General features: G+C 68.0%; 59 protein-coding genes and 2 pseudogenes (1 of these 61 running past the window's edge). 30 read left to right on the forward strand and 31 right to left on the reverse strand.

The window, feature by feature from the left end; all coding sequences use genetic code 11:
- The first annotated feature begins 250 nt into the window (after positions 1–250).
- Genes GNX95_RS24635 through GNX95_RS24645 form a run of 3 tightly spaced genes read left to right on the forward strand, consistent with a single transcriptional unit; the run spans position 251 to position 2627 of the window.
- Positions 251–511 (forward strand): DUF6411 family protein, encoded by a 261-nt coding sequence (locus GNX95_RS24635; RefSeq protein WP_163509741.1) that lies wholly within the window; start codon positions 251–253, stop codon positions 509–511.
- Positions 512–540: 29 nt separating this feature from the next.
- Entirely contained in the window at positions 541–1257 is a 717-nt protein-coding gene (locus GNX95_RS24640; protein ID WP_163509742.1) for an alpha/beta fold hydrolase, read from the forward strand.
- Entirely contained in the window at positions 1254–2627 is a 1374-nt protein-coding gene (locus GNX95_RS24645) for a hypothetical protein (RefSeq protein ID WP_163509743.1), read from the forward strand. Before GNX95_RS24640 ends, GNX95_RS24645 begins: the two co-directional genes overlap by 4 nt.
- On the opposite strand, the gene GNX95_RS24650 is transcribed toward GNX95_RS24645, so the two are convergent.
- Entirely contained in the window at positions 2605–3171 is a 567-nt protein-coding gene (locus GNX95_RS24650; protein WP_163509744.1) for a GNAT family N-acetyltransferase, read from the reverse strand. The two genes, GNX95_RS24645 and GNX95_RS24650, sit on opposite strands and share 23 nt — an antisense overlap.
- On the reverse strand, positions 3168–3950 hold the full coding sequence (locus GNX95_RS24655; protein WP_222853862.1) for a thioesterase family protein: 783 nt from the start codon (positions 3948–3950) through the stop codon (positions 3168–3170). Before GNX95_RS24655 ends, GNX95_RS24650 begins: the two co-directional genes overlap by 4 nt.
- 32 nt (positions 3951–3982) lie before the next feature.
- On the opposite strand from GNX95_RS24655, the gene GNX95_RS24660 reads away from it, so the two are divergent.
- Positions 3983–4909 carry a hypothetical protein gene (locus tag GNX95_RS24660; protein WP_163509745.1) on the forward strand — a complete coding sequence of 309 codons (927 nt, stop codon included), beginning with the start codon at positions 3983–3985 and terminating at the stop codon, positions 4907–4909.
- 78 nt (positions 4910–4987) lie between these two features.
- On the opposite strand, the gene GNX95_RS24665 is transcribed toward GNX95_RS24660, so the two are convergent.
- The gene (locus tag GNX95_RS24665; protein ID WP_163509746.1) at positions 4988–6184 is read right to left on the reverse strand and encodes a Gfo/Idh/MocA family protein; all 1197 of its coding nucleotides are present in this window, start codon (positions 6182–6184) and stop codon (positions 4988–4990) included.
- Positions 6185–6236: 52 nt separating this feature from the next.
- On the opposite strand from GNX95_RS24665, the gene GNX95_RS24670 reads away from it, so the two are divergent.
- The 4 genes from GNX95_RS24670 to GNX95_RS24685 all read left to right on the forward strand — a co-directional run bounded on the left by GNX95_RS24670 (position 6237) and on the right by GNX95_RS24685 (position 9349).
- The gene (locus GNX95_RS24670) at positions 6237–7142 is read left to right on the forward strand and encodes a helix-turn-helix domain-containing protein (protein ID WP_163509747.1); all 906 of its coding nucleotides are present in this window, start codon (positions 6237–6239) and stop codon (positions 7140–7142) included.
- A 104-nt stretch (positions 7143–7246) separates the two neighbouring features.
- Positions 7247–7477 (forward strand): hypothetical protein, encoded by a 231-nt coding sequence (locus GNX95_RS24675; RefSeq protein WP_163509748.1) that lies wholly within the window; start codon positions 7247–7249, stop codon positions 7475–7477.
- A gap of 41 nt (positions 7478–7518) precedes the next feature.
- Complete coding sequence (locus GNX95_RS24680) at positions 7519–8682, forward strand: sensor histidine kinase (RefSeq protein WP_222853943.1); 1164 nt, start codon at positions 7519–7521, stop codon at positions 8680–8682.
- Position 8683: 1 nt separating this feature from the next.
- The gene (locus GNX95_RS24685) at positions 8684–9349 is read left to right on the forward strand and encodes a response regulator (protein WP_246281719.1); all 666 of its coding nucleotides are present in this window, start codon (positions 8684–8686) and stop codon (positions 9347–9349) included.
- 523 nt (positions 9350–9872) lie between these two features.
- Here GNX95_RS24685 and GNX95_RS24690 read toward each other — a convergent pair.
- The 6 genes from GNX95_RS24690 to GNX95_RS24715 form a co-directional block, all read right to left on the reverse strand.
- Positions 9873–10625: a phosphatase PAP2 family protein gene (locus tag GNX95_RS24690; RefSeq protein WP_163509750.1), complete on the reverse strand. Its 753-nt coding sequence runs from the start codon at positions 10623–10625 to the stop codon at positions 9873–9875.
- Positions 10626–10728: 103 nt separating this feature from the next.
- A complete protein-coding gene (locus GNX95_RS24695; protein WP_163509751.1) occupies positions 10729–11772 on the reverse strand; it encodes an alpha/beta fold hydrolase in 1044 nt (347 codons plus the stop codon).
- 48 nt (positions 11773–11820) lie between these two features.
- Complete coding sequence (locus GNX95_RS24700) at positions 11821–12126, reverse strand: transcriptional regulator (protein WP_163509752.1); 306 nt, start codon at positions 12124–12126, stop codon at positions 11821–11823.
- Positions 12123–12581: a hypothetical protein gene (locus tag GNX95_RS24705; RefSeq protein WP_163509753.1), complete on the reverse strand. Its 459-nt coding sequence runs from the start codon at positions 12579–12581 to the stop codon at positions 12123–12125. Before GNX95_RS24705 ends, GNX95_RS24700 begins: the two co-directional genes overlap by 4 nt.
- Before the next feature lie 59 nt (positions 12582–12640).
- Positions 12641–13732: an enolase C-terminal domain-like protein gene (locus GNX95_RS24710; RefSeq protein ID WP_163509754.1), complete on the reverse strand. Its 1092-nt coding sequence runs from the start codon at positions 13730–13732 to the stop codon at positions 12641–12643.
- Positions 13729–16857, reverse strand: coding sequence for an FAD-binding and (Fe-S)-binding domain-containing protein (locus tag GNX95_RS24715; protein ID WP_163509755.1), 3129 nt, complete (start codon positions 16855–16857; stop codon positions 13729–13731). Before GNX95_RS24715 ends, GNX95_RS24710 begins: the two co-directional genes overlap by 4 nt.
- A gap of 544 nt (positions 16858–17401) precedes the next feature.
- On the opposite strand from GNX95_RS24715, the gene GNX95_RS24720 reads away from it, so the two are divergent.
- The 5 genes from GNX95_RS24720 to GNX95_RS24740 are packed head-to-tail and all read left to right on the forward strand — an operon-like array spanning position 17402 to position 21309.
- Complete coding sequence (locus GNX95_RS24720) at positions 17402–18406, forward strand: SDR family oxidoreductase (protein ID WP_163509756.1); 1005 nt, start codon at positions 17402–17404, stop codon at positions 18404–18406.
- Positions 18403–18744 (forward strand): hypothetical protein, encoded by a 342-nt coding sequence (locus tag GNX95_RS24725; protein ID WP_163509757.1) that lies wholly within the window; start codon positions 18403–18405, stop codon positions 18742–18744. Before GNX95_RS24720 ends, GNX95_RS24725 begins: the two co-directional genes overlap by 4 nt.
- Positions 18741–20456, forward strand: coding sequence for a glycoside hydrolase family 15 protein (locus GNX95_RS24730; protein ID WP_246281720.1), 1716 nt, complete (start codon positions 18741–18743; stop codon positions 20454–20456). Before GNX95_RS24725 ends, GNX95_RS24730 begins: the two co-directional genes overlap by 4 nt.
- 47 nt (positions 20457–20503) lie before the next feature.
- The gene (locus GNX95_RS24735; RefSeq protein ID WP_163509759.1) at positions 20504–21055 is read left to right on the forward strand and encodes a DUF4383 domain-containing protein; all 552 of its coding nucleotides are present in this window, start codon (positions 20504–20506) and stop codon (positions 21053–21055) included.
- A gap of 2 nt (positions 21056–21057) precedes the next feature.
- The gene (locus GNX95_RS24740; RefSeq protein ID WP_163509760.1) at positions 21058–21309 is read left to right on the forward strand and encodes a hypothetical protein; all 252 of its coding nucleotides are present in this window, start codon (positions 21058–21060) and stop codon (positions 21307–21309) included.
- Here the strand turns inward: GNX95_RS24740 and GNX95_RS24745 are convergent.
- Positions 21302–23155, reverse strand: coding sequence for a CheR family methyltransferase (locus GNX95_RS24745; protein WP_163509761.1), 1854 nt, complete (start codon positions 23153–23155; stop codon positions 21302–21304). The genes GNX95_RS24740 and GNX95_RS24745 overlap by 8 nt on opposite strands.
- 108 nt (positions 23156–23263) lie before the next feature.
- On the opposite strand from GNX95_RS24745, the gene GNX95_RS24750 reads away from it, so the two are divergent.
- On the forward strand, positions 23264–24262 hold the full coding sequence (locus GNX95_RS24750) for a chemotaxis protein CheB (RefSeq protein WP_163509762.1): 999 nt from the start codon (positions 23264–23266) through the stop codon (positions 24260–24262).
- Here GNX95_RS24750 and GNX95_RS24755 read toward each other — a convergent pair.
- Positions 24245–24967: a hypothetical protein gene (locus tag GNX95_RS24755; RefSeq protein ID WP_163509763.1), complete on the reverse strand. Its 723-nt coding sequence runs from the start codon at positions 24965–24967 to the stop codon at positions 24245–24247. The genes GNX95_RS24750 and GNX95_RS24755 overlap by 18 nt on opposite strands.
- On the opposite strand from GNX95_RS24755, the pseudogene GNX95_RS44405 reads away from it, so the two are divergent.
- A pseudogene (locus GNX95_RS44405) lies at positions 24943–25287 on the forward strand (alcohol dehydrogenase catalytic domain-containing protein); the annotation flags it as partial. The gene GNX95_RS24755 and the pseudogene GNX95_RS44405 overlap by 25 nt on opposite strands.
- A 554-nt stretch (positions 25288–25841) precedes the next feature.
- Here GNX95_RS44405 and GNX95_RS24765 read toward each other — a convergent pair.
- Positions 25842–26255 carry an STAS domain-containing protein gene (locus GNX95_RS24765; RefSeq protein ID WP_163509765.1) on the reverse strand — a complete coding sequence of 138 codons (414 nt, stop codon included), beginning with the start codon at positions 26253–26255 and terminating at the stop codon, positions 25842–25844.
- Between the two features lie 122 nt (positions 26256–26377).
- Between GNX95_RS24765 and GNX95_RS24770 the strand changes: the two genes are divergently transcribed.
- Positions 26378–26575, forward strand: a complete 198-nt coding sequence (locus tag GNX95_RS24770) for a hypothetical protein (RefSeq protein WP_163509766.1) — start codon at positions 26378–26380, stop codon at positions 26573–26575.
- Between the two features lie 136 nt (positions 26576–26711).
- Positions 26712–27122, forward strand: coding sequence for an STAS domain-containing protein (locus tag GNX95_RS24775; protein ID WP_163509767.1), 411 nt, complete (start codon positions 26712–26714; stop codon positions 27120–27122).
- Here GNX95_RS24775 and GNX95_RS24780 read toward each other — a convergent pair whose 3' ends face one another.
- The 3 genes from GNX95_RS24780 to GNX95_RS24790 all read right to left on the reverse strand — a co-directional run bounded on the left by GNX95_RS24780 (position 27123) and on the right by GNX95_RS24790 (position 29778).
- Positions 27123–27413, reverse strand: a complete 291-nt coding sequence (locus GNX95_RS24780) for a WhiB family transcriptional regulator (protein ID WP_163509768.1) — start codon at positions 27411–27413, stop codon at positions 27123–27125.
- A 68-nt stretch (positions 27414–27481) separates the two neighbouring features.
- Positions 27482–28570: an FUSC family protein gene (locus GNX95_RS24785; RefSeq protein ID WP_163509769.1), complete on the reverse strand. Its 1089-nt coding sequence runs from the start codon at positions 28568–28570 to the stop codon at positions 27482–27484.
- Positions 28567–29778: a cytochrome P450 gene (locus tag GNX95_RS24790; RefSeq protein WP_163509770.1), complete on the reverse strand. Its 1212-nt coding sequence runs from the start codon at positions 29776–29778 to the stop codon at positions 28567–28569. Before GNX95_RS24790 ends, GNX95_RS24785 begins: the two co-directional genes overlap by 4 nt.
- A 96-nt stretch (positions 29779–29874) precedes the next feature.
- Between GNX95_RS24790 and GNX95_RS43375 the strand changes: the two are divergent.
- Positions 29875–29985, forward strand: a pseudogene (locus GNX95_RS43375) (hypothetical protein); the annotation flags it as partial.
- A 97-nt stretch (positions 29986–30082) separates the two neighbouring features.
- Positions 30083–30217 (forward strand): hypothetical protein, encoded by a 135-nt coding sequence (locus GNX95_RS43865; RefSeq protein WP_281356962.1) that lies wholly within the window; start codon positions 30083–30085, stop codon positions 30215–30217.
- Positions 30218–30280: 63 nt separating this feature from the next.
- On the opposite strand, the gene GNX95_RS24800 is transcribed toward GNX95_RS43865, so the two are convergent.
- The gene (locus tag GNX95_RS24800) at positions 30281–31300 is read right to left on the reverse strand and encodes a Ppx/GppA family phosphatase (protein ID WP_163509771.1); all 1020 of its coding nucleotides are present in this window, start codon (positions 31298–31300) and stop codon (positions 30281–30283) included.
- A gap of 71 nt (positions 31301–31371) precedes the next feature.
- On the opposite strand from GNX95_RS24800, the gene GNX95_RS24805 reads away from it, so the two are divergent.
- The gene (locus GNX95_RS24805; protein WP_163509772.1) at positions 31372–31788 is read left to right on the forward strand and encodes a CBS domain-containing protein; all 417 of its coding nucleotides are present in this window, start codon (positions 31372–31374) and stop codon (positions 31786–31788) included.
- A 5-nt stretch (positions 31789–31793) separates the two neighbouring features.
- On the opposite strand, the gene GNX95_RS24810 is transcribed toward GNX95_RS24805, so the two are convergent.
- Entirely contained in the window at positions 31794–32156 is a 363-nt protein-coding gene (locus GNX95_RS24810) for a VOC family protein (protein ID WP_187369680.1), read from the reverse strand.
- 69 nt (positions 32157–32225) lie between these two features.
- Here GNX95_RS24810 and GNX95_RS24815 point away from each other — a divergent pair, with 69 nt between their 5' ends.
- Together GNX95_RS24815 and GNX95_RS24820 are read left to right on the forward strand one after the other, a co-directional pair.
- Positions 32226–33224, forward strand: coding sequence for an iron-containing redox enzyme family protein (locus GNX95_RS24815; protein ID WP_163509773.1), 999 nt, complete (start codon positions 32226–32228; stop codon positions 33222–33224).
- Between the two features lie 124 nt (positions 33225–33348).
- Positions 33349–33852 carry a hypothetical protein gene (locus GNX95_RS24820; protein ID WP_163509774.1) on the forward strand — a complete coding sequence of 168 codons (504 nt, stop codon included), beginning with the start codon at positions 33349–33351 and terminating at the stop codon, positions 33850–33852.
- A 35-nt stretch (positions 33853–33887) separates the two neighbouring features.
- Here the strand turns inward: GNX95_RS24820 and GNX95_RS24825 are convergent, their stop codons facing one another.
- Together GNX95_RS24825 and GNX95_RS24830 are read right to left on the reverse strand one after the other, a co-directional pair.
- Positions 33888–34559, reverse strand: coding sequence for a hypothetical protein (locus GNX95_RS24825; RefSeq protein WP_163509775.1), 672 nt, complete (start codon positions 34557–34559; stop codon positions 33888–33890).
- Between the two features lie 49 nt (positions 34560–34608).
- Positions 34609–35403 (reverse strand): LLM class flavin-dependent oxidoreductase, encoded by a 795-nt coding sequence (locus GNX95_RS24830; RefSeq protein ID WP_163509776.1) that lies wholly within the window; start codon positions 35401–35403, stop codon positions 34609–34611.
- Between the two features lie 32 nt (positions 35404–35435).
- On the opposite strand from GNX95_RS24830, the gene GNX95_RS24835 reads away from it, so the two are divergent.
- A complete protein-coding gene (locus tag GNX95_RS24835) occupies positions 35436–36377 on the forward strand; it encodes a patatin-like phospholipase family protein (protein WP_187369681.1) in 942 nt (313 codons plus the stop codon).
- Here GNX95_RS24835 and GNX95_RS24840 read toward each other — a convergent pair.
- Positions 36358–37113 (reverse strand): class I SAM-dependent methyltransferase, encoded by a 756-nt coding sequence (locus tag GNX95_RS24840; RefSeq protein ID WP_222853945.1) that lies wholly within the window; start codon positions 37111–37113, stop codon positions 36358–36360. The two genes, GNX95_RS24835 and GNX95_RS24840, sit on opposite strands and share 20 nt — an antisense overlap.
- 163 nt (positions 37114–37276) lie before the next feature.
- On the opposite strand from GNX95_RS24840, the gene GNX95_RS24845 reads away from it, so the two are divergent.
- Positions 37277–38878, forward strand: coding sequence for an FAD-binding oxidoreductase (locus GNX95_RS24845; protein WP_163509778.1), 1602 nt, complete (start codon positions 37277–37279; stop codon positions 38876–38878).
- A 120-nt stretch (positions 38879–38998) separates the two neighbouring features.
- Here the strand turns inward: GNX95_RS24845 and GNX95_RS24850 are convergent, their stop codons facing one another.
- The 3 genes from GNX95_RS24850 to GNX95_RS24860 form a co-directional block, all read right to left on the reverse strand.
- Positions 38999–40315 carry an HNH endonuclease signature motif containing protein gene (locus GNX95_RS24850; protein WP_343034957.1) on the reverse strand — a complete coding sequence of 439 codons (1317 nt, stop codon included), beginning with the start codon at positions 40313–40315 and terminating at the stop codon, positions 38999–39001.
- Between the two features lie 115 nt (positions 40316–40430).
- The gene (locus GNX95_RS24855; protein ID WP_163509780.1) at positions 40431–40856 is read right to left on the reverse strand and encodes a PepSY domain-containing protein; all 426 of its coding nucleotides are present in this window, start codon (positions 40854–40856) and stop codon (positions 40431–40433) included.
- 71 nt (positions 40857–40927) lie between these two features.
- The gene (locus tag GNX95_RS24860) at positions 40928–41422 is read right to left on the reverse strand and encodes an RNA polymerase sigma factor (protein WP_163509781.1); all 495 of its coding nucleotides are present in this window, start codon (positions 41420–41422) and stop codon (positions 40928–40930) included.
- A 135-nt stretch (positions 41423–41557) separates the two neighbouring features.
- Between GNX95_RS24860 and GNX95_RS24865 the strand changes: the two genes are divergently transcribed.
- Positions 41558–43408: an AfsR/SARP family transcriptional regulator gene (locus GNX95_RS24865; RefSeq protein WP_163509782.1), complete on the forward strand. Its 1851-nt coding sequence runs from the start codon at positions 41558–41560 to the stop codon at positions 43406–43408.
- Here the strand turns inward: GNX95_RS24865 and GNX95_RS24870 are convergent.
- Both GNX95_RS24870 and GNX95_RS24875 read right to left on the reverse strand, forming a co-directional pair.
- Complete coding sequence (locus GNX95_RS24870) at positions 43401–44648, reverse strand: glycoside hydrolase family 16 protein (RefSeq protein WP_163509783.1); 1248 nt, start codon at positions 44646–44648, stop codon at positions 43401–43403. The genes GNX95_RS24865 and GNX95_RS24870 overlap by 8 nt on opposite strands.
- Positions 44649–44709: 61 nt before the next feature.
- Positions 44710–45771 carry a serine hydrolase domain-containing protein gene (locus GNX95_RS24875; RefSeq protein ID WP_163509784.1) on the reverse strand — a complete coding sequence of 354 codons (1062 nt, stop codon included), beginning with the start codon at positions 45769–45771 and terminating at the stop codon, positions 44710–44712.
- 688 nt (positions 45772–46459) lie between these two features.
- On the opposite strand from GNX95_RS24875, the gene GNX95_RS24880 reads away from it, so the two are divergent.
- Genes GNX95_RS24880 through GNX95_RS24895 form a run of 4 tightly spaced genes read left to right on the forward strand, consistent with a single transcriptional unit; the run spans position 46460 to position 50966 of the window.
- Entirely contained in the window at positions 46460–47377 is a 918-nt protein-coding gene (locus GNX95_RS24880; protein ID WP_163509785.1) for a 1-phosphofructokinase family hexose kinase, read from the forward strand.
- A gap of 48 nt (positions 47378–47425) precedes the next feature.
- Entirely contained in the window at positions 47426–48427 is a 1002-nt protein-coding gene (locus GNX95_RS24885) for a zinc-dependent alcohol dehydrogenase family protein (protein ID WP_163509786.1), read from the forward strand.
- Positions 48424–49449, forward strand: a complete 1026-nt coding sequence (locus GNX95_RS24890) for a 2-hydroxyacid dehydrogenase (protein ID WP_222853864.1) — start codon at positions 48424–48426, stop codon at positions 49447–49449. Before GNX95_RS24885 ends, GNX95_RS24890 begins: the two co-directional genes overlap by 4 nt.
- A complete protein-coding gene (locus GNX95_RS24895; protein ID WP_163509787.1) occupies positions 49446–50966 on the forward strand; it encodes an FGGY-family carbohydrate kinase in 1521 nt (506 codons plus the stop codon). The genes GNX95_RS24890 and GNX95_RS24895 overlap by 4 nt, the downstream gene beginning before the upstream one ends.
- On the opposite strand, the gene GNX95_RS24900 is transcribed toward GNX95_RS24895, so the two are convergent.
- The 6 genes from GNX95_RS24900 to GNX95_RS24925 all read right to left on the reverse strand — a co-directional run bounded on the left by GNX95_RS24900 (position 50915) and on the right by GNX95_RS24925 (position 55318).
- Complete coding sequence (locus GNX95_RS24900) at positions 50915–51157, reverse strand: hypothetical protein (protein WP_163509788.1); 243 nt, start codon at positions 51155–51157, stop codon at positions 50915–50917. The genes GNX95_RS24895 and GNX95_RS24900 overlap by 52 nt on opposite strands.
- 145 nt (positions 51158–51302) lie before the next feature.
- On the reverse strand, positions 51303–51449 hold the full coding sequence (locus tag GNX95_RS24905; RefSeq protein ID WP_163509789.1) for a hypothetical protein: 147 nt from the start codon (positions 51447–51449) through the stop codon (positions 51303–51305).
- A gap of 58 nt (positions 51450–51507) precedes the next feature.
- Complete coding sequence (locus GNX95_RS24910) at positions 51508–52419, reverse strand: LLM class flavin-dependent oxidoreductase (protein ID WP_163509790.1); 912 nt, start codon at positions 52417–52419, stop codon at positions 51508–51510.
- A gap of 10 nt (positions 52420–52429) precedes the next feature.
- Positions 52430–53446 (reverse strand): LLM class flavin-dependent oxidoreductase, encoded by a 1017-nt coding sequence (locus GNX95_RS24915; protein WP_222853865.1) that lies wholly within the window; start codon positions 53444–53446, stop codon positions 52430–52432.
- Between the two features lies 1 nt (position 53447).
- Entirely contained in the window at positions 53448–54626 is a 1179-nt protein-coding gene (locus GNX95_RS24920; RefSeq protein WP_163509792.1) for a sensor histidine kinase, read from the reverse strand.
- Positions 54623–55318: an MBL fold metallo-hydrolase gene (locus GNX95_RS24925; protein WP_163509793.1), complete on the reverse strand. Its 696-nt coding sequence runs from the start codon at positions 55316–55318 to the stop codon at positions 54623–54625. Before GNX95_RS24925 ends, GNX95_RS24920 begins: the two co-directional genes overlap by 4 nt.
- Before the next feature lie 18 nt (positions 55319–55336).
- Here GNX95_RS24925 and GNX95_RS24930 point away from each other — a divergent pair, with 18 nt between their 5' ends.
- Positions 55337–55611, forward strand: partial view of a zinc-dependent alcohol dehydrogenase family protein gene (locus tag GNX95_RS24930; RefSeq protein ID WP_163509794.1) — the 5' portion only. Its footprint extends 766 nt past the window's final position; only the first 275 of its 1041 coding nucleotides appear in the window; the start codon lies at positions 55337–55339; its stop codon lies beyond the right edge, outside the window.

The following is a 55611-nucleotide window of genomic DNA, read 5'->3' on the forward strand; positions in this document are numbered from 1 at the left end:
CGGATACGCGCCACTGCCGGCGGCCTCGGACTATCCGCCGGACGACCCGGAAATCCGGCGCGAGGTCGATGTCATCGCGACAGCTCTCGGCCATGGACCACTGACGAGACGCGAGCTGGCACGGCGCGTACGCGCGTCGGCGTGGGGACCCGGCCGCTTCGGAAACGCCGTACGCAGCGCGGTCGCCGGAGGCGTTGTCGAAGAACTGAGCCGAAACGTCTACAGAAAGCGTGACTGAGGTGACGCGAGCATGGTTGTGCTGGCAATCGTCGTCGGTGTGTGCGTCCTGCTGTTGATCGCCGGCCTGTTGGCGCCGCGGTTGTCCCGCCGGCTGCAACGAGGCACGGACCGGACCCTCGGATTTGGCGCGTGGATTTCTCACCACGCACCGGGAAAACTCGGTCGCTGGCTGGCCAGGCCGTGGCAGTTGTCCCGCCGCGCCGCCGATCGCAGCGCGGAAACCGGCCGAGAGGGACGCCGAGAGCTGAAGGATGCCACCGACACCGATTGAGCGGCGACCGAAGCGGGTAGCCAACGCGGGTGCGAGAGATTGCGGTGCGGACGGTCGGCGACGGTCCGCGGATCGTGATGCTGCCAGGCCTGGCGGTGTCGCGATATCTGCGGCGTACGCAGGACATGCTGGCCACTGGCGCCACGGTCTCCCTGATAGACCTGCCGGGCACCGGGGACGCTCCGGACGCACCGCATGATCTCGGCGTCGCGGAGGACTGTGCGGCGGTGTCGGCCTGGCTGCGGTCCACTGTGGACGGTCCGGTGTTGTTGACGGGCCACTCGTACGGCGCGTTGCTGGCGGCCAGGCTGGCGGCGGAGCATTCAGATCTCGTCAGCGCGCTTGTCCTCGCCAGTCCGACGGTCGATCCGGCATATCGGTCGTTGCCGCGACTTCTCGTACGGTGGCTGATCGACTCGCGTCGCGAGCCGCGCGCGCTCCGGAGGTTTCAGCGGCCGGAACAACAGCGGGCCGGCATGCGGAGAATGCTGTCGATGGTGTGGTCGAGCCTGGCCGACGATCCGCAGCGTTGGCTGGAAAAGACGGGGATCCCGGTCACCGTCATCCGCGGCTGCCGGGACGCGCTGTCGACCCGCGAGTGGTGTGAGTCGCTGGCGCACCGGCCGGCTGGCCAGTGCCGCACCGTACCCGGCGTGCCGCACGCCTTTCCCTTTGACCATCCCGAACCATACGCGGCGGCGGTACGCGACGCGCTCGTGCGGCTGATGAGTGACGGAAAGCGATGACGATCGCGGCGGAGAAGGCGGTCGCTGAGTTCGACTCGGCGTCGGCGATGCTCCGCGCGGTGTCGCGCGCGTTGCGAGGCGAGGATTTTGCGCATCTCGGCCAGGATCCGGCCCGTGCCGCGGCCGTACGCGCGTCGGCCGCACTTCCTCTGCGGTTGCGGCAGCGGCTCTATGCGCTGGCCGGTGGCGGTGAAGGCGTACGGCCTGATCAGCTCGCCTCAGTGGACATGTCAGCCGTTGCGCACTGGATCACCGGTCACTATCCGGAAAACGACTATCCAGGCGCGGTGATCGGCTCATCGAGCGGATCGATCGCCCATGTTTGTGTGGCGGCCGGCGTGCCGTGGCTGCCACAGACGTTGCTCGTGCCGGTGCATGCCACCGAGCTCGACTCCGAAGACGCGGTCGGCGCGCTGGAATTCGGCCGGCGAGTCGCCCCGCCACTGCTGGAAAACAACGACGACGTCATCCTGCACCAGATGCACGACGGCAACCAGGACCGGCTGATGGCCAGCCGGATCGCTTACTTCCGGCTGAAATGGCGTCGGTTGCCACGCGCGTACGAAGAGTTTCTCGGCCGTGCCCTGCGTCCTGGCGCTCCGGTCGTCGTCGTGGAGGACGGCCTGACCTGGCCGACCACGCGTGTCGACGACCGGCACGTCTTCCAAACCGGCGCGTACGGCGGCCTTTCCGCGGAAGAGTTCCTGCACGGATCGCCGGCGGTCACCGAGTTTCTGCGTCGCTACGGCTCAAGGCGCGATCGATTCGCGGCACCGGAACCAGACGGCGCGAGCCCGGAGGCCGAATGGGGATTCGAGCCGGAGTTGGCGCGGCACATCGAGGTATGGGGCCGGCGCGCCGGCCACCCCGTCGTACGCCTGTCGACGCCGGGACCGCAGGACCTGTCGGCCCCCATCGCGGATCTTTTGCGGCAGCGCCAAGGCAACCGCGACACCGGCGACCTGCTCGTCGAGTCGTTCGTGATGCTGGACCCGGTGCAGGCCGACCGGACCGGACTGACGCCGTTCTGGTCGGTTTTCGGTTCGCGACCGTGCCAACGCGCCCTGGCGGACTATGTCGTCAAACGCCACGACAGTGGCGATCCGGTGCGCGACCTCTATGTGCTGCTCTTCCCCAACGGCGTGCATTCGGCCGGTGCGGCCGGTCCGCGCGACTGGTCGGCACTCGCGCCATACGTCACCGGCAAGGTCCGTTTTCTCCGCGGTGCGGCCAAACGCTGGCCGGCGCATTTCGACAGCCTCGGATCCTACGGTCCGGCGCTGCGGTCGCTTCCGTCGAAATGTGCTGACCTGTCAACGATTGGCCTCGCCAAGGCGGCCAAGGAACTCAGCCGTCGACCGTACGCGTGACGACCCACCGATGCGGTGCGATCTGCCGCGTACGCGTGAAACCGTGGTTTTCGAAGGCGGCCATCGGGCCGGTGTGCAGGAACGAGCCGGAAACCTTGCGGTCGTCGGTCTCCTCCGGATAGCCCTCGACCGTGCCACCGCCGTGCCGCGCGATCTCGGCGAGTGCGCCACCGAGCGCCGCGTCGGCGACACCGCGGCCGCGCAAACCCTTGCCGGTGAAGAAACAGGTGATCCGCCAGTCCGGCAACCTCGTCAAGCCCTGCTCGTACTTTCGCCGGCTCTTCACTTCCGGCAGTTCCTCCGGCGGGCCGAACTGGCACCAGCCCAGACAGTCGTCGCCATCGAAGACCAGCGCCGCATGCGTACGCGCTTCGCGCACGCGTTGTTCTTTCTCCGCCCGGTTTTGCGCCGCTGTGCGGCCTTTCAACCGGACGTGAAAACCCATGCACCAGCAGCCACCCCAGACACCGTTGTTGGCCTCGACCAGCCGAGCGAACGCTGGCCAGGTGTCGACATCCAGTGGACGGACCGTGAACGCGCTCATCCGCGTGGTCCCACGTAGAGCGCCTGCGAGGCGGTGCCGAGAAAACCGGTCTGGTCATAGAGCCGCGCCTCGCTCATGCCACCGCCGTCCGGTGCCAGATATGTTTGGCTGGCCAGGAAAATCCAGTCGCTGGCCGGATAGCGGAAGAGCGTGACGGTGAGCGTCGGCGGGATGAACAGCCAGTCGTCGAGGAACATCTCGGCGGCCAGGCCGTTGGCAGAGTCGGCCAGCACGAGCAGCCGTTGCAGCCCGGCGAGCGCCGGGTCGGCGCCGGCCACCAGCTCCGGTCCGACCAGGGCCCACACCTGGCTCGGTCCGGGGACCTGCCAGCCGCCGCTGACGAAACGCCAGTCGGTCGCCTCGCCGTAACCCCAGTCGGTCAGGCCGGGGAAGTAGGTCTGCGGCTGGGTGCCGGGTCGCGGTGGCGGCAGCTGCGGCGTGGTCGGTGGCACGGACGCGGTGGTGGCGATCTGCCAGGCTCTGGCGACCACCGCGACCCGGCCGTCGACCGTCATCGTCGCCTCGGCCAGCTGCGTACGCCGGCCGGGACGGATGACCTCGACGTGCACCTCCGCGTCGGATCGGGGGATCGGCGCGAGGAAGTCGACGGTGATCCGGCCGATCCGCCGGTCCGCGCCGCCGGCGACCCGGCAGATCTCGGTGGCGAGCAGTGCACTCGGCGGTCCGCCGTGTTGCATCCGCTGGTCCCACGGGCTGGTGGTCGCCGCGGTCGGCCGGAACCTGCCGTCGCCGAGCGCTTCGTAGAAAACGTCCGTCACAACCACACGATATGCGACGCTATCCTGCTGCGATGACGGTCTTGGACTGGTTGCTCGACACGGATCCGGGCCTGCGCTGGCAGGTGCTGCGTGACCTCACCGACTCGCGGCCGGAGGCGGTGGCCGCGGAGCGCGCCAAGGTCGCCACCGAAGGTTGGGGCGCGAGGCTGCTTGCCGCGCGCGGCGACGACGGTCTGTGGGCCGGCGGGGCCTGCTTTCCGGTGGACTATCAGTGGGGCTCCGCCCCCGGTCAGCCGTGGACCGCGACTTATCCGACGCTGGTGCTGCTGCGTGAGCTCGGCGTCGAGCCCGAGGCGGTGCGCGACGCGATCGCGGCCGTACGCGACACCTGCCGGTGGGAACACGCCGGCCAGCGGTTCTTCGACGGCGAGGTCGAGCCGTGCATCAACGGCCGCACCGCCGCTCTGTGCGCGTACTTCGGCGAGGACGCCGCCCCCATCATCGAGCGGCTGGTTGGCGAGCAGCTGGCCGACGGTGGCTGGAACTGCGAGGCCGAAAACGGGTCCGTACGCTCGTCGTTCAACACGACCCTGTGCGTGCTCGACGGCCTGTTGGAATACGAGCGGGTCACCGGCGGCACGGCGGAGTCGGCGGCGGCGCGGCAGCGCGGCGAGGAATATCTGTTGGAGCGGCGGCTTTTCCGGCGGCTGAGCACAGGTGAGATCGTCGAGCCCGGCTGGCTCGGGTTTTCGTTTCCGACCTGGTGGCATTACGACGTGCTGTGGGCCCTGGACTATTTCCGTCTGGCTGCTGAGAAACCCGATCCGCGGACGGCCGAGGCGATCGACCTCCTACGGTCGAAACAGCAGCCGGATGGCCGGTGGTTGCTGGAAAACACGCATCCAGGCGCGGTGCATGTCGCCATGGAGGACGGCGACGGCCAGCCAAGTCGTTGGAACACCTTGCGCGCGTTGCGCGTGCTGGACTGGGCCGACTGAGTCCGGCGCACGGGACGTATGCGGTGCGCTGGACCTGCATGGGACGCCTGAGGCCGGACAATCGGGACCCGATTGCGGCTATCTGGCGTCCGGGTCACCGAAGTCCGGGATGTCCAGGCGTACGCCGCCTTTCAGCGCCGACTGGTGGGCGACGATGCCCGGCAACGTGTAGCGAGCCGCCGTCCACGCGTTGACCGGCGGAAGCGTGCCGGTGTTGACCGCGGTGACGAAGTCGTCGGCGAGGAAATGGTGGCTGCCCTCGTGGCCGTTGCCGGCGGTCGCGAACTCCTTCGGCAGCCGCGACCGGTCGTGCACTGGGGCCGAGCCGGAGGTGAAGGCGTCGCGCAGCGCCGGCGCCACGTGCGCGAGCGACGGGTCGTCGGGATCGACTCCGGTGCTCGGCTTGAGATGGTCGGTGATGTCGGTGACGCCCTCCTTGTCCTGCCACAGGCTGACGGTGGCCAGCTGCTCCAGGCTGCCTTCGGTGCCGAAAAACCGAAACCGCGACTCGCGGATGTGCGACGGATAGCCGACCCGGCGAAACTCGTTGGTGCGAAACGATCCGCCGCCGGCGACCTCGAAAAGGCCGGTGGCGTTGGAAAAGTCGTTGCCGAACATGCTGACGTCACGGTCGAAGACGCCGTCGCCGCGCTCGTCGACGACACCGATCGCCGACACGCTGGTCGCGTACGTCTGCCAGGCGCCGAGGATGCCGCCGATGGAATGGGTCGGATACATCATCGGCGGATAGCTCGCGGTCGCCTTCCAGTTGTCGCCGCCGGAATACTGGTATGCCGAATAGAAACCGAGGTCCATGTCGTGGACATAGTCGCCTTCTGCATAGAAAAGACGACCGAAGGCGCCGGCCGCGAGCTGGTTGCGCGCGTGTACGGTCGCCGGGTTGTAATGGCTGGTCTCACCCATCATGTAGGTCAGGCCGGTCGCGCGTACGCCGTCGATGATGTCCGCGATTTCCTGCTCAGTCACCGCCATCGGCACCGCTGAGTAGACGTGCTTGCCAGCGCGCAGCGCCTGCGCGACGAGCGGTCCGTGCGTCCACCGCTGCGTGAAGATCGCTACGGCGTCCACATTGGACTCAAGGACGGCGTCGTACGACGGCAACGTGCCGGCCAGGTCGTGGTCGACGACCAGCTTGGCGGCGCGGTCCGGCAGCAGGTCGGTGGCGAAGATGTCGCCGACGCCGGGATGCAACCGCCACAGCCGCGCGAACGCGCCGGCGAACTGGCCAGCACCGACGATCGCCAGAGAAAACACGCGTGGACTCCTCAGCTGGAGACGACGTGGACGGATTCGACGCTACGAGCCTATGATCCGCGAAGTCTTCAGCGATGAGAGCGGGAAGATCTTGGATCCTCAGGTCGAGTCGGCCGGGTTGATCGGCTGGGCCGGTGAGCCGGCGGTGATGCACGCCGCGCACCAGCACGACGACCTCGAGCTCAACCTGGTCGCCGACGGCGGCACGATGCTCTACCTGTTCGGCGGCGTACCGGTCGAGGTCGGTCCCGGCTGCATGGCCGCCTTCTGGGCCGCCGTGCCGCATCAGCTGGTGGCCAACTCGGCCAACCACGTGCACTGGGTCTACGTGCCGTTCGAGACGTTTTTGGCCTGGGGCCTGCCGGATCAGCTGGTCAGCCGGCTGCTGTCCGGCGTACCCCTGGTGTCCGCGCCGGAGGCCGCGAGCGCGACCGATCCGGTCAGCTTCGCCCAGTGGGCCGCCGACCTCGGCAGCGACCAGGCCGAGCGGCGGCGGATCGCGCTGCTGGAGGTGGAGGCGCGGGTCCGGCGGCTCGCGCTGGCGACCGTCGGTCAGCCGGCGCGGCAGTATTCCGGAGCCGATCCGGCATTGCGGCAGGTCGTCGCGATGGTGCGGCACATCTCCGAGCACTTCCGCGAGCCGCTCGGTGTCGCCGACATCGCCGCCGCCGTGCGGCTGCATCCGAACTACGCGATGCCGCAGTTTCGCAAGGTGATGGGTACGACCATCGGCGACTATCTCACCCGGCGCCGGCTCGCCGAGTCGCGCCGGTTGTTGGTGACCACCGACCTGCCGATCGAGAGGGTCGCCGCGGAGTCGGGATTTGGTTCTATCAGCCGGTTCTACGCGGCGTTCACGGACGGATGTGGAAGTCCGCCGGCCCGTTTCCGGCGGCAGCACCGGGTGTCACCGTCCACATTGGACGTATCACGGCCGGCTTCGACCAAAGTCGGATGACCGGCGCCGCCTTTGGTGGACGCGGGCCGGCGACCCGGGTCCGATGTGCGAAGTGGCCGCGACGGCGACGCTGAGATCGGACAAAGTCGTCGAAGGAGGAAACCGTGAACAGGGGTGGCTATCTCGCGCTGCAGATCGTCGGCATGGTGACGGTGATCGTCGCCGCTCAGGCCGCCATCCGCAGCCTCTTCAACCACGCGCAGACGCAGCTGTGGGGTGTGCTCGACTGGGTGCCCGGCGGCTGGGGCGGCCGGCTGGTCGTGTTGGTGCTGGTCGCCGCCGCCGGTGTCGTACTCGCCGGCTGGGCTCACGACCAGGCCAAGGCGGCCAGGTAGTCGGTCGGGGCGAGATGGATCATGATGAGCCGGTGAACGCGATGCCGCCGTTGCGGCTCTGGCAGCATGCGTGGCGGCTGCTGGCGGCCGCGTTCGTCGGGGTCGTGGTTTGGCTCATCGCCGCCTCGCAGGTGCCACCAGGTGCGTACGACGCGCGCGTACGGTGGCTGCTGCTCGGTGATCCGCTGGTCGGCCTGCTCTGCCTGGCCGCCGTGGCCTGGCGACGCCGCTATCCGCTGACCGTGACGACCGGCGTGGCGATCGTGTCGAGCGCGTCGACGCTGGCCAGCGGCGCGGCGCTGCTGGCGGTGGGGTCGCTGGCGACGCGCCGGCGTCCGGTGGAGACGACCGTGATGGCGATCCTCTGCGCGGCCACCGGCGTGTTGAGCGACAACCTCTATCCGCGGGTCGGCGGACCGGATCCGCTGTGGCTGCAGATCGCCCTCCCGGCGCTGACCGTCGGCATCGTCGTGGCCATCGGTGTCGCGGTCGGTGCGCGGCGCGAGGAACTGCGTTCGCTGCGCCAGCGCGCCGAGAGCGCCGAGAGTGAGCAGGCCGCGCGAGCCGCCGAGGCGCGCATCGTGGAGCGGCACCGGATCGCGCGCGAGATGCACGACGTACTCGCACACCGGATCTCCCTGGTGGCCATGCAGGCCGGCGTGCTCGGACATCGCGCCGACCTGCCGTCCGACCAGGTCGCCAGGTTGGCGCGCGGCGTCGCCGACGGGGCGCATCAGGCGCTGGAGGAGTTGCGCGACGTGCTCGGTGTCCTACGCGCCAGCCAGACCGGTGCCGAGCCGCCGCAGCCGTCGCTCGCCGACCTGCCGGCGCTCGTCGAGGACGCGCGGGCGCTGGGGGCGGACGCGACGCTGACGACCGTCGACGGCGCGGCGACGCCGCCGGAGGTGGTGGCGCGTACGGCATACCGGATCGTCCAGGAAGGCCTGACAAACGCCGGGAAACACGCGCCGGGCGCGCGCGTACGAGTCAGCGTCGAAGGTGCGCGCGGCGACGGCTTGCGCGTGACTGTGCGGGACAGCGGTGCCGCTGGATCGTACGATCCGCCGCCGCGCTCCGGCTATGGACTGCTCGGCCTGGCCGAGCGGGTCGCGCTGGTGGGCGGCACACTGGAGCACCATCCGGTCGACGGCGGTGGCTTCGTCCTCGCCGCGCGGCTGCCGTGGCCTGACGAGAGGACGGACTGACGTGGCGCCGGTGCGGATCGTGATCGTGGACGACGACCAGTTGGTACGCATGGCGCTGCGGCTGATCGTCGACGGCGAGCCGGACCTGACCGTGGTCGGCGAGGCGGCCGACGGCGACGCCGCGATCGCCGTCGTGGCCGAGCAGCGCCCGGATGTCGTGCTGATGGACGTACGTATGCCGGGTCGCGACGGCCTCAGCGCGACCACCGAGATCCTCGGCCGGCCGGAGCCGCCACGGATCCTGGTGCTGACCACCTTCGACTCCGACGAGATGGTGCTCGGCGCGTTGCGTGTGGGCGCTCTCGGTTTCGTCCTCAAGGACACGCCTCCGCCGCGGCTGCTGGCCGCCGTACGCGCCGTGGCCGCCGGCGAGCCGGCCCTGTCGCCGGCCGCCACGACCCGGCTGATCGCCGCCGCCACCGGCCCCCGCTCCTCCGACGCGAGTCGCGCCGCTCGCGAGACCGCGCGTGAGCGGTTGTCCGCGCTGACCGATCGTGAGCGCGAGACCGCGCGGGCGATCGCCGACGGCCTGTCCAACACCGAGATCGCGCGGCAGCTCTACATCAGCGTGGCGACGGTGAAAGCCCACATCAGCAGCATTTTCACCAAGCTGGCGCTGGAAAACCGCGTCCAGATCGCCATGCTCGTGCGGGACGCCAGCGACTAGACGACCTATTCCAAGGGCTCAACTTGAGTTCTCACCCGATGCCAGGAACTTAACGTCCGGTCCGAACCCGTTCGTGATCGTTTCGGCACATCGAGTGTGGGAAAATCCCGCATCCCAAGGCAGATTTCACCGGGATTACCGACGCGCCGCCACGTAGACCTACTCGCTTAATTGTCTACCCAAGCCGGACATCACAGTGAAATGTCTGTTGTCGGTAGACGGGAATACAAGATCAAACTCCTCCCGCCGCCTGGCGCGCGCAAGTTGGCAGTCACAACAGCATTACCTGTCTCAACAGTCACACCCGTCACAGGAGCTGTCGGTCTTGCGGGTGTGAAAGCCTTGCATCTAGCGCGAGTAACTCGACATTCACACCATCGGCGAACCTCGCAAGGCAGACATGTAGCGCTACACATGCCGTCGAGTCCCACATAGTGGACCTTCTCGCCACTCACCGGGACACCATCGCCCCTCCGGTGTCGCCACCCAACCAAGCCACAAAACAGACCGCACCTCCCCGTGCTTACGCACGCCCCTGCCGGGGTGAAAATAGATCATCTAGCCGTCTCGGCTTGACCAGTCTCACCAGCCTGGTCAACGAAATCGCGACCGCGACGAGCGCCACGCCCGCGACGACGTCCAGGACATAGTGGTGCCCGGTCACCAGGACGACAAGTGCCGTGAGCAGTGGAAAAAGCCAGACCAGCCAGGCGGTTCGCGGAGAGCGCGGCCGCAGCGCCGACCAGCCGGCGTACGCACACCAGGTCGTCCACGCCACGTGCATGCTCGGCATCGCGGCCAACAGATTGACTCCCGGCTGCGGCGTACGCGCCGCGGCGCCGCCCAGAATGTCGTGCGTCGCCAGGTGGTCGACGACGCCGTTTTCGGCAAACCGCGGCGGAGACTCCGGATACAGCCAGACGAGCAGCAGATCGATGACCATTGTCACCACGAGTACGGTCCGCAGCCGGCCGTATCGTGCCGGCAGGAACATGTAAAGGCAGATCAGCATGACCGGCACGGCGACAACGCAAAGCCGGTAGAAATAGCCGGCGAGACAAATCGCGACCGGTTGCCCAAGCATCGCGTGGTTGAGCGGAAGTTCGACCGCGATGCGCAGAGCCTGCTCCAGCTGCTGGACGAGCAGTGCGTTGTTCGTCGCCGCCGGATCGCCACGGTCGACCCCGGCGCGTGCCAGTCCGAAGGCGACATATCCGATGATCAGCAGCGGAAACTCCAGATACCAGGCCGGCCGTTGGGAGCGAGTCCAGAACATGCGCCGAGACGATACGGCGTTTTGTGAGCGGAGGGAACGAAACTTGCCAAGATCGACAACGATCCCCGGCAACGCGCGCGCCGGCCCATCGGACACGGCCCAACTATCGGACCACATGTTCAGCGGTCGGCGGTGGACCGCCGGCGCCGGCGACCAGCGCGGAGAAGTCGCCGTTGGAAAACCGGTCGATCAGCTGCGGCACGTAGGCGAGGCTGCTGCGGAAGTACAGCAGGCTGAGCAGGCGGCTGGCGATCAGCTCGCCGGACACCATCGCACGCACCGATCTCTCGGTCGCCCGATCGACGATCGTCATCAGTTTTGGGGATTTCGCGTACTTTTCGACGACGCGGTTCAGCTTCGTCGCGATGTCGCCGTAGGAACTGGCGCACATCATGTCGGCTCGGCAGGCGGCGCGCAAAGCGTCCAGCGAGCCCTGAAAGGACCGGCCGATGTCCAGGAAGAAGTTACGTTCTGCCGGTGTCAGCGAGGCGACAGCGACGTGCGCGATCCAGTCCGGGTTTCCGCGCTCGGCCTGCAAAGCGAGCAGCGCGCCGTAGGAGCCGCCGAAGAGGTCGACCTTCGGATATCCGAGTGCGGCCACGACCTGGCCGAGGTCGCGGGCGTTGTTCAGCGTGTCGTACGCGGAGAAGTCCACTCGGTCATGCGAAAGCCGGCGCGCGCAGGCGGTGACACCGGCGCTCGTACGCGCCGCCTGTTGCTCTGGAAGCGCGGTCAGGTCGACGAGCGGGCCAACCACTTCCGGACATTCCAGTGCCGGCTTGCTGAAGCCGACGCCGCGCTGGTCGACGAGGATCACGTCGCGGCCGGCGACCAGCGGATCGTCGGCCGGCAGAGCCGCCAACGCCGGCAACGAGGCGATCAGCTTCTCGCCAGGACCACCGCCGAGGATCATCAGCGGCGTACGCGTCGGCTTCTTGCTGGCGATGACGGCCACCGCGAGCTTGTTTTTGGCCGTGGCAGCCGAGTCATAGCGCAGCGGCACGTCGACCAGTCCACATCGGACGTTGGTGGCGGTCGGCGGCACCGGCACCGGACACGGCGTCGGGGTGAGATGCGATGTCGGCGCGGCTGCCGTCGTCAGGCCGGCCGCGAGCGCGAGTGTGGTCAGGGCATGGCGCATCGCCATGCCGGAGAAGGAAAACACGATGGCCCTTCGGCCGGTGGGGGTCTGGTGTTATTTCTCGACTGGTACGGCGGAAATGATCTGTCGCAGTGCGGCGACGTGGCCTTCGAAAGCCGTGCGACCGCGGTCGGTCAGCCGCAACGTGGTTCGCCGGCGGCGGCCGGCGCCTTCCTTGCGTACGTCCACATAGCCGGCGTCGGCCAATGTGGACATCTGTTTGGACAACGCCGAGTCGCTGAGGTCCAGCGACTCGCGCACGTAGGCGAACTCGGCCCATTCGGTGGCCGCCAGCAGGGCGACCAGCGACAGCCTCGTGGTGGGGTGGATGAGCTCGTCGAAACCCTCCGGTGCGCTCATGACCGTTCGCGCATCCAGACGCTCAGCCGTGCCTGGCCGATTTTGGTGACCACGAAAAAAAACGCCGCGACCACCACGCCGATGACCAGGCCATGCAACGGCACCCCAAGGACGCCGACGATCAGCGAGGTCACCACGATGGTCGCGATGATCGCGGCGATGAGGCCGGTGGTCACCAGCAACAGCCGCGAAATCGACAGATCGGACCGGCGTGCACGTGCGCGAGCGCGCCGCAGCGCGATGGCCAGCAGCACGCCGACTACGACGAAATATCCAGCGTAAACGCCGATACGCGCGCCGCCGGGCAGATTCAGGTCGGAGATCGCGCAGAGAGCCACGATCGCCACGCAGCTGCCAATCAGATACCAGGTCGGCATCCGGGTCGCCGTCGCGCGCACCTTACGCCGGGTTTCCTCCACTGCCTGCAGGCTCGAACGAGCTTCTTCTATGTCCACAGCATCCTCCGTTAACTTTCCTACTGGGAAAGTAGCACTCGACTTTCCTGGTAGGCAAGTCAACGGACCGCGTACGTCTCGGCGTCCGCCTCCTTGAAGGTGAAGCCGTGGCCGGCGGCGGTCAGGTCGGGAGCGACCTGGCCGCCGGCCGGGTCGAATGTGTCGTCGAAGAGCCGCGACTCGATCCGGTCGTGGTCGGCAAACCATTCGATGTGCCGGAAGTTTGGCGTGCTGGCGGCGATGTGCGCGGACAGGTTGGGCGCGCAGTGCGCGGAGACGTCGCGGTTGGTGGCGGCGGCGAGTGCGGCGATGCGTTGCCACTCCGTGTATCCGCCGCAGCGCGTCGCGTCGATCTGCAGGCAGTCGACGGCCTGCGCACTGAGCATGCGGTGGAAATATGGCAGGTCATAGCCGTATTCGCCGGCGGCGATGTCGATCGTGGTGGCAGCCCGCAGCTCGGCCAGGCCGGCGAGGTCGTCGCTGGAGACCGGCTCCTCGAACCATCGCACGTCGAGCTGTTCGAGTTCACGCGCGACCCGGCGCGCCAGGCCAGCGCCATATCCGCCGTTGGCGTCCACGTAAAGGTCGGTGTTGGCACCGATCGCCGTCCTGGCTTCGTTGACGCGTTCCAGATCGCGGCCGACGTTTTTCCCCCAGGACTCACCGATCTTTATCTTCACACGCGGAATTTTCTGGTCGTGGACCCAATGCGTCAGCTGTTCCTGCGCCTGCTGCCGGTCGTACGTCGTGAAACCGCCGCTGCCATAGAGCGCCACCTCGTCATGGACCCGGCCGAGCAGGCTCGCCACCGGCACGTCCAGGATTCGCGCGGCGGCGTCCCAAAGTGCGATGTCGACGGCCGAGATCGCGGTGGCGACCAGGCCGGACAATCCGATGTTGCGGACCGCGCGCTGCATGGCATGCCAGCACGCGCGTACGTCCAGCGACCTGCCGACAACGACCTTGGCCAGCGTCGAATTGATCAGAGTGGCCGCAGACGCATCCGTGTATGTCCAACCGAGCCCGGTGGCATCGCCGGCGTCAACCGTGACGACCACCAGAGTCGTGTTGTCCCAAGCCAAAGTGCCGTCGGCTTCCGGTGTGGCGGTGGGGATCCGGTATGCGCGGGCACGTACGGCATCGACGGTCATCGCCGAGCCCCTAGCCTCCGTGCGCTGATCGCGACGCCGACAGCGGCGGCAGCGGCTGTGGCGGCCAGAGCGGCGACTTTCGCTTGTTTGCTCGGTGGGTTCGGCCGCGCCGGCAGGCCATCGGGTGATGCCGGCAGCGCCGCGGCCAGCAGCTCGGCAAGATGCATGGCCTCGCGTCCACCGGAGTCGAACTCGTGGATCTGCGTGCGGCAACTGAAACCGTCGGCCAGCGCGACCGCGTCATGGTCGTTGTCACGCAGATGCGGCAACAGTACGCGCTCGGCGCAGGCCTCGCTGACGTCCAGATGTCCGGCCTCGAAGCCGAAGTTGCCGGCGAGTCCACAACATCCGGAGTCCAGCCGGTCCGCCTCGACGCCAGCGCGCGACAGCAGCTCGTTGTCGGCGTCCCAGCCGATGACCGCGTGCTGGTGGCAGTGGACCTGAGCCACCGCGCGTACGCCGTCACTTTTCTCTGCCGTGTCACCGATCGCCCGCTGAGTGGCGACCAGCTGGTCTGGCTGGATCTTCGGCGGCTGATAGCCGGGCGAGTGCTGAGTCAGCAGCTCGGCCAGCGTGACCGTCTGGTCGCGCAGCCGGCGGATGTCCTGGTTTTCCGGGAAAAGCTCGGCTGCGTCGGAACGGAGGACGGCTGTGCAGCTCGGCTCCAGGCCGACCACCAGACCGCCTTTGTGCAGGTGTGGCGCCAACATGTCGACCGTACGCATGAGGATTTTCTTGGCGGTGGCCAGCTGACCGGTCGAGATCCAGGTCAGCCCGCAGCACATCGGCTCGGTCGGCACCACCACGTCCCAGCCGGCGTCGGTCAGCACTTTCGTCGCGGCCACACCGATGTGCGGATGGAAGTGGTTGGTGAAGGTGTCCGGCCACAACAGTACGCTGCCGCGTCTTCCGTCACCACCACGATAATGACGCTGATGCCACTGCTGGAACGTCTGTGGCGCGAAAAGCGGCAGCTCGCGGTTTTCCACGCCTGCCACGATTCTCGCCAGCCGCGACAACAGTGGCGTGTGCGTCAGCAGGTTGGCGGCACCGGCCAGCCGCGCGCGGCCGACGACCTGCGCCAGCGCAGGCAGCCACCCCATCGACAGGTCCGACCGCGGCCGACGCCACTGCCGGCCCTGGTAGTGGTGCGCCAGAAACTCCGCCTTGTAGGTGGCCATGTCGACGTTGGCCGGACAGTCGGTTTTGCAGCCCTTGCAGGCAAGACAGAGGTCGAGCGCGTCGCGTACGGCCGGCGACCGCCAGCCGTCGCCGACCGGACTGTCGTGATGTCCGTCCAGCATCTCGAAAAGCAGTCGCGCGCGGCCCCGGGTGGAGTGCTCCTCCTCGCCGGTCACCTGATAAGACGGACACATCACCTGTCCGCCATCGGTGTGGTGCTGGCGGCAGCGCCCGACGCCGACGCAGCGGTTGGCGGCCTCGGCAAACGACCCGCCATCGTGCGGATAACGGAAGAACACGTCCTGCGGGGTGGCCGGTGACCAGTCGCCGCCGAGCCGCAGGTGCTGGTCGGCCGCCGCCGGATGGATGACCTTGCCGGGGTTCATCCGGTTGTCCGGATCGAAGATGTCCTTCAGCTCGGCGAAAGCCTGCATCACCTCACCGCCGAACATCTTCGGCAGCAGCTCGCCGCGGGTCTCGCCGTCGCCGTGCTCGCCGGAGAGCGAGCCACCGAAGTCCACCACCAGATCGGCCGCGCGACGCAGAAAGTCATGGTATGCAGCGACGCCGTCGGCGGTGTAGAGGTCAAACGGAATCCGCGTGTGTACGCAGCCATGGCCGAAATGGCCGTAAAGACTCGGTCCGGTGTCGCTCGCGTAACCGAACTCGTCGTAAAGTCCGTGCAGTCGCCGTAAATAGTCGCCGAGTCGGTCCGGCGGCACCGCCGAGTCCTCCCAGCCTTCGAACGTGTCCGGCCGCCCCGGCACGTGCGCGGTTGCGCCGAGACCGGCCTCGCGCACCCGCCACAGCTCGTGTTCGTGCCGTGGATCGTCGAGCACCTTCACCTGCGGATCGTGTTCGCTTTCCTTGAGCGATTTCATCAGGTCGTGGGCGCGCCGGTCGGCCTCGTCGGTGGTGTCGCCGCCAAACTGGACCATCAGGAAGGCGTCGCCGGCCGGCAGCTCCTCCAGTGCCTGCGGATTGAGGTGTTTGATCCGTTCGTCCCGGAGCAGCTTGGCATCCAGGCCTTCCAACGCGATCGGCTCATGCGGCAGGACCGCTGGCACGGTGTCCGCGGCGGTGTAGACGTCGGTGAAACCGAGCACCACGAGCGTACGTTTTTTCACCACTGGCACCAGTTTCAGCTTGGCGCGCAGCACGGTGACCAGCGTCGACTCACTGCCGACCAGCAGGCCGGCGATGTCGAAACCGTGTTCTGGTAACAGGGAATCCAGGTTGTAGCCGGACACCCGCCGCGGAATGTCCGGGAAACGCTCACGGATCTCGTCGGCATAGCGATCGCGGATCCGGCGCAGCCGGCGATAGATCGCGGCGCGTAAATCGCCGTGCCGCTCGATGTCCGCGTACTCGTCGTCGCTGGTCGGACCGCACCAGAACCGCGTGCCGTCATAGCACAGCACCTCGAGCGCGGCGATGTTGTCCACTACCTTGCCGGTCCGCTGCGCGGTCGCGCCACACGAGTTGTTGCCGATCATGCCGCCGAGCGTGCAGTTCATGTGTGTCGCCGGCTCCGGTCCGAACCGCATGCCGGTCGGACTGAGCTGCCTGTTCAACTCGTCCAGGACGATGCCCGGCTGGACGACACACGTGTCACCATCGACCGATTCCAGCCGATGGCAGTATTTGGACCAGTCAATGACAATCGCGGTGTTGGTGCACTGTCCGGCGAGGCTCGTGCCGCCGCCGCGCGACAACAGCGGCGCGCCGAACTGCCGCGCCACCGCGACCGCCTCGACCGCGGCCTCCGGCGTACGCGGCACGACGACGCCGATCGGCACCTGCCGGAAATTCGACGCGTCGGTGGAATAGGCCGCGCGCGTACCGTCGTCAAACCGCACCTCGCCGTCGACCGCCTCGCGCAGCGCATTCTCCAGCCGTTCGGCTTTGGACACCTCCATGACATGCACGGCACCGTCTCCCATCGCTCATCCGCGCCAACCGGATACCACCTCTGGGTGGTCGCAAACCCCAACCGTTGCCATATGCAAATTTCCGGAGGGGCCGCCGGCTCGGGTGTTTGCTTGGCTCGGCCGCTGGTGTGAGAGCGAGCCGCCACATCAGTCTCAGGAGCATTGTCTGCCCCAACAGTCACATCAGTCACAACACGTGATGGCCGTGCGAGTGTGAAAGCCGTTTTCTTGCATCCAGCGCTAGTAACTCGACATTCACACCATCCGCGAACCTCTCAACACGGACATTTAGCGCTCCACGAGCCTTCGCATCCCACATACTGGACCTTCACGCCACCCGCCGGGACGCCATGGCGCCTCCGGCGACCCAGCCACACTCCCGGACCACCCCACAAACAAAACCGCACCGCGGCACCCAACCCAACCACAGACAAGACCCCGCGCCCTCCCCTTGAGGTCGCCCGCCGCGAAGGCGCAACCACCCAGTCAACGCAACAAAGCTTGCAGTATGCAAATGTCGGGTTTTGCCGGCGCTCGATGTGGGTACGCGCTGGTCATGAGTAGACGGACAGTCGTGGTGACCGGTGCCAGTGGTGGGATCGGCCGGGCCTGCGCCCGTGCGTTCGCGGCGCGTGGCGACGCGGTCGCGTTGTTGGCCAGAGGCGAGGACGGCCTCCAGGCTGCGGCCGCGGACGTACGCGATGCCGGCGCGCAGGCGTTGCCCGTCCAGGTCGACATGGCCGACCAGGAGCAGGTTTTCGCCGCCGTGGACAAAATCGAGGCCGAGCTCGGGCCGATCGACGTGTGGGTCAACGTGGCGTTCACGTCGGTTTTCGCGCCGTTCAGGGACATCAAGCCGGCCGAGTTCGCGCGCGTCACCGAGGTCAACTATCTCGGTTATGTGTACGCCACGATGGCCGTGCTGCCGCGGATGCGCGAACGCGACAGCGGCACGGTCGTGCACGTCGGCTCGGCGCTGGCCTATCGCGGCATTCCGCTGCAGTCGGCGTATTGCGGCTCCAAGCACGCGATCCAGGGTTTTCACGAGTCGCTGCGCTGCGAATTGTTGCACGAAGGCAGCAATGTCAACGTCACGATGGTGCAGATGCCGGCGGTGAACACGCCGCAGTTCAGCTGGGTCCTGAGCCGGCTGCCGCGGCACGCGCAGCCGGTGCCGCCGATCTACCAGCCGGAGGTCGCCGCCGACGCGGTGGTGTACGCGGCCGACCATCCTCGGCGCCGCGAATACTGGGTCGGCTCCAGCACGGTGTGGACACTCGTCGCGAACGCGATCGCACCTGGCCTGCTTGACCGTTATCTCGCCAAAAGCGGATACGCCGCGCAGCAGACCGACGATGCGAACAACCCGCACCGGCCGGCGAATCTGTGGAAGCCGGCCGACAAAGCAAGTGACTTCGGGGCGCACGGTGAGTTTGACCGCAGGTCGCACAGCCGCGATCCGCAGTTGTGGGCCTCGCGCCATCACGCCGTCCTCGCCGGTGCCGGTGCACTGATGGCCGTGGCGGCCGTCGCGGGCGTACGAAAGGCGCTGCGCCGGTGATCGGCGCTGGCCGGCTCGTCGGCTTGGTCACGATAACCGGCGGCGCGTTGACCGCCGGCGCGGGTGTGGCGCGGCTGGCGCGGTCTCCGGACGCCACGACGGCCACGATGGCGGTCGTCCTGGGGTCGCGGCAGGTCCTGCAGGGCGCGGTCGTCGCCGCGTTGCCACATCGCCGGATCGTCGCCGCCGCTGCCGTTGTCGACGTGCTGCACGCGATCAGCATGGCCGCATGCGTGCCGGCGGCGCGGCATGCGCGTACGCGGGCATTGGCCACCGCCAGCGCCGCGCTCGCGACATTCGCGGCCGTGGTGGAAGCGAATCTCGCGAGGGCGTCGTGAGCTCGCCGTATGTGCTGCGCGAGTATTCGCTCGTCGCCGACGGCGAACGTGGTGCGCTGTGCGGACCGGACGGCAACATTTCCTGGCTGTGCGTGCCGAGTTGGCACGACGACGCGGTGTTCGCCGACCTGATCGGCGGCGACGGAAGATACGCCGTGACGCCGGTCGAACGCTATGTGTGGGGTGGCTATTACGAGCCGGCGACGCTGATCTGGCGACACAGCTGGGTCACCATCGACAATCGCGTCGTCGAATGCCGCGATGCGATGGCCGCACCGGCGGATCCCCGATATGCGGTGCTGCTGCGGCAAATCAGCGGTTCTGGCGGCACGGTCGAGATCACCCTGGACTTACGCGGCCGGTTCGGCGCCGAGCGGATGTCCGAGCTGCGCCAGGACGACTCCGGCCGGTGGACCGGACGCTCCGGCTCGTTGCGTTTTCGTTGGTCCGGCGCGGATGACGCGGTCGTCACCGACTCCGGTGAACTGTCGGCGAGGTGGCGGCTGGAGCCGGGCCAGACCCGTGATCTCGTGCTGGAAATCGGCCGGACACTGCCGGACGAACCGACGGACGCGTCGCAGGCCTGGACGGCGACCGGGGTCTATTGGGAAAACTCGATGCCGTCGCTGCACGCGACGGTGGCGCCGCGAGACGCGCGCCATTCGTACGCGGTGCTGCGCGGCCTCACCACCAGTGGTGGCGGAATGGTCGCAGCGGCAACGATGTCGCTGCCGGAGCGAGCCGAAATGGGACGCAATTTCGACTATCGGTATTGCTGGATTCGGGACCAGTGTTACGCCGGCATCGCCGCGCAGGTCGCCGGTGCCACGGATTTGGTCGATGCGGCGGTCAGTTTCGTCAGCGAGCGGCTGATCGCCGACGGCGCTTCGATGTCGCCGGCGTACCAGATCGATGGCGAGCCGATCCCGTCGCAACGCTCGCTCGAACTCGCCGGCTATCCGGGCGGATTCGACGTGATCGGCAATCAGGTGAACAAGCAGCTCCAGCTGGATGCATTTGGTGAAGCGCTGCAACTGCTGTCGGCCGCGGTCGATCGGCTGGACACCGATGGATGGCGCGCGCTGAGCGTTGCCGTCGACGCGATCGACCGGCACTGGCCACAGCCGGAAGCCGGGATTTGGGAACTGCACGACGATTTCTGGACGCATTCACGTTTGTCCTGCGTCGCCGGCCTGCGTGCCGCGGCGAGAATCGCACCGGTCGCCGACGCCGCGCGCTTTGTCCAGCTGGCCGAGACGATCATGGCCGAGACGACCCGCCGGTGCCTGCGCTCGGACAGTGTCTGGCAGCGCAGCCCGAGCCTGATCGGTACGGACGCGAGCCTGGTCATGCCGTCCGTACGCGGCGCGCTGCCGGCTGACGATCCGCGTACGCGCAACACGTTGGCGGCCGTACGCGGTGAGCTCGCCAGCGACGGCTATGTCTATCGCTATGCGCACGGCAACCATCCGCTCGGCGAGATCGAAGGCGCGTTTTTGTTGTGTGGCTTCATGATGGCCCTCGCGCAGTTTGACCAGGGCCACCACGTCGACGCGTTTCGCTGGTTCGAGCGCACCAGGAGTGCCTGCGGCCCGCCGGCGTTGTTCGCGGAGGAGTACGACGTGCGGCAGCGGCAGCTGCGCGGCAACCTACCGCAGGCCTTCGTACACGCCGCGCTGCTGGAGACGGCGTCGCGGCTGGCGGACGCGTAGGAGCTCCGGCACCGGGTACTCGCTCCACGATCGACAGAGGAGGCGCGATGACTTCGACCAGCAAGCAGCGACTGGCTCGGGTGTATCGGACCGGCGCCGGAGTTTTCGGCTTCGTGCTTGCCGTGTACGGCGTGGTCGGCTTCGTCCAGCAGGTGCCGCTGACCGCTCACCGCGGTGAGCCGGTGCTGGGGATGCCGACGACCGGACTGCTGGCCGGCATCTCGGTGGTGACCGGCCTGATCCTGCTGTTCGCGGCGTTTCTCAAGCCGGCCATCGCGTCCACGGTGGACGTGGCCATCGGCATCCTGTTTTTGTTGTCCGGCCTGATAAACATCTGTGTGCTGCGTACGTCGCTGGAGGTGCTGGGTTTCGACATGCGCAACGTCATCTTCAGTTTCGTGGTCGGACTGGGGTTGATGACGTGTGGTTTCTACGGCCGGGTTTCCGGCAGTCTGCCACCGGACAACCCCAACTGGCGGCGCCGGCACGGCCTGCCTGAGGAGCCGCGGGAAGGCGAAGACCTCGGCCGCACCGGCTATCCCGGCGGCGGCACCGAGCCGAGCCGCGATCTCGACGCGATCGCCGGCCAGAAGGAGTGACGGTGACCGACCCCAACACGACGACACCACCGCAGGACGGCGAGCTGGCCGCGGATCCGCAGCTGGACGCGGCGGCGACCAGCGCTGCTGAGGACCTGGACGAGGACCGGCTCGGCACCGATCCGCTGGAGGACGGCATGGAGCCGCCGGAAGGTTGGTCGGAGGCCGACGCGTACGGCACGACCAGGACCGAACAACGCGACGGCGAGAGCCTGGACGACCGGCTGGAACAGGAACGCCCGGACGTCAGCTGACCTCGGGTTCCATCACCAGCATCGCGCCTTTCACGGCGCCTTTGGCGGTGCGCAACGCACCGGCGGTGACCACGACCCGCGTCTCGCGTCCCCGCCGCGTGACGGCCGTGACGACCAGTCGCTGCGGTGTCGAGCCGTCGGCGATGGCGTGCCGGATCGGCGTACGCAACTCGGCCAGCGGCAGACCGATGTCCAGGTTGAGCAGGTGCTCACCCTCGGCCTCCTCACGCCGTACGCCCCACAGGTCCTCGGCGCCGCGGTTCCACACCAGCACCCGCATTTCCGCGTCGACGACGACCAGCGAGGCACGGAACGAGGTCAGGATCGAGTCGAGGAAGTCGCTGGTGTTGTCCAGCTCCTCGCTGCGCTCGCGCAGAGCGTCGTTGATGGTCTGCAGCTCGTCGTTGGTCGACTGCAGCTCCTCGTTCATCGTCTCCAGTTCTTCGTTGGTCGACTGGAGTTCCTCGTTGGTGGTCTCGAGTTCCTCAACGGTGGACTGCAGTTCCTCGTTGGTCGTCTCGAGTTCTTCGTTGGTGGACTGCAGTTCCTCGTACGCCGACTCCAGCTGCCGGTTGGTGCGCTCCAGCTCGTCGAGCAGCCGGCGCGCCGCCGTGACGTCGTGGAAGACAATCGAGACACCGAGCAGCGCGTTGTCGGTGTGGATCAGCGGATTGATGTGCACCTCGAACCACATCGACTCGCCGCCGCGTTGCCACTCCACCTGTTCGACGCGGATGGCGCGACGCTCCACCTTCGAGTGCTCGACGTTGCTGCGCAGCTCCACCGGCCGGTAGGAGATCTCCAGGTCGCGCAGCGGCCGGCCGATGTCGCGGTGCGAGAGCCCCAACACGTTTTCGGCCTGCTGGTTGACCAGCGCGACGGTGTCGTCGCCGGTGACGACGATCTGCGCGACCGGACTGGCCAGGAACGCGTGCTCGCGCAGCTGGTCCATCTCGCTGAGGGGCGTACGCCGGTCGGGTACGAACGCCTGGCTGACCCAGTTTTGCGTGCCGGGGGTGGCAACCGTGGTCTTGCGGAAGATCCGCCGCTTCAGGTCCAGCGGACTGAACAGGTTGGCGTGGCTGAGCAGCATTTCGGCGCGACCGAGGAAAAGTACGCCGCGCGGCACCAGCGCGAAGTGGAAGCGGCTGAGCACCTTGGTCTGCGTCTCGGCGTTGAAATACATCAGCGTGTTGCGGCACACCAGCAGGTCGATGCGGGAGATCGGCGCGTCCTGCACCAGATCGTTGCGGCCGAAGATGACCGAGCGGCGCATGTCGCCGCGAAACACGTAACGACCGTTCTGCGCCTCGAAATACTTCTCCACCAGCTCGGCCGGCAGGCCGTTGAGATCGCGCTCGCTATAGACCGCCTGCCGCGCGGTCGCCAGCGCGTCGTCGTCGACGTCGGTGGCATAGATCTTGACCCGTTGGCGAAACTGCTCCTGTCCCAGCGCCTCGGCCAGCAGGATGGCCAGGCTGTAGGCCTCCTCGCCGGACGCGCAGCCGGCGCTCCAGATCCGTACGGGGTCCTGCGGACTGCGCTCGGCCAGCAGCGACGGGACGATCTCCTGGCCGATGTACTGCCAGGCCTCGGTGTCACGGAAGAACGCGGTGACGTTGATCAGGATGGTGTTGAACAGCGCGGCGAACTCGTCGGAGTTGACCTGCAGGTGGTCGATGTATTCGACGTAGTCGTCGATGCCGATCTGGTGCATCCGGTGCCGGACCCGGCGTTGCAGGCTCGCGCGTTTGTAGCCGATGAAGTCGAAGCCGCGTGACTCCTTGAGATAGCGCAGCAGGTCCTCGAAATGGTCGGCTCCGGAGCTTGCCGGTTCGTCGCTCACAGGAGAACGCTACTGCACATGATGACCGTACGACTGTTTCGACGTGGTCCGCCGGGGGCATCCCGGGGCTGGCCGGATCCTTTCCTCGGCCAGGAGGCTGGCGAACCGATGACCGAGATCGATCGGCTGGTGGTGATCGGCGCGTCGGCCGGTGGCGTGGAGGCGCTTCGTACGCTCGTCTCCGGCATCGCGCCGGACATCCCGGCACCGATCCTGGTCGTTCTGCACCTGCCGACCGGTGGCCGCAGCGTGCTGCCCTCGATCCTGGAGCGCGCCGGCCGCTTACCGGCGGTGAGCGTACGACACGAGATGCCGCTGGCCAACGGCCAGATCTACGTCGCGCCGCCGGGTCATCACCTGCTGGTCGCCGGCGACCGCGCGGCGCTTTCCCACGGCCCCACCGAAAGTGGCCACCGGCCGGCCATCGACGCGCTGTTCCGGTCGGCCGCGCGGTCCACGCTGCCGACCGTCGGTGTGCTGCTCTCCGGCGTACTCGACGACGGTGTCGCCGGTCTCGCCTCGATCGTCGCGCACGGCGGCGTCGCGGTCGCACAGGACCCGACCGAGGCGCTGTTCCCGGACATGCCGGCCGCCGTGCTGCGGGAGATCCCCGACGCGGTCTGCATGCCGAGCTTGAAGATCGGTGAGACGCTGACCGAGTGGCTTGCGGCACTCAGCGAAGCACACGCGGCGGCCGCCGGATCGGACGACGTGATGCTCATGGAAGACGACATCGCCAGGGGAGCGGGTGACCGGCACGGCCACCTCGGCCGGCTGGCCGGCATCAGCTGTCCGGACTGCCACGGCCCGCTGTCCGAGATCGACCCGGGATCTCGCCGGTATCGGTGCCGGGTCGGCCACGCGTGGACCGCGGCCGCTCTGCTGGACGCCCAAGCCGTCGAGTTGGAGCGCGCGTTATGGACCGCTCTGCGTACGCTGGAGGAGCGCGCCAGCCTGGCTGGCAGATTGCAGAGCGAGGCACGGCGGCGCGGCAGCGACACGCTGGTCCGGCGTTATGGCGACATGTTCGAGGAGTGTGGCGACGCTGCGCGGGTCATCCGGCAGCACTTGCTCGCGGCCGACCAGCAGTCACCGGCCGACCCGTAGCGTGGCCCAGACGACCTTGCCGCCCGACGGCGTCGGGTTGCAGCCCCATGCGCGCGCGGTGGCGGCGACGATGGCCAGCCCGGACGGTTTCTTGATGCCGTACGCGCCTTCGCGCAGGACCGCCGGGTAGGGGCTGTCGTCGGAGACGGTGATGCCGAACAGGCCGCGGCGCAGCTCCAGCCGCAGGTCGAAGCCGGAGTCGGTGTGCACGATGGTGTTCTCGGTGAACTCGGTGGCGATCGCCATGGCCGGCATGGTGAGGTCGAGCAGCTGCCACTGCGCGGTGATGTCGCGGACGAAACGACGCGCCAGGCGTGAGCTCGCGGGGGCGTGCGGATACGTACGTCGTACGCGGCGTCGCCTCGGTTGGTCCGGCAGCGAGCGGACCGCGGCCGCGACGCTGTCGTACAACGGCACGAACCTGGTGACCGCGGCTCCGGTCAGACGCCGGTGTTGCTCGCCTTCCGCGACCAGCAGCAGTGGTGTGGCCGGCCATTCGCTGATCTGGATCCAGACCGAATAGAAGACGCTCATGAACTCCAGTGCGCCGATGCGCAGGTCGCCGAGGTCCACGACGATGGCCGGCGGCTCGTCGGCCGCGTGTTTGAGCAGCATGTCGCGCAGCTCACCATAGCTGGCGCGGTCGAGCGTGCCGGACGGCCGCACGTGCAGATGCGTTGGTGCGGTCGTCGCGTCGAAACGCATGTCGTTCACCTCATCGTGAGGCTACCCGTTCGTCGCCGTCATCATCGCGTGTCTCGGGTCGGTCTGCGGTCGTACGCGTCACCTCCACCGCGATCTGCGGCTACGAGCCGATGGGGATCGTGGAGGAGGTGGGCGCGCAGGTCACCGGCATCCGGCCCGGCGATCGCGTGGTGGTTCCGTTCGACATTTCCTGCGGCTCCTGTTGGATGTGCGACCGCGGCTTGTACGCACAGTGCGAGACCACGCAGGTGCGTGAGTTTGGCACCGGTGCGGCGCTTTTCGGCTGTACCAAGCTCTACGGCCAGGTGCCCGGTGGCCGAGTTCTTGCGCGTACCACGGTGGCATGACCGATCCGCTGCCGATGCTTCAGTTGTTCCAGAAGAAACAGGACGAGGCCATCAAGGTCATCCTGCATCCGTGAGTTTCACGATTGTTGGGTCGGGTTCCGTGGCGTCCCGATAGGTGCCGAGAAGGCCCACTATATGAGACACTGCAATGTCCGATTTGATGTCTTGTTGAACAAGTATTACGCAGCCCGGTGGCCTCACCCGTATTGTCAGCCACGGCAGTCACACCAGTAACACCTTGGCGCCCGCTCAATGTTCGCAAGGCCCCCATGCGTGCGTCAGATGCACGTAAGGAGGCCATGCCACCAAACCGCAAACCGGCAAGACGGACATTTAGCGCTACAGCGCCGTGATCGGCGTCCATACCGACGGGTTGCTTCCCATACGTGACCGAGCAAGCCTAGAGACCCCAGCCCCGCACGCCCGCCGCGCAGGCGAAAACCCCACCACCCACCAAGGCGCCAAACAAAACAAACAGCAACCCAGCTACGCGCCAACCGCCGGCCGTACGAGCCTTCTGGCCGCCCTCAGAGCTTCCCCAACCCCTGCCGCGCCTCACGCTCGGTGGGTTGCGGACGTACGACATCCGTGAGCCCGGTCAGCGTCAGCGGCCGCAGCACCGCCTGTTGACTGGCTACGAACTCGATCAGTTGCGCGTGCGTACGCGCTCTCTCGCGCAACTGGACCAGCGCGGACAGTCCCGACGACGCGAGGAACGTGATCCGCTCCAGGTCCACCAGCAGCCGTCCAGAGGCTTTGAGCAGTCGGGTGGCCGTGTCGAGCAGGGCCGGCGCGGTGGCCATGTCGACTTCGCCGCCGACCTGAAGTGTCGGAATGTCCCCGTCCTGCAACCAGAGTGCGAACTCGTGGCCTTTCAGGCCGACCGGAGTCACCTCGACCGTGCCTGCGGCACCTGTGCGGTGCCACGCGTGTTGTCCCACCGTGACACTCCTCAGCGGCTCGTGAAAACGGCTGCTTCATAACCGCTACGCCAACCGTAGCCGCGTCCTCACCCGCGAGCAACGTCCTGTTTCACCGCCTCGCCAGCGGGTAGGCAGCAGGCATGACCGACGAGCAGAAAGCGTACGCGGAGCTGTACGACGGCATCGACACCAGCGAGTACTCGCCGCGGCAGCGGGAGGAGGACGACGCGACCGCGCCGTGGCTCGACGACGACAAGCGGTCGGCCGCGGAGGACGACGCCGATGACCGGCAGCCGGCCGAGGAGCAGGCCGTACGCGTGGACGAGGAGCCGGACTGAGGCCGCGACCTTTTGCGGCCAGTTGGCATGGCTCGTAGGGTGGCGGCAGCGGCTGTATCTGCGCGATGGCCGCGGGATCGGTCAGGTGAATGATCACGCGGTGCGGCGAACCGCACACACTGTTAGGAGCCGCCAGATGGGTCGGCAGGAACGCACGATCGGAAATGACCGAGGCAGATTTCAGCAAGCCGCGCAGTCGGACGAATGCGTCTCCATCAACGTCCGGCTGGCCGGCTTGGACGCGCCGTCGGTGGTCGAGGTCAGCGGCGAGGTGGACATGACGACCTCACCGATGGTGATCGCCACGGTGAACGAGCTGCTCGACGACGGCGCCAGCGTCATCGTCGACCTCAGCGGCGTGACATTTCTCGGCTCGTCGGGCCTGGCCGGCCTGGTCGAGGTCACCGACCGCGCGAGCGAACGCGATCGGCAGCTGGCCATTGTGGCCAACAAACCGCCGGTCGTACGACCGATAGAAGTCACCGGGCTGCTGTCGCACCTGCCGACCTTCGCGTCGCTCAACGAGGCGCTGGCGCAGTTCGCCTGATCAGGCGACGCGCCGGGCGGCCAGCAGTTGTTCGCGTTCGTGCTCGTCGAGTCCGCCCCAGATGCCATACGGTTCGCGGGTGCTGAGTGCGTACTCGCGGCAGCGCCGCAGCACCGGACAACGCGTGCAGAGCGCCTTGGCGCGAGCCGTCCGGCGGGACCGTGCCGGGTCGCGCTCGCCGATCGGATGGAAGAACGCGTCCGGGTCCGCGTCCGCCTGGCGGCAGCGGCCAAACCGCTGCCAGTCCCAGGACTCGGCGACCGGCCGGGGAAGCTGCTTGGTCATTGCCATGCGTACACCGCCTCACACTGCTCGCACCATGTCAGCGCTGGCATACCCGTTGGCGATATGGCCAAACCTCACCGTTGCTTGGCGAGTACGTGCACGATCCGGTCGAGTGCCAGCAGGATCGCGCCTTCGACGTTGGCTGTCATCGCGGTGCGGAACTGACCGCGCGTCAGCTGTGCCGCCAGCCTTTTGCGCGGCCGCGGCAGGCTTTCCAGGACATGACGGATCTCGTTCTGGCGCAGCGAGCCGGTTTGCGTCTGGTAACAGGCCATCGCCCTGGCCAGCGCGCGCAGCATCGTCGCCACCTCCGCGGCGAAGTCCGCCTCGACGGCGTTTTCCGAGCTGTGGCTGAGAGAACTGGTCATCCGCTTGAGCTCGCCGGTGGTCTCGCGGAGGTCGTCGACGGCCGGTTCGTACGCGGCCGGCGACATCCGGCGGCAGCTTTGCTGCCACGGATTCAGTCTCGTGCTCTCATGACCGTGGCTCATGGCCATCTCGGCGCGGCGGATCGCCTGGTCGAGCGTACGCGCGCGACGCGACCATTCGCCTGCGTCGTCGCGATCCCACGAGTCGTTGAGACCGTCGGCGATGTCCTCCAGCAGCCGGCGCGTGTCACGTGCCAGGTCCACGACGGCGCGCTCCAGGCCGCGCAGCTGCACCGGCGGCAGGATCAGGATGTTGACGGCCAGCCCGACCGCCGCGCCGACCAGGCTTTCGCCGACGCGTACCAACAGGAAGTCGCTTTCGTGCGCCGTTCCGTAGGTCAGCATCAGCAATGCCGTGACCGCGACCCCGCTGTCGCCAAACCGGTGCCACCGGCCGATCAGCGCTCCGACGAACACCGCGATCGCGAGCGCCGCCACCGGCTGGCCGATCGTCGTGATGGCCACATATGCCAGCGTGCCGCCGAGAATCAGCGTCACGGTCTGCTGCAACGCGCTTTCGACACTCCGGTAAACCGTGCTGGCAACCATGAAAACCGCGGCGTACGGAGCGATGAACGACTGCTGTGTGAAAAAAGTCAGCGCGATCAGCCAGGCGACGACCGCCGACAGCGCCATTTTCGCCGACTGCACAAGGACTTCTCGCTCCGGACCGGCCGATCGTACGGACCGGCCGATCCACCGGGCCGCGCCGGCGAGTCGCCACCGCGGGATCACCGGGGTATGACGACGAAGCCGCTGGCCGGTCGCGCTGGTATGCGCCGCAACGAAATCCGCAGATCCTGCGGCGGCACGCGATAGTCCATGGCGGCCAGCCGCGGAACGAGTGTCTCCAGGACGGCAATGGTGATCGCCTCGCCGGGGCAGCGGTGGTTGGTCGCCGGATCGCCACCGCCCTGTGGCACCAGCTCGAACTCACCTGGCGCCCGGCCGGCGAACCGGGCCGGATCGAAGGAATACGGGTCCGGCCAGAGCGTGTCGTCGTGGTTGTGGCCGTACAGGTCCAGAAGTACGAGCGAACCGGCCGGAATGTCGGCTCCGCGCCAGGAAAGATCGCTGACGGCCTTGCCGCCGACGAACGGTGCGAACGGATAGAAGCGGCGCAGCTCCTGGACAAACGCGGTGGCATAGTCGTGCCGACCGTCACGTAACGGCTGGGCGTGCTCCGGCCAGCGATGCAGCGCATGCGCGGCGAACGTCACGAACCACGCCACCGCGACGGTTGGCCGGATGACGTTGAGAAGTTCGACCGCCGCGACTCGCGGACTGAGCGGACCGTCGGCGTCCAGATGTGTGGCGACGACGCTGATCGCCTGCTCTGGAGACGGCGTCAGCGCACCGGCGCGTACGTCCTCGATGACAGCCGCGAGCCAGCGTTCCTGACGTCGGCGCGCCGCGCGAGCTCGCCAGTGCCGTGGTCCGGCGGTGGCGAAACCGTCGACCATGGCGATCAGGTCACTGGCCAGCGACGGCACATCCGTTGACCGCAATGGAACTCCGGACCAGCGAGTGACCGCACGCGTGATGATGTGGCTCGCCTGTTCGAAAAGCGTGACCGGCTTGCCAGCGCTCCAATCCGCCTCGTCCCAAGCGACGCTGATTTCCTCGGTGAGCGCGGCCACCGACTGGGAGGTCATCAGCGACAGGAAAAGTCGCTTACGGCGATGATGCGCGTCGCCGTCCAGGGTGTGGACGGCTCCGTGGCCGAAAAGCGTACTCAGCACCGGCCCGGGGATCGCGCCGCGCCGGCGTATATGTTTCTCGTCATAGAAAAACCGCGCGTCCTCGGGCCCGCGCAGGCCGGTCGCTCGCCGTCCGAGCACCCGTGCCCGCACCGGCTCGCCGCCACCGCGCCGCCACCTGTTCGGCAGCCAACCGTATCCCTCCAACAGCACCGACAACGACTGGTCCAGCAGCGCTTTCATGTGCTTCGGATTCCCCTTGCGGCAGATCCGAAACGCTGCGTTTCAGTGCGGTCCGGCCGGGTAAGACGCTAGCTGTCGAGGAAAGGAACGAGACCAATGACAGAGTCCATAACAGAGCCGACCCGGCCACTGGCCGTCGTCACCGGCGCGTCCAGCGGCATCGGCCGCGAGCTGGCCAAGTGTTTCGCCGACCATGGCTTCGACCTGATCGTCGCGGCCGAAGACGCGGAGCTGGTGTCCGCTGCCGGAGACATCCGGCGAGAAGGACGACCCGGCCGACATCGCCAAGGAGGCGTTCGAGGCGATGGTCGCTGGAGAGGACAGCGTCGTCGCCGGCTCGATGAACAACAAGCTGCAGGCCGCCGCGGCGCGTGCGCTGCCGGATGCCGCCAAGGCCGTCATGCACGGCGGCATGTCCGAGCCGGGTTCGGCCGGCTGACCGGCGATTTTCAGCCAGACAATGCGACCCCGGGCGCCGTCCTTTGGTGTCCGGAGTCATTGCTCAGTGTGAGGCCACATCCGGGACCGGATGGATGGTGCCGCGAGGCCTGCGTTCCGGCGGAGCCACCGGGACCAGCGGCAGGTCCCAGCGCAGATCTTCGGTCGTACGCAGGTAATGCAGGATGACGCCTTCGCGCAGGGCCCATGGACAAATGTCGACCCGTTCCACGTCCAGCGCCGTCATCGTCTGCTTGGCGATCATCGCGCCGGCCAGGATCTGACGCGCTCTCGGCCGGGAAACACCGCGCAACCGCGCACGTTCTTTCGCCGTCATTCCTGACAACTGGCCGATGATCGCGGACAGATCCGCGCGTGCCAGCGTACGCCGCGCGAACGGCCCCTTGCGCTGCGGCGGCGAACCGGCCAGCCGAGCCAGTTGCTTGAACGTCTTGGAAGTGGCGATGGTGCGCACCGGCACACCTTCCCAGCGCAGCCGGTCGGAGACCTCGCGCAAGGTGTCGCGAATGTGCCGGCGAAGTGCCTTGCGCTGTGCGCTCGACGGCGGGTCGTCCGGCAGAAAAGCGCGGGTCAGCCGGCCGGCGCCAAGCGGCAGAGAGACCGCCAGGTCCGGCGTCGCGTCCCGGCCGAGCACGATTTCCATGGAACCGCCGCCGATGTCGACGACCAGCCGGCGTCCGGACGACCAGCCATACCAGCTGTGAACGGCGAGATAGGTCATCCGCGCCTCGTCCTCGCCGGTGAGAAACTGCGGACGGACACCGGTCGCGTCCTCGATCAGGTCGATGACCTGCTCGCCGTTGGTGGCGTCGCGAATGCTCGCGGTGGCAAAGGAATAAAGCCGTTCCACCGAGCTTTTTCCGGCCAGCCGCAACGTCGAGTCCACGGCTCGTACGACGCGTCGCACGCCGGCGGCGTCGATGGCGCCGTCCTTTCCGTACGACTCGCCGAGCAACGTCGGCTCCTTGAACGCGTGCGTCGGCAGCGGCGGCGCACCGGGATAGGCGTCGACGATCTGCAGCTGTGCCGAATTCGAACCGATATCGAGGACTCCGACTCGCATGGCAGGCGTTTACCCGTACGCGCGCCAGACAAACCGTGTTTGAGGCGTATGACGTGGGGTACGCACCCGATATGACAACTGCTCGTGACATCATGACCGCGGATCCGGAAGTCGTCGGCGTGCGGGACACCGTACGCACGGCGGCCGCGAAGATGGCGGACCTGACGGTCGGCAGCCTTCCGGTGTGTGGCAACGACAACCGGCTCAAAGGCATGCTGACCGACCGCGACATCGCCATCCACGCGGTCGCGGAAAACCGTGACCCGGACACCACCACCGCCGGTGACCTGGTCGACGGCGAGATCGTCACCGTGCTGGCCAGCCGGCCGGTGGAGGACGTGCTGGCGACCATGACCGAACACCGCGTGCGGCGTGTTCCGGTTATCCACGAACACAAACTCGTCGGCATCATCGCGCTCGCCGATGTGGCCCGAGCGCTGCCGGACTCCACCGCCGGAGAGCTCGTCGAGGCGCTCTCAGTCGACTGAGCCGCTCACGCCGGCCCGGTGACCAGGCAGAACGGATGGCCGACCGGATCGGCGTAGACGCGGAATCCGTCGCCTTCACCAGGCAGCCTTTTCGCGCCAAGCGCCAGCGCCGTTGCTTCCGCGGCATCGATGTCGTCCACTAAGACGTCCAAGTGGAACTGTTGTGGACGCTCAGGATCCGGCCATTCCGGCGCGCGAAGATCCGGCGCCTGCTGGAAGGCGATTTTTCGCCGCTCGTCGGAGATAACGACCCATCTGTTGTTCTCGGTGTCGTTCCTGACCTTCATCTGCAACAGCTCGACATAGAAGGCGGCGAGAGAACGCGGGTCGGGACAGTCGATGACAACCGATTCCAGATGACCAACCATGAAAACGATTTACCCCCGCCTGGACGACTCAAACGCTTGAAGCCGCCGGTTATCGGGTAGTCAGACATCATGCCTGAACTCATCGCACGTCAGGCCGGGCCAGCGTTGCCGACCGCACGAGGGCCGTTGTCCTCGGCCGTGTTGGACGCGTTTCGCCAGTCCAGGATGGAGCCGCTGCAGCGCGTACGCGCCGGCGACGCCGACCCGTTCGGCGAGGACTTGCAGCTGTGCCTGCATCTTTGCTACGAACTGCACTATCGCGGCTGGTCAGGAGTGCCGGCCGAGTGGGAATGGAACACTGAGCTGCTCGGCTTTCGAGCCGGCCTGGAGTCGGCTTTCCTGGCCGCGCTGCAGAAAGCCGTGACCGGTGGGACGGATGTGGCCGCGGAGTTCGACAAGATGCTCGTCGAGCCGGTCGACGCCAACGGCGTCACCCATTTCCTACGCGACAGTGGTGAATGGTGGCAGATGCGGGAGTATTTCGCGCATCGCTCGATTTATCACCTGAAGGAAGCCGATCCGCACGCCTGGGTGATCCCGCGGCTTTCCGGACCGGCGAAGGCGGCCCTGGTGGCGGTCGAGTTCGACGAATTCGGCGGCGGCCGGGCCGACCGCATACATGCACAACTTTTCGCCGATCTGCTGGCAGCGGCCGGTCTGGACAACGCCTACCTCGGATATCTGAACCACGTGCCGGCCTGTTCGCTGGCGATCGTCAACATGATGTCGCTCTTCGGCCTGCACCGCCGGTGGCGTGGCGCGCTCGTGGGTCATTTCGCCGCCGCTGAGATCAGCACCGCGCCAAGCGCGCGGCGGCTTGAGGCTGCGCTGACGCGGCTCGACGCGCCGCAGCCGTGCCGGTTTTTCTACACCGAGCACATCGAGGCGGTTCACGAGCAGATCATGCGAAACGATGTGGTCGGCGCGCTGCTGGCGGAGGAGCCGGAGCTGGCCGAGGACGTGGTTTTCGGCATTCAGTCGACCGATCTGCTGGAGGAGTGGCTGGCCGGTCACCTGCTGGACGCCTGGCGCGGCGAGCGCACGTCGTTGCGTACGCCGCTCGCCTGACCCTTCGGCTACTGGAAATTCACGAACAACTCGTCGTCGTACGGCAGCACTTCGTGTCCGTGCAAGGCTTTGCGCGCGGCGGCCTTCGCGTGGCGGCCTTGGCACGCCGGATGCCACCGGCGAGTTGGAACGGATATGCCTGGCCGGTGACGTGTCCCGGCGGCCGTGGCACCGGCACGTATCCCACCATCCGCGCGTCGTTCTGTTGGCACGCGGTCGCCACAGCGGCGTCGATGGCCGGATGGCCGGCGTACGCGGTCAGACACCAGCGGCCCGGTTTCAGCAGGTTGCTCAGGCAGTCCAACGCGATCGCGGGCTGGCCACGGCCGGCTGGGACGACTGCGTCGCGGCGTTGCGCGAGTCCAAGGTGCGGACGCTGCTGGTGACCGATCCGGCGCTCGCCGACCGTACGGTGTGGCTGGGGTCGGATCCGTCGCAGCTGGCGGCGAGCGCGCCGGACCTACGCGCCCTCGGTGCCGGCGAGCCAGCCGTTTTCCGCGCGGACGAAGCGATTCCGTGGGTCGCGTATGCGACCGGTGCGGCGATCGTGGTGCCGCCGCTCGATGATGACGACCAGCCGGTCGTACGTCCTCGTGACGACATCGGTGCGCTCCTGCGCCACGCCTAGCGCCGCCTCCCATGGGTCACCGTGCGGACTTGTGATCAGCGCGGCGGGTATGGCGGTGGCGGCGGAGGGTATTGCGGCTGCGGTGGTGGTGGCGCGTACTGCTGAGGCGGCGGAGCGACCTGCTGCGGTGGCGGTGGAGCGTACTGCGGCGGCTGCGGCGCGTCGGGCACTTCCGGCCGCGGGTTGGCGCGCAGCTCCGGCTCGGCGACCGCGGGCAGCGGGAACACCGCGTCGGCGCGGCCGGTGATGGTGCTTTGGAAGGCCGGAGTCCACAGGCCGGCGAAGCCGTAGGCCTTGCTGCCCAGAAACAGGTGCCGCTGGCCGGTGGTCAGGTCGACGACCAACGGCCGGGTCTCGCCGGCGAACTGGAAGCGCGGCTCGGTCATCGCCACCTGGATGGCGTCCGGCCGGACGACCGGCGACGCGAGGCACACCAACGTCACCACCGTGGTGGTGAAGCCGACGACGCCGGCGGCGTGCGACCGCGCGTACGCGCTGGCGCGCTGCGTGAAGTCGTGCACGATGAAGCCGTTGACCTCGTCGAACGCGGCCGCCACCATGCAGAACTCGAAGCGGGTGAGGCCGCCCTGGTCGGCCATGGTGAAGACCAGCGCCCGCATCGGACCGATCTGCGTGCGGAAGATCGGACTGCGTACGCGCATGGCGCGGATCGCGACCACGTCCAGGTAGTCCTCACCGGTCAGCATCAGCGTCCTCTCTCCCTCCAGCGAGCACAATAGCGCGATGTGTCCAGGTTTAGCGGTCAACCGGTCCGTCGCGTACGACGCCGCGCACCTCGTCGAGTTTCATCGCCTCGCAGTTGAAGTCGGTCATCCACCAGGTCGCGCCGGCGGCCGCGTACGGCTGCGGATCAGTGCCGGCCTCGACCGAGATCGCCACGTCGTAGGACTCGGAGGGCTGGATGACCGCGAGAGCTTCCGCGAGCTGGTCGGCGCTGTCCAGGTTGACCGGGAAGAAGCCGTCATAGCGCGCGGCGCGGCGCAGGGGCTTGGCGTTGCGCGGCATCGCCGCGATCCACACGGGAATGCGCCGGCTCGGCTGGAACTGGATCTCATCGACGGTGTAGTGGTCGCCGTGATGCCGCACGGTCTCACCCGACCAGGCGGTGGTCAGGATGTCCAGCGTCTCGTCCAGCATCTGGCCGCGCATCCGCAGGTCGAGCTGCTCGCCGGTCTTGGAGAACTCCGCGCCGAAGCGGTCCTCGCCGATGCCGACGCCCATGATCAGCCGGCCGTCGCTGAGCTGGTCGAGGCTGGCCGTCTCGCGCGCCAGCTTGACCGGCCGCCGCCGGGGGACCGGTGTCACCATCGGTCCGAGCCGGACACGCTCGGTCGCCGCGGCGATCGCGGCCAGCGTGATCGACGCGTCGGCGACGGCTCGTACCGGCTCGCGCCACCTGATGTGATCCCACACGAACACGCCGTCCCAACCGTTTTCCTCCGCTTCGGCGGCCACCCGTGCGACGACGCGCGGGTCGGCGAGCTCGTCGAAAATCGGCAGCCACAGCCCGGACTTCAGTTTCTTCGCCATGGTTGCGACGTTAGCGGAGGTATACAGGTGTGGTGACAGATGCCGTGCTCCAGCTGCTGCGTGACCGCAGGAAATCGGGAAGTGGTCCAGGCGATCGTGACGACGACGCGCGTCTGGTGCTGCTGGTCGAGGGCGGCAGCTCTCGCGGTGCGTACTCCTCCGGCATGACGATCGCGGTCGAGCGGCTCGGCTTGTTGCCGGCGTTCGACGCCGTTTACGGCAGCTCGGCTGGAGCGCTCAACGCGGCGTGGTTGCTGTGTGGCCGTGCCGAAAGTACGCAGCACGCGTGGTGGGATCCGGTCATCATGCGAACGACGATCGATCCGCGCCGGCTGCTGTGGCGACGGCCGGTCGTCGACACGCACTATCTGGTGAACGTCGTCTACACCGAGGTCATGCCGATGGGGTTTGGCGAGATCCTGGACAGCGCGGTCGAGTTTCACCCGATCGCGACCGATGCCGCCACCGGCGAGCCCGTCGACCTGCACGACCTGATCCACGACCAGGCGAGCGTACGGGCGGCATTGCGTGCGTCCACGGCGATGCCCTTTCTCGCCGGCGAACCGATCGGCATCGACGGCCGGCGTTATGTCGACGCTGGTGTGAGCGAGGCGGTGCCGATACGCACCGCGTTGGCGCAAAAAGCGACGCACGTCGTCGCGTTGCGCACCAGGCGCGCGGACGAGACGGCGATGGCTCCGTCGCGTGGTGAACGCGCGCTGATGTCGCGATGGTTCGCGCGGCACGCGCCCGGTGCCGGCCAGACCTGGCTGCGCCGCCAGGAAATCCGCGCGGAGGAAGAGAAACTCCTGGCCTCGCATCCGGCGACGCTGCAGATCCGGCCGCCGGCCGGCAGCGTACGGATCGGTCGTACCGAACGCCGTCCGCAGCTGCTCCGCGCCGCCGTCGACACCGGCCGGCAGGCGGCGTTGGCCGCGTTTGCCGACATCGCGATCAGCGGCGCGCCTCGATGAGGTGCCGCGTCGAGTACGCGACGAACGGCCCGTGGTCACGGATTTCCCTGTCCAGCTCGCGAAGTTTCCGGTCATAGCGGCGCACGTCGAAGTCCGGGACCCACCACACGCATTTGCGCAGAATGTAAACCACCGCGCCGATGTCGAAGAACTCCATCCGGCAGCGCGCCGTACGCAGGTCGGTGACGGTCAGCCCGGCGTCCTGAGCGTCCGCGGTCTCCAGCTTCGGATCGCGTCCTTTCCGTTGCTCCGGCAGCGGTCCGAGGAAATACTCGCTCAGTTCGAAGGCTGATCCGGGACCGACGTGTTGGGCGAAATACCTGCCGCCGGGCCGTAGGACGCGGTGGATCTCCGGCCAGTCCGGCGCGATCGGATGGCGGGCGGTCACCAGCTCGAAGGTCTGGTCCGGAAACGGAAGACCGCGGGCACGGGTCTCGTGCACCTCGACGCCACGCGGACCGAGCAGCTGACGCGCACGCTCGGCGTTTGGCGGCCACGACTCGGTGACGTGCATCGACTTCGGCAGCACCGGCGCTTCGTTGACGACCTCGCCGCCGCCGGTGTCGATGTCCAAGGCCGAGCCGACCTGACCGAGACGTGTGGCCAGCAGCCGCGCGTATCCCCACGGCGGCCGTTCCTCGGTGGCGCGGCCGTCCAGCCAGGAGAAACCCCAGCCGCTGACCTCCGCGGCGGCGGCCTCGGCCACCAGATCGTCGAAACTACGCACATCGCCGATCCTGACAACGTCGGGCGTTCGCCGCAAACGTATATAGGTGTGCCGCTGCCGCGCACACAACACTTTAGTTGGTGGTGACGACGACTTTCTGCGACTGTGTACGCCGTGCCGGTCATGTTACTTTCGCGGCCAAACAAGAAAATTATCCGGAAGGTCGCAGGAGATGAACGGTGTTTCTCGGCGGGGGCTGCTGGCCGGCGGCGTCGCGATGGCCGGTGCGGTTGGCCTGGCGGCGCCGGCACGTGCCGCCCAACGATGTCTCGACCGGCAGGGTTTCGGCACGATCGCGGTCAAACCAGGCGATCCGCGTTATCCGATGCTGTCGCGCTCCACGCTCGGATACGTCGGCACGCCGCAGGTCGTGAGGCTCGCGGACAGTGCCGCGGACGTGACGGCGGCCGTACGCGACGCACTGGCGGCCGGACAACGGATCGCCGTTCGCAGCGGCGGCCACTGCTTCGAGCGGTTCACCACGAGTCCGGACATCCGGATGCTGCTTGACATCTCGGAGATGAACAACGTCTATTACGACGCCGAGCACAAGGCGGTCGCGGTCGAGACCGGCGCGCAGCTCGGTCAGGTCTATCGGACGCTTTACAAGGCTTTCGACGCCACGCTGCCTGGCGGCTCGTGTCCGTCGGTCGGCATCGGTGGGCACGGCATCGGTGGTGGCTATGGCCCCGAGTCACGGTTGTACGGCTCGATTGTCGACTACATCTATGGTGTGGAGGTCGTTGTCGTCACCGCTTCGGGCGAAGTGCGAACGGTGACCGCGACCCGCGAGCCGGACGACCCCAACCGCGACCTGTGGTGGGCGCACACCGGCGGTGGCGGCGGAAACTTCGGTGTCGTCACGCGGTTGTTGTTCCGCGGCACCGGTCGCGACCTGCTGCCGCCGGCGGCGCCGCAATATCTGAGCCGCGTCGCCAACTGGTCGCCAGGCCAGCTCAATGAACGCGCTTTCGTCGCGCTCCTCACGAATTTCGCCACCTGGTTGGAGGAGCACAGCCGTCCCGGCTCGCCGGAGACCAACCTGTGTCCGGTCCTGACCGTCACCGGCGCGAGCGACCTCCCTGGCCAGGCGCAGCCGCACCTGGGTGTGTCGCTCGCGACCATCGCCGTGCACCCGGATCGGCCCGGTGCAAGGAAACTGCTCGACCAGATCATGGCGGCGATGACGGCCGGCGGCGTGCCGAAACCGGTGGTGAAAGACGAGCCGCTCGGTTTGCGGGACCGTACGGCCGACTTCGGCTCCGTCGACCTGCCGTCCACCGCCGGTTTCAAGACGAAGGCGGCCTATCACCGCCGCGGTTTCACCGCCGAGCAGCTGCGCGTCGCGTACGAGCATCTGGACACCGTCCACAAGGACTTCACGTCCAGCTGGGTCCTGCACGCGTACGGCGGCCAGACCAACGCGGTCGCTCCGCACGCCACCGCGACGGCGCAACGAGACGCCGTTTTCAAGGCGATTTTCAACAGCGGCTGGGTCGGCGACGCCGACGCACATCTGGAGCTGGCGCGCCGCTGGTATCGGCGGACGTACGCAGACACCGGCGGCGTACCGGTGCCGAACGCGCAGACGGACGGCTCCTACATCAACTATCCGGACGGGGATCTGGCCGATCCACGGCAAAACACCTCCGGCGTGCCGTGGAACACCTTGTACTACAAGGACAACTATCCGCGGCTGTCGCGTGTCAAAGCCAAATGGGACCCGCGTGACGTGTTCCGCCACCCGCTCTCCATCCGGCCAGGACGTTGGTAGTGGCGCGGCTGGCCGGACGTGCGTAGAGGCGGGTTGGCGACATGACCGAAATCGTTACAGAGGAAGGGAAACTCTATCTCGCGACAGTGATCGACCTGTGCTCCCGGCGAGATTACCCGGTCAGGCCGTCTCACCTGCATGGTTGGCCACAGCAGTCACACCAGCACCGCCCTGGTTGAACAGGTGGTAGGTATTTCGTAGCGGCTTTTGCTCGAAGTCCACGTACTGCGGTGGAATGAATTCTGGTACGCCGTCGACGATCTGGACTTGCCAGTCGCCGTGGTGGATCTGCCGGTGGTCGGCCTCGCACAGCAGCACGCAATTGTCGATGGAGGTTTCACCTCCGTCGGCCCAATGGGTCACGTGGTGGGCTTTCGTCCAGCGTACGGGTCGGGTGCAGCCGATCATCGCGCAGCCGCGGTCGCGGGCGATCAACGCTTTGCGCAGTTCATCGGTGACCAGCCGTTCGGTGCGGCCGACGTCCAATGCTTCGCTTTGGGTGCCGAGCACCAGGGGCGTGATGTCGCAGTCGCACGCGAGCCTTCTGGCGGCTTCGGGGCTGAGGACGGTGTTTTCGTACGCGCGGACCTGCCCGAGCTTGTCCCTGAGCATCTCCCAGGACAGCGTGATCGTCAGGTGCGGACGCTCGCGGCCCTGGATCGGCAGCTTCTCACTGTCGGCGATCAGATTCAGCGCATCGGCCAACGCATCACCATTGCGCTCAGCAGCCGAGCGGCGGTCTTTGGTTTTGCCCTTGTTGTCCGTGCGTGGCTTGGCCAGCGGCGAGAGGATTTCCTGCATCAGGCTGCCCGTCTCGGCATCAAAACTGCCGCGGAACGCCAATCGGCCGTCGGTGCCGGTGCGCAAATACAGCTCGCGGCGCGGCGTGGCGTTCTCTTCCTCGGACGGCATGGTTCCATCCGGGTCGAGGTGGCCGTGGACGCGGTTGCCGAGCTGGTGCAACTCACGCGCACGCAACTGGGACGCCGCGTCGACCAACGTTTTCTCGGCGAACCGCCGGTCCTCGATCCCGATCCGACGCGGCAACTTGCTGATAATCGTCCGGATCGCGTCCAACTGCGAGTCGGCCAGCTCGCCACGCCGCATGGCATCACCGGCGTATTCCAACTGCGGCGCCAACTTCTCACCGGCGGCCAGCGCACGGCTGCCGCAGAACGCCCGAGCGCGCTGCACGCACCGACTCGCCTCGGTAGGGGAGAACTTCAGGAAATCCTCCAAGAACGCCGCGGTGTCGCCGTGTCCGAACTTCGTCGCGATCGTCTGGTCATCGGCGGCCTTCACCACCGCCAGAAGCGTGGCTTTGGCCGTACGCACCGCCTGCTCCGCACACCGCAACGCGGCCGCGAACTCCTCCTTACCTGACAGCAACGACGGATCGTCCGCCGGCTGAAATGAAGGAGTGGTCATGTCATCCATAATACCAAACCGACTGACAAAGCCAGTCAACCGCGGTGGTCAGTTTCTCTTGCCGCGCAACGCAAAATCGCATCGCGCGCGTTGGACTGCAATCGCCGTCACTACTACTACCGTGTCAGAAACGTTGGGGTAGTACTTCACTCTGGGCGGCAAAGCGGCTACCCCAGCCACGCCGCCCAAGAGGAGCGGCAGGGGCCGGTCGTCGCCGGCCCCGCTGCATTCTGGGTTCACAGCCGAGGCTAATCGTCGTCGCCATGCCGGTGGTTGTCGATTTCCACCTTACGGATGACGCCGTGGTCGCGTCGACATCGACCTCATAGCCGACGTTTCCGCGCACCAGGTCGACTTCCCAGACATTGGCGTGCTCCAGCTCGACCTCGACGAGACGTGAGTTCGGTACGCGCTGCTGCGCCAGCTGCACGGCACGGTCCGAGCTGACAGCCGACGTGGTGGCCGGCCGGCGGTCGTCGGTGCCGTGCGAGGCGAAAGCGGCCGCGGTGCCGCCACCGATGGCGAGCGCGGCGACGGCCGCGACGATCACTGTCCTGCGCATTGGCCTCGTGGAGCCCGGCACAGAGCTTCCGCGCCGACGACTGAGAGGGCACCCTGTGATCACGCGCGCCGGCCGAACTCCACGCGCAGCCGGCTGAGCGCACGTCCGGACGCGACCGTCGCCGCGTGTGCGGACAGGCCGAGCAGCTCGCCGACATCCGCGCCGCTCGCGCCACTGAGCCGCAGCGCGATCAGCCGCCGGTCGCGGTCGGACAGCGCGGCGAGGCAGCGGCCGAGCATACGGATGTCCTCGCGCGCCAGCACGTGACGCTCCACCGACTCGAGCCGGTCGTCGGCCAGCGGGAAACGGTCGGCGATGGCCTGTCGCCGGCCGCGCCGGCGATGGTGGTCGATCACCGCGTTGCGCGCGATGCGCACCAACCACGGCGCGATCGCGGTGGCGTCGTCGACGACCAGCCGCTCGTACGCGGCGTACGCGGACGCGAAGATCTCCGCGGTCAGCTCCTCGGCGGCGTGCGGATCCGTCACGCGCGCCAGGCAGAAGCGATAGATCTGCCGGCGATAGCCGCGATAGATCGCGTCGAAGTCGGTCATCCACACACCGTGTTCGGCGCCGGTACGCGGCCGGTTCACCGCGGCAGGACCTGCGGATGAACCGCCGAAGAACCGGCCGGCGAACCATCGAACCGTCCGGATTTCTCGGCACTTGTGCGTACGATCAGGGACGGCATGACAGCGAACATCGATGTGGACGCGGGGCTGTTGGTCCACGCGCTCGGACCGCTGCGGGTCGGCGGCGACCGCGCCGGCGAGGTGACGGCGGAGAAGCCGCAGCGGCTGCTGGCCGCGCTCGCGCTCGCGCCCAACCGCTGGGTCTCGACCGCCGAGCTGACCGAGGCACTGTGGCCGGAAGGCGCGCCGGCGTCGGCGCGCGGCAACCTGAAGACATATGTCCACATGCTGCGCCAGCTGCTGCCGGCGGCGGGGGACCAGCCGCGGATCGACAGCCGGCGCGGCAGCTATCGGCTGGTGGTCGAGCGGCGCGAGCTGGACGTGACGGCCTTCGAGGACCTGGTACGCGACGCGCGCGACGCCTTGTCCAGCAACGAAAACTCGGTCGCCATGGAGTGTGCGGAGGCGGCGCTCGCGTTGTGGCGCGGCGAGCCGTACGAGTCGCTGTCCGGTGTTTCGGTCGAGGTGGAGCGCGTACGGCTGGCCGAGCTGCGGCACGCGGCCGAGGACTGCCTGGCCGACGGCATGCTGGCCGCCGGTCGAGCCGAGGACGCGATCGGGCTGCTGCGTCCTCTGGCCACCGCCAACCCGCTGCGTGAGGCGACCTGGGTCCGGCTGATGCGCGCGCTGATGCGCACCGGCCGGCCGGCCGACGCGATGCGCGCATACCATGACCTGCGCAAAGTGCTGGCCGACGAGCTCGGCACCGAGCCGGGGCCGGGTCCGCGCGCGGTCTATGACGAGCTGCTGGAGGCGGACCGCGCGGCCGGTCGGGTGCAGGTGCCGTTCGTACGACCGGCCGCGCGACGGCATCGTTGGTGGCTGGTCCTGGCGGCCGTGGTCGCGCTCGTCGCTGGTGGTGTCGTGTGGTGGACGGTCGATGCTCCGCCAGCAGATCTGGCGACGGCCCTCGCCGTGCCGATCAAGAAGCGGCCGGTGCCGCTGCCGCCGCCTGGCCGGGTCGTTTTTGGCCTCGGCGAACACATCGACAGCGTGTTGAGCAGTCCGCTCTATCCGTTTCTCGGGATGGTCACGCAACGATATGACGACGTGGCGACCCTGCAGCAGCTGCCGGGTTGGCGGAAGGGCTCGGTCGCTCGCGCGTACGCGGCCGGCAAGGCGATCCACCTGATGATCGGAAAGTTCGACGACGCGGACGACAAACGCGCCTTCACGGTGCATGGCACAGGCGTGTGCGGTGCGGCGTACCCGCTGTCCGAGCGTTTTCTTTCCGACATGCGCGAGCTGGCGCTGGCGTTCGCTGGAAAGGCCGGCGGGCCACCGCTTTTCGTCAGCGCGTTCGTCGGCGCCGACCAGATGGGTTGCGGCCAGGGCCTCAACGACGCGGCCGAAAACCGCGCCTACTACACCGCGCTGAAGGCCAGATATCTGCAGGTCGTCGCGATTTTCCACGCGTACGCGGCAAACTCGCTGGTCGCACTGGACCTGGACGGCTGGTTGAACTCCTTCGCCGACACCGGTCCCGGCGACGGCCGCACCATGCTGCATTTCTTCGACGACGTGCTGGCGCGCTCGGATTTCCAGAGTTTTGGTGTGTTCGAAAAGGAAGACAACGTCGAGGCGATGTCGCAGATGCTGGCGGCGCTGCACCGGTTCGGCCCGGCGATGGTGTCGCAGTATCGGCCTTACCGGCACGGCGACCTCTACGGCATCGACGCCTTCGACCGCGAGACGGCGCAGCTTTTCGGCCAGGAGGCGGCCCTGCGCCGGCTGGCCGGCGCAGGGCTTTTCGCCTTTGATTTCTGGGACGACACGCAGCTGGGCAGCACTCCGCAGCGCCTTGCGCGCGTACGAACCGCCATCGAACACTTCGGCGCCACTAGGTGAGTGCGTACACGCGGGCCCAGTCGACGTCGAAGTAGGCCTCCTGCATGCCACCGGCGCCGAAGAAATTGTCGAGCTGGATGGTCTGGTGCATCGGTCCCGGCGCCTGTACGTCCGGATCCGTGTCGTGGAACCACACTTTCCCGTCGATGTATCCGGTCAAGCCGCTCTGAGCCCATTCAAATCCATAATTGTGCCACTGCGACAGGTCCAGGTCACCGGAGTGGTATTCGTCCTGTACGACCCCGGAATCCGTTGGATGGTGAAGAAAAGCGGTCGCCCGCTGGTCGCCGACGTTGACCTCGAAATAGTCGTACTCGCCGCCCTGCGGCCATTCGTCGGAGTCCGGCCAGGTGATCAGCACCGGGTGATACGCGTGGCCGCTCGCTCCGGACGCCGCCTGCACCCGGGCGCGTACTTCCCAGCGGCCGAGCTTCTGGCCGAGGTTGGACGCCAGCCCGGCGCTGTCGCCGTTGGCTTTTCCGGTCTGCCGCAGGAAACTTCCGTTGACGTAGTTGGCGTCGACGCACCGGCGGCCGTTGCCGGCGTGGCCCGGCCAGCAGTTGTCGTCGCCGCCGTGCCCGTAGATTCCCCATTTCTGGCTGTCGGGCAGGCCGGTGTAGTTGAACTCGTCGGAGGCCGGCAGCGGCTGTCCCCAGTGGAAGTTGCCGGCCGCGGTGTCACCGTCACCGGCCGGCGGAGTCGTCGGCGGGGTGACCACCTCGCCCTGGTAGCTGGCCGCGGTCGACTGCCAGTTGCCGGACGCCCCGGTCACCGTCTCCAGCGGATGCGAGTTGGTCGCTCCGGCCGGCGCCACCAGCGTCGCCTGTACGGTCTTCCAGTCGCTCGCCGAGCCGGTCACCGCGGTGCCGTGGCTGGAGCCGAGATAGCGGCCGCCGCTGCCGTACCAGTCCATCTCGACGCGTGCCTTGCCGGTGAGCTTGGTGTCCACCGCGATCGTGTACGACTTGCCGCCGGTGACCGGCAGCTGCGGCAGGTAGATGCCGGCGTCGGCGGAGCTGAGCCGCACCTGGTAGCCGTACGTCGCGGTCGGATGGCCGGTGACGGCGACCCGCTGGCCGGTGCCGCCGCTCAGCACACCCCAGCCGGTGGCGTCGGTCGCCAGCACCGGGTTGGTCGCCAGGTTCTCGCCGGCGTTGGCGGCCAGCGGCACGGCGAGACCGGCGGCGAGCAGCACGGCGGCGGCTCCGGCCAGCAGTGGTCGGCGATCGGGGACAGGCATGGCGGTCTTCTCCTCCGGTTGGCGAACGTCTCCGCCTTCAAACGCGCGTCCGGCCCGGAAGTCACACACAGGAGGCGATGACCGCGTCGCTGACCGCCTGTTGGTGCGCCACGGCCTCGCGGCGCGGCAGGGCGAGATTGGTCGTGTACGCGAAAACCAGGTCGCGGCTCGGGTCGCACCAGGCGTTGCAGATGCTGCTGCCGTTGTGCCCGAAGGCCTCGCGGCTGGCGGTCTGGCCCATCGCGCGCGATCCGCCGCCGAGCTGGAATCCGTGTCCCCAGCGCACTTTCCGCTGGATCGTACGGTCGAGCTCGCCGTCGCAGGACTCGCGCCGCGCCGCATCGATGGCGGCTGCCGGCAGCACGCGCCTGCCGTCGCCCTCGCCGCCGTTGAGCAGCATCCGATAGAACAACGCGAGATCGCGAGCCGTGGTCGAGATGCCGGCGGCCGGGATGACCGCGCGGCGCGTGCCGCGCCGGTTGAACAGCACGCGGCGGCCGACCTCGCTGGGGTGGCCGGCACGCAGTGGTACGCGCCGGCTCCACCAGGCAGCCGGCAGGCCGAGCCGCAGGTCCGGCAGGCCGAGCGGATCGACCAGCTCGCCGGCCAGGAACTCCTCGACCGGCCGGCCGGAGACCCGTCTGACCAGCTCACCGAGGATGAAGCCGTACGAGAGCACGTGATAGGCCGGCACCTGGCCGACCGGCCAGCGCGGCCGGGCGCGCTCCGCGAGCCGTACGCTGCGGTCCCAGTCGGCCATCGCCAGCACGTCACCGGCAAAGCTGCCGGAGGACATCGGCACGCCGGCGCGATGCGTCAGCACGTGCCGGATGGTGATCGACTCCTTACCGTTTCGCGCGTACGCGGGCCAATGGGCGGCCACCGGATCGTCGAGATCGAGCAGGCCGCGGTCGGCGAGCAGATGGACGCACAGCGCCACGAACGGCTTGCTCACCGAAAACGTGATGAACAGGTCGTCGCGGTGGCAGCCTTTCCAGCGATCGAGCAGCACACGGTCGCCGCGCAGCACACAAAGCCGAGCGGCTCCAGGCCGAGCCGCGACCAGGTCCCAGGCACGCTGCAGACCGACGGCCTCGTCGCTCGCCGCGACCTTCCACTCCACAAGGCCGAGCTTAGAGGCCGCGCACATAGGGGAGCGGGCGATAGCCGAGCCCAGGCGCCGCCTGCCGGCACCGACGAAGTAGCGCTGCTACGACGGCCGGCCCCGCGGCACCGGCAGACGACGCCTGAATCTCGACTCACACCCGCTCCCCTATCTGCGCGACCTCATAAGGCGATGGCCGCAGGGACTCCCTACGTGCATCCGGCGCCAATGCCAGGAACTTTGAGGTCGTTTGGATCGCCTCTCCTCGTGTGGTGTGACTCGTAGTGACCGGATTGCCGGTGACGACACGCCTCGGGTTCGCGAACTCGACGTTGTCGACTGCTCTTTCGGCGTGTCGAGGTCCACAACGTCGAGTTCGTGAGTTCGGAGCTCGCCGGGCGGGACTGTCCGTGACCGCGGCCGGCTGTCCTCGCGCATCGTGTGCGGAAAAATCCCGCATCTGAGGGCCGGTCGTACCAGGATTTCTCCACACCCGACGAGCCGTCACCACACTCGGGACAGCCACAGCATGCGGTGAACGGAGCATCCCGTGCATCAGACGCACGGCATGCTCCGTTGCCACCACGGACATTAAGTTCCTGGCATTGGCACCCGGCGCAAGTAGAGAGTCCCTGCGGCCGAAGCCCCAAACCGGACAGCGGTGACCGTAGAGTCGAGGCAACGACGGCACAAGGACGGAGAGCGCGTGATCGTCACGTTGACGCCGACGCCGAGCATCGACCGTACGGTGACGCTCGACCGGCTGGTACGCGGCGCGGTCAACCGCACCAGCGCGGCGCACGTGGAGGCGAGCGGCAAAGGCGTCAACGTCACGCGCGTACTCGTCGCGCGCGGCTATCGGTCGCTCGCCGTGGTGCCGGCCGGTGGTGCCGAAGGCGACCAGCTCCTCGCGCTGCTCGACGGCATCCAGACCAGGGCGATCGCCACGAAGCGGCCGGTACGCGTGAACCTCTCGGTCGTGCTGCCGGGCGGCGAGACCACCAAGCTCAACGAGCCCGGCGCCGAGCTCTCGCCGGACGAGCAGGCCGCCCTGGTCGTGGCGGCGGCGACGGCGTGTCAGGACGTACGCGCGCGTTGGCTGGTCATCTCCGGCTCGCTGCCGGCCAACGCCGAGACGCTGGTCGCGGCGGCGGTCGCCGCCGGACACGCTGCCGGTGCCAAGGTCGCGGTCGACACGTCCGGCAGCGCGCTCACGTCCGCGATCGACGCGGGCGCCGACCTCATCGCGCCGAACACCGACGAGCTGGCGGCGGTCAGCGGCGCCGCCGTACGCACCCCGGCCGATGCCGTGAAGGTCGCTCACGACCTGGCGCCACGCGCGTTGTCGCTGGTCAGCATGGGTCCGTACGGTGCCGTACTGGTCGCCGGCGACGCCTGGTGGCAGGCCACACCGCCGCCGATCGAGGTCGTCAACACGGTCGGCGCCGGCGATGCGCTGCTGGCCGGCTTCCTCGCCGAGGAGGGACCGGAGCCGGCGCGGCTGGCGCGAGCGGTCGCGTGGGGGACGTCCGCGTGCCTGGTCTCCGGCACCGCGGAGATCCCTGACCAGCCGGTTTCGCCGGAAGCGGTCAGCGTCACTCCGGGCGCGCCGGCCGGCGGTTGATTTGATTGGGTGGAGTGACAGACGTACGTCCAGGCGAGGAGTGAGCTGATGAGAGCCGCGGTCATCCACGAGCCAGGCAAGGTCTCGGTCGAGACGGTGCCGGATCCGACGCCGGGGCCGCGCGAGGTCGTCGTCGGCGTCGCCGCGTGCGGCATCTGCGGCACCGACCTGCACATCGCCGAAGGCGAGTTCGCGCCGTCGTTGCCGATCATCCCCGGTCACGAGTTCGCCGGCGAGGTGGTCGAGGTCGGTTCGGAGGTGACCGAGGTGCGCGTCGGCGACCGGGTCGCCGTCGACCCGTCGCTGTTCTGCGGAGAGTGTCACTACTGCAAGATCGGCCGCGGCAACCTGTGCGAGCGCTGGGCGGCGATCGGTGTGTCGGTCTCCGGCGGCGCGGCCGAGTTTGCGAAGGCGCCGGTCAAAAACCTGGCCGTGCTGCCCGAAGGCGTACGCATGGAGGACGCGGCACTGATCGAGCCACTGTCCTGCGTCGTACGCGGCTTCGACATCCTGTCCGCGCGCGTCGGTCAGCACCTGCTGATCTATGGCGCCGGCACGATGGGGTTGATGAACCTGCAGATGGCCACCCGCGCCGGTGCGGTCTCGGTCTCGGTGGTGGACACCAACGCCGATCGGCTCGCGACCGCCACCAAGCTCGGCGCGACCGCGGTCGCGACCAGCGCCGACGACCTGGACCGGCCGCAAGGTTGGGAAATCGTCATCGACTGCACCGGCGTGGTCGCCGCCATCGAGGACGGCTTCAACCGCGTACGCAAAGGCGGCACGTTCATGCAGTTTGGCGTGTCGGCCGAGAAAGCGGTCGCCAGGTTCTCACCTTTCCGGATCTACAACGAGGAAATCACCATCGTCGGCTCGATGGCGGTGCTGCACAGCTATCCGCGTGCCGCCGAGCTGTTCGCCGCCGGCCTGCTCGACGCGGACAGCATCATCACGCACCGGCTGCCGCTGGAGGAATATCCGGCCGCGCTGGAGGCCTTCCGTGCCGGCAAGGGCCTGAAAACCCAGGTGTTGCCGGGGAAGAAGGCGTGAGCTCGATCCTCGCCGTCGGCGACCAGTTCATTCCGGCCGAGCAGTTCCGCGAAGTGCTGGACGCGCGCGCGTTCACGTTGCCTGGCAGCAAAGCCGAGCAGCACGAGGCCCAACAGCTGATGGAGAGAGGCGGCGCCGGAGCCGTGCCGGCGCCGCCTGAGCTGCTGTCCGCGATCGGCGACGCCGAGGTGTTGTGCGTACATTTCGCGCCGGTGTCGGCGGACGTGTTCGCCGCCGGTCCACGGCTGAAGCTGGTCGCGGTCGCGCGTACGGGCTTGGAAAACGTCGACATCGACGCGGCGACCGAGCGCGGCATCGGTGTCGTGCCGGTCTTCGGCCGCAACGCGTCCGCGGTCGCGGAGCTGCAGATCGGCCTGATGCTGGCCGAGGCGCGCAACATCGCGCGCGCCGACGCGTCGGTGAAAAGCGGCCAGTGGCGCAAGGAGTTTCCTGGCGCGCGCATCGAAATCGGCGGTCGTACGGTCGGCATGCTCGGCTTTGGCCACGTCGGCCGGCGGTTTGCCGAGAAACTGAGCGGATTCCGGCCGCGGCTGCTCGCGTACGATCCATACGTCGCCGACGATGTGCTGGTCGACGCCGGTGTGGAACGCGCCGGCAACGCCGAGCAGATCTTCTCCGAGTCGGACTTCGTGGTCGTACAACTGCGGCACAGCGCCGAAACCAACCGGATGATCGGCGCGAAGCAGCTGGAGCTGATGAAGCCGGAGGCCTATTTCATCAACGTCTCGCGGAGTCGGGTGGTCGACACCGACGCGTTGTACGACGCGCTGGAAAACGGCCGGATTTCCGGCGCCGGCCTCGATGTATTCGACAGCGAGCCGCTGCCGGCCGACAGTCCGTGGCGGTCGCTGGACAACGTCACGTTCACCACGCATTTCGGCGGCGACACGGTCGACACCAACCGTACGTCGGTGCGGCTGGTCGCCGACGCGGTCGAGGAGTTTCTGGCCACCGGCAGGTGTGCGACCGCGGCGAACGCCGCCGAGTTGGGTTGGGTGTGAGCGAGCTGCTGCTCGGCATCGACGCCGGCCAGACGGTCACCAAGGCCGCGCTTTTCGACCTCTCCGGTCACCAGCGCGGCATTGGTTCGGCCCGCGTGCCGACGCTGACGCCGAGGCCGCGGTGGGTCGAGCGTGACATGGACGCGGTCTGGGACGCGACCACGTCGGCGATCCGCGCGGCGTTGGCGTCGGCCGGCGCGTCCGGTGACGACGTGGTCGCCGTCGGCCTGGCCGGTCACAACGACGGCGCGTATTTGGTCGATGCCGCGGGCAAACCCGTACGTGCCGGCATCACTGCGGTCGACTCGCGCGCCTACTCCATTGTGGACCGCTGGCGTGGCGAAGGTGTCGCCGAGCAGGCACTGCCGCTGACCGGCCAGTCGCCGTTCGCCGGCTCACCGGCGGCGATCTATCGCTGGCTGGCCGAAAACGAGCCGACCAACTGGACGCGTACGCGCTGGGTGCTGTTCTGCAAGGACTGGCTGCGGCTCCGGCTGACCGGCGAGGTGGCGACCGATGCCACCGAGGCCAGTGCGTCTTTCACCGACGTACGCACGCAAACGTACAGCCCCATGGCGTTTGAGCTGTACGACGTACCAGGGATCGTCGACCGACTGCCGCCGTTGCTTGGCAGCGCTGAGAAAGCCGGCGAGATCACCGCCGAGGCGGCCGAGGCGACTGGACTCCGGGCCGGCACGCCGGTCGTCACCGGCGCGCACGACGTCGACGCCGCGGCGCTTGGCATGGGGGCCGCCGGCGTCGGCGACGTTTCGTTGGTGATGGGCACTTTCAGCATCAACCAGGTGGTCTCCGACCAGGTGCGGCTCGACCACCGCTGGCAGGCGCGCGCGTTCCTGCGGCCCGGCCAGTGGCTCAACATGTCGACCTCGCCAGCCTCCTCGTCCAACCTCGACTGGTTTGTGCGTACGCTGTGCGGCACCGACGCGGCACGCGACGAAGCCGCCGGCAAGCCCTACGCCTTCGTGGCGGAGGAAGCGGCCGCGGCGGTCACGCAGGACGACACGGATCCGTTGGTTTTCCTGCCATTCCTCTACGGATCGCCGCTGGACCTCGGCGCGCAGGCCGCCGGTGGCTTCTACGGAATGCGCGGCTGGCACACGCGCGGCCACCTTCTGCTGGCGCTCATGGAAGGTGTCGTCTTCAACCACAGATGGCATCTGGACGCGCTGCGGTCGGCCTTTGCGCTGGCCTCGCCGGCGCGACTTTGCGGCGGTGGCGCGAAAAGTCCACTGTGGACACAGCTGCTGGCCGACGCGACCGGGCTCGCCCTGCAGGTCACCGACACCGACGAGCCAGGAGCGCTCGGCGCCGCGCTGCTCGCCGGCGTCGGCGCCGGCCGGTATGGCTCGTTGTCCGAGGCCGCCGACGCGGCCGTACGGGTCGTGCGCGACGCGCAGCCGACCGAGAGCGGTCGCGACCGGATGGCGCGGCGCTGGACCGAATATCAGCGCGTCGTCGCCGCACTCCTTACGCTCTGGACCGAATCCGCCGGCTGACCGGCGAAGATCAGGATGGCGGCGATGTTTGCGGCCACCCGCTGCAGATCCATCCTTTGCCGAGGGTGGCACGCGCCCCGGCCGGGGCGCAGGCCGGGATGCCAGCTGGTGTCGACGTCGAGCGGGATCGACGGCCTCGTGCGGAGACTGCCGGTGATCGTCTCGCTGCCGAGAATCCGTTCGTACGACATGGCCAGAAGTATGACAACGATGGCCGTCACAGCGCGCCGACCAGCGGGGACAGGTCGGTTGTCCAAAGAGGCAGACATGACTGAGGCCGTCCCGGCTGGGACGGCCTCCTCTATGCCGTTTGTGTGGCCGACCGGCCGCACAAATCTATAGCTGGATGCCTCGCGCGATCATGCTGCGATCGCGTACTCGCTCCAGCTGGCGGTCGGCACGCGGCGCGGTCTCCCGAGTGACCGTGCGCCTGTCGCCGCGGTGAGTGGGAAGGCGGAACATCTGCACCACCTCCGTCGTCATGGATGCTCCGTCTGATAGAGCAAAGGACGACCCAAATTTGTTCCGGCTGTGATCCGGCTTACGAAACGTGCGGCAGCACGTCGGCGCTCAACCGCTCCATTTGCTCGCGCTGGTCGAAAAGCGGGTTGACCAGGATCCGCTCGGCGCCGGCCTCGGCGACCGCCCGCAGCCCGGCGACGCATTCCTCCGGCGTGCCGAAGACCGACACCGGCGTGAGGTCGGGCAGGCCGAAACCGTGATAGATCTCGTCCAACGCGATCCGCATCCGCTCCTTGGCGACCGCGGTGTCATCGTCGACGGCGATGTAAACCCGTTTGGCGATCGGGAAATCGTCGCGTCCGGCGGCCGCGGCCTCCTCGCGTACGATCTTCACCTGCTCGGCGAACTTCGCGGTCGTCGTGGAGCCGGCGCCGAAAAACCCGTCGCCGTGCTGGACCGCCCGCTTCAGCGCGGCCGGCGCGCTGCCGCCAAACCACACCGGCGGACCGCCGGCCTGCACCGGCTTTGGCTCCATCATGGCGTTTTCCAGCTGCCAGAAGCGGCCGTCGATGGTCACCCGCTGCTCGCGCCAGAGCGCGCGCATGATCCGCAGATGCTCGTTGAACCTGGCCACCAGACCGTCGGCGGTGATGCCGAAAGCGCCGAACGGGCGCCGATTGCCACCGGTGCCGACACCGACCTCCAACCGGCCCTGGCTGAGCTGGTCGAGCGTGCTGAGGCTCTTGGCCAGCTCGACCGGCTGGTGCAGCGGCGTCACGAAGACCGAGCAGCCGATCCGGATCCGCTCGGTGCAGGCCGCCGCGTACGTCATCACCTCGACCGCGCCGAGGATCGGCTTGTCGCCGAGGTGCTGCTCCTGTGTCCACGCACTCTCGAAGCCGAGCTCTTCGGCTCGCCTCAGGTAATCGCGGAACGCCGCCGGGTCGAAACCGTCCGGCACGAACTGGGGGATGCAGATGCCATATCGCACGACGCCGACCCTACGCCACGGCCGCCTTGTCGCGTACGGCCGCGACGATCTCCAGCGACCGCACGCGGTCGGCCAGGGTCGGCAGGTTGGTCGTCACCATCAGCTCGTTTGCGTTGGTGGCGGCCAAAAGCTCGTCGACGCCTGCGCGCACGGTCTCCGGCCCGCCGACGATGTAGTTGCCGGTCAGGTGGTCGATGAACGCGCGGTCCTCCGCCGTGTATGGATAGGCCGCGGCTTCCTCCGGCGTCGGATAGGTGATCGGCTTGCCGCGCCGCAGCGACATGATCGCCAGCGCGAGCGGCGCCGCGAGCCAGCGCGCGTGCTCGTCGGTGTCGGCCGCCATCACCGAGGCGGCGACCAGCGCGTACGGCTCGGTCAGCACCTCGGAGGCTCGGAAGTGCTGGCGATAGAGGGCGAGCGCCGGCAGCGTGTTCTGCGCGCTGAAATGGTGCGCGAAGGCAAACGGCAGGCCGAGGATGCCGGCCACCTGCGCGCTGTAGCCGCTGGAGCCGAGCAGCCAGATCGCCGGCTGGTTGCCGCGGCTCGGCGTCGCCAGGATCCGCGCGTACGGATGGTCGTCGGGGAAGTCGCCGCCGAAGAAGGCCAGCAGTTCGCCGAGCTGTTGCGGAAAGTCGTCGGCCGACAGGGGATCGGCGGAGCGGCGCAGAGCGCGGGCGGTGTTGGCGTCCGTACCAGGTGCGCGGCCAAGGCCGAGGTCGATGCGGCCGGGATGCAGGGCTTCGAGCGTGCCGAACTGCTCGGCCACCACCAGCGGCGGATGGTTGGGCAGCATGACGCCGCCGGATCCGACGCGGATCTCGTTGGTGGCGGCCGCGACGGCGGCGATGAGGACGGCCGGCGCGGAGCTGGCAATGCCGGGCATCGAGTGGTGCTCGGCCAGCCAGTAGCGGTGATAGCCGAGCCGCTCGGCCTCGCGGGACAGCGCGATCGTGTCGCGGACGGCCTGCGCGGACGTACGGCCGGCGCCGACCGGCGCCAGGTCGAGCACGGAGAACGGAATCTGCACGTCAGGTTGCAACCCGCCGCAGCGCCGCGATCTTCCCGCTCAGCCACCCCTTGCCGACCTCCTCACCGATCGGCACCTCCACTTCCACGACGAAACCCCGCAACGCCTCGTTACTGGCGTCTGGTGCCGGTAGCGAGGCGTTGCGGCAGGTACGTAGGGTCCCGTTGGCGAGGTCGACGCGCTCGGCGAGCCCCTTGAGGCCGTTGCCGGCGGTGCCGCTCGAGCCGCGGCCGTCGTCGGCGACGGTCAGCGTGGCGGCACGCTCGTCGGCGCGTACGGTGATCTCGCAGGTCGTGGCACCGGAGTGGCGGATGACGTTGGTCACCGACTCGCGTACGGCCCAGGTGAACAGCGCTGCGGCAGCAGGCGGCAGGTTGTCGCCTTCCTGCACGACGACAGGCTCGATGCCGGCGTCGCGCAGCGCGCGGCCGCAGCGCGCCAGCTCCTCGGCGAGGCCGCTCTCGCGATAGCCGCTGACCGCCTCGCGCACCTCGCGCAACGCGTCGCGGCCGATCTGTTCGATGTCGGCGACCTGCTGCTCGCCGCGCGGATCGTCGCGACCGAGCCGGCCGGCCAGCTCCGCCTTGATGACGATCAGTGACAGCGTCTGGCCGAGCAGGTCGTGCAGGTCACGCGCGAACCGCAGCCGCTCCTTCTCCACCGCCACCTGCGCCAGCTCCTCGCGCGCTGCGCGCAGCTCGGCGATCGCGGTCAGGAAACGGCGGATGGTCGTGACGATGGCGCCGGAGATCAGCGTCGTGTAGCCGAGCGCCAGGCTGTCGCCGGGCGTACGGATGAAGGAGACCGTGACCGCGACGATGGCCAGCGCGAAGATGCACGCGTACGACTGCCGCCACGGCAACGCCGAGCCGAGTGCGATCGACAGCATCGCGAGCACCGTATATCCGTTGTTCGTACCGAAAACCACGATCATCGGCAGGGTAAGCAGGACCATCGCGGCCAGCGAGATCCGGCCGCGCCAGCGATGTGGCCGGTCGCGCAGGCCAAACCAGAGGCTGCCGGCGTACGTGAGGACGAAGGCGGCCACCAGGAAGCCGGCCGGCCACGGCACGCGACCGTGCCACACGTCGCTCGCCGAGCCGGCGATCATGACACCCCACGGCAGCAGTCCCCACGGCGACAGCTTGCCGTCGATCTTCTCGTAGTCCGAGTCGGTCATGACGGTCGCGCGATCGTGACCGGTCCGTCGTAGGCGGATGTCGCGGCTCGCATGGCCTCTTCTCGGTCGGTGGTCGGGAAAAGATGCGTCAGGATCAGGTTTTTCGCCTGTGCCGCTGCCGCTGTCTGGCCAGCGACGCGGGCTGTGGAAAGGAATTCCGAGTCGGTGGTCCGTGCGTACGAGGCCTCGTGCAGCAGGATGTCGACGCCGTCGGCCAGCTCACGCAGCCGGTCGCTCGGACCGGTGTCGCCGGTGTAGGCAATGGTTTCTCCGCCGGCGGACAGCCGGATGCCAGCGTTGGCAAGGAAATGCGGCAGGTCGACGGTCGTCGCCCGGAACGGTCCGATCGCGTACGCCTCGCCCGGCGTGAACTCGTGCAGGTCGTACGTGCTCTCCAGCCAGCCGGGACGGTCGAGCGCCAGCACCTGGTCGAGCGCGTGTGCCGGCGCGTAGACGTCGATCGGTTTTTCTTCTGTCGCGTCGATTCTGCGCAGCAGCGGGTTGAGGTCGGCGCAGTGGTCCGGATGTCCGTGCGTGACGTAGACGGCATCGATCGCCGCTCCGACACGCGCCGCCACACCGTATCCGGGGTCGATCAAGAGGCGGAATCCCGCGTGTTCGACGAGATAACCGCTGCAGGCTCCGCCGTACGACGGCCAGGCACCGTCGCCGCCGAGGATGGTCAGCTTCACATTTGGCACGATAACCACATGCGCGCCGTCGTGTACCGGGGATTCCAGCAGCCGCCAGCCGTCGAGGAGGTCGCCGATCCGGCGCCGCCACCGGACGGCGTGGTCGTACGCGTCGAGGCCACCGGTTTGTGCCGCAGCGACTGGCACGGCTGGCAGGGGCACGACGACGACATCGTGGCTTTTCCGCACATTCCTGGACACGAGTTCGCCGGCGTCGTCGCGGCGGTCGGTGGTGAGGTGTCCGGTTGGCGCGAAGGCGACCGGGTGACCGCGCCGTTTGTCTATGCGTGCGG

It is taken from the genome of Fodinicola acaciae (genome assembly GCF_010993745.1).
Lineage (GTDB): Bacteria > Actinomycetota > Actinomycetes > Mycobacteriales > HKI-0501 > Fodinicola > Fodinicola acaciae.

Coding starts and splice junctions, on each gene's coding strand:
- GNX95_RS24870 (WP_163509783.1), bottom strand. CDS start 44,648: ATGCCTGTCCCCGATCGCCGACCACTGCTGGCCGGAGCCGCCGCCGTG.
- GNX95_RS24825 (WP_163509775.1), bottom strand. CDS start 34,559: ATGCTGACCGGTGAGGACTACCTGGACGTGGTCGCGATCCGCGCCATG.
- GNX95_RS24805 (WP_163509772.1), top strand. CDS start 31,372: ATGACAACTGCTCGTGACATCATGACCGCGGATCCGGAAGTCGTCGGC.
- GNX95_RS24905 (WP_163509789.1), bottom strand. CDS start 51,449: ATGACGACGGAGGTGGTGCAGATGTTCCGCCTTCCCACTCACCGCGGC.
- GNX95_RS24700 (WP_163509752.1), bottom strand. CDS start 12,126: ATGAGCGCACCGGAGGGTTTCGACGAGCTCATCCACCCCACCACGAGG.
- GNX95_RS24715 (WP_163509755.1), bottom strand. CDS start 16,857: ATGGGAGACGGTGCCGTGCATGTCATGGAGGTGTCCAAAGCCGAACGG.
- GNX95_RS24680 (WP_222853943.1), top strand. CDS start 7,519: ATGCCGCCGTTGCGGCTCTGGCAGCATGCGTGGCGGCTGCTGGCGGCC.
- GNX95_RS24710 (WP_163509754.1), bottom strand. CDS start 13,732: ATGACCGTCGATGCCGTACGTGCCCGCGCATACCGGATCCCCACCGCC.
- GNX95_RS24750 (WP_163509762.1), top strand. CDS start 23,264: ATGACCGAGATCGATCGGCTGGTGGTGATCGGCGCGTCGGCCGGTGGC.
- GNX95_RS24695 (WP_163509751.1), bottom strand. CDS start 11,772: ATGGCGATGCGCCATGCCCTGACCACACTCGCGCTCGCGGCCGGCCTG.
- GNX95_RS24885 (WP_163509786.1), top strand. CDS start 47,426: ATGAGAGCCGCGGTCATCCACGAGCCAGGCAAGGTCTCGGTCGAGACG.
- GNX95_RS24920 (WP_163509792.1), bottom strand. CDS start 54,626: ATGACCGACTCGGACTACGAGAAGATCGACGGCAAGCTGTCGCCGTGG.
- GNX95_RS24775 (WP_163509767.1), top strand. CDS start 26,712: ATGGGTCGGCAGGAACGCACGATCGGAAATGACCGAGGCAGATTTCAG.
- GNX95_RS24690 (WP_163509750.1), bottom strand. CDS start 10,625: ATGTTCTGGACTCGCTCCCAACGGCCGGCCTGGTATCTGGAGTTTCCG.
- GNX95_RS24830 (WP_163509776.1), bottom strand. CDS start 35,403: ATGGCGAAGAAACTGAAGTCCGGGCTGTGGCTGCCGATTTTCGACGAG.
- GNX95_RS24900 (WP_163509788.1), bottom strand. CDS start 51,157: ATGTCGTACGAACGGATTCTCGGCAGCGAGACGATCACCGGCAGTCTC.
- GNX95_RS24650 (WP_163509744.1), bottom strand. CDS start 3,171: ATGAGCGCGTTCACGGTCCGTCCACTGGATGTCGACACCTGGCCAGCG.
- GNX95_RS43865 (WP_281356962.1), top strand. CDS start 30,083: ATGGTCGCTGGAGAGGACAGCGTCGTCGCCGGCTCGATGAACAACAAG.
- GNX95_RS24790 (WP_163509770.1), bottom strand. CDS start 29,778: ATGAAAGCGCTGCTGGACCAGTCGTTGTCGGTGCTGTTGGAGGGATAC.
- GNX95_RS24720 (WP_163509756.1), top strand. CDS start 17,402: ATGAGTAGACGGACAGTCGTGGTGACCGGTGCCAGTGGTGGGATCGGC.
- GNX95_RS24670 (WP_163509747.1), top strand. CDS start 6,237: ATGATCCGCGAAGTCTTCAGCGATGAGAGCGGGAAGATCTTGGATCCT.
- GNX95_RS24660 (WP_163509745.1), top strand. CDS start 3,983: ATGACGGTCTTGGACTGGTTGCTCGACACGGATCCGGGCCTGCGCTGG.
- GNX95_RS24815 (WP_163509773.1), top strand. CDS start 32,226: ATGCCTGAACTCATCGCACGTCAGGCCGGGCCAGCGTTGCCGACCGCA.
- GNX95_RS24865 (WP_163509782.1), top strand. CDS start 41,558: ATGACAGCGAACATCGATGTGGACGCGGGGCTGTTGGTCCACGCGCTC.
- GNX95_RS24770 (WP_163509766.1), top strand. CDS start 26,378: ATGACCGACGAGCAGAAAGCGTACGCGGAGCTGTACGACGGCATCGAC.
- GNX95_RS24845 (WP_163509778.1), top strand. CDS start 37,277: ATGAACGGTGTTTCTCGGCGGGGGCTGCTGGCCGGCGGCGTCGCGATG.
- GNX95_RS24645 (WP_163509743.1), top strand. CDS start 1,254: ATGACGATCGCGGCGGAGAAGGCGGTCGCTGAGTTCGACTCGGCGTCG.
- GNX95_RS24860 (WP_163509781.1), bottom strand. CDS start 41,422: ATGACCGACTTCGACGCGATCTATCGCGGCTATCGCCGGCAGATCTAT.
- GNX95_RS24780 (WP_163509768.1), bottom strand. CDS start 27,413: ATGGCAATGACCAAGCAGCTTCCCCGGCCGGTCGCCGAGTCCTGGGAC.
- GNX95_RS24735 (WP_163509759.1), top strand. CDS start 20,504: ATGACTTCGACCAGCAAGCAGCGACTGGCTCGGGTGTATCGGACCGGC.
- GNX95_RS24850 (WP_343034957.1), bottom strand. CDS start 40,315: ATGGATGACATGACCACTCCTTCATTTCAGCCGGCGGACGATCCGTCG.
- GNX95_RS24810 (WP_187369680.1), bottom strand. CDS start 32,156: ATGGTTGGTCATCTGGAATCGGTTGTCATCGACTGTCCCGACCCGCGT.
- GNX95_RS24635 (WP_163509741.1), top strand. CDS start 251: ATGGTTGTGCTGGCAATCGTCGTCGGTGTGTGCGTCCTGCTGTTGATC.
- GNX95_RS24800 (WP_163509771.1), bottom strand. CDS start 31,300: ATGCGAGTCGGAGTCCTCGATATCGGTTCGAATTCGGCACAGCTGCAG.
- GNX95_RS24755 (WP_163509763.1), bottom strand. CDS start 24,967: ATGCGTTTCGACGCGACGACCGCACCAACGCATCTGCACGTGCGGCCG.